This window comes from Sphingobium sp. TomMM15 (assembly GCF_055397045.1).
Window position 1 is genome coordinate 611573 of sequence record NZ_AP027314.1, and the last position, 54830, is coordinate 666402.

Consider the following 54830-nt stretch of genomic DNA (forward strand, 5'->3'; position numbering starts at 1 on the left):
GGCGATCGGGTCGGTCTATGCCGCTGTGGCGGGGCTGATCCTGCTCCAGACCTTCACCGACCTCATCTGGCGGCAACTGCCCAGCGCCAGCGACCTGCATCACACATTGGTACAGGTGTCACTCAGCCTGCACATGATGACGGCGGTCGGCGGGCTGATGCTGGTCCACCATCTCTATATCAGTTCGCCTCCGCAGCAGCGGGGCCGGGTGGCGTTGCTGCTCGGCGCGCTGGCGGCGATGTGGACCTATGACTTCAATCTTTATGTGATCGGCTATTTCGCGATCGAGCGGGCGCATGCGCTGTACGCGCTTCGCGGCCCGCTGATGGCGCTGCTCGCTCCCGTGATTGCGGTGGGCATGCGGCGGGACATGGCGGCGCAGGTTCAACTGTCACGATTGCTGACCTTCCGTGCGCTGTCGCTTGTTTCGATGACGCTCTACATGATCCTCATCGCGGCGGCTGCGCTGGCGATCGAGTTGCTTGCTGGCCCCTATGCCCGGATCATCCAGATCGGCTGTGTATTCTTCATGGCTGTCAGTGCGCTGATACTGCTGCCTTCGCCCCGGATACGAGCGCTTTGGAAGGTCCAGGTCGCCAAGCATTTCTTCCAGCATCGCTATGACTATCGCACCGAATGGATGCGTTTTGGCGAGACGATCGGCAGACCGGGCAACGACGCGCCGCCGCTGGGCGAACGGGTGGCGAAGGCAGTGGCCGACATCACCGATTCGCCCGCCGCCATATTGATGCTGCGCGCCGAGGACGGCTCCCTCGCGCTGGAAACCCATTGGAACTGGGATGGTGAGCTCGCTCATGATGCGACCGTGCCTGCGCCTTTCGCGCTGCTGGTTGAGCGGAGTGGCTGGATCATCGATATCGACCAGGATCTTGCGCGCCGTGAGGGCCGTGAAGCGCCCGGATGGATGCGGGCGGACGCGCGCGCTTGGGCGTTGGTCCCGCTGATCCATTTCGGCAAGCTGATCGGTGCCATCCTGCTGGCGCGGCCTGCGATGGACCGGCGGCTGGACTGGGAAGATCTCGACATGCTGCGCACGGCGGGCCGTCAGGCGGCGAGCTATCTGAGCGAGGCGCAGGGGCAGCAAGCGTTGGACGATGCCCAGCGTTTCGACGAGTTCAACCGCCGCTTTGCCTTCATCATCCATGACGTCAAGAATCTGGTCAGCCAGTTGTCCTTGCTCGCCCGAAATGCGGAGCGGCATGCCGATAATCCCGAATTCCGCGCGGACATGGTGCTGACGCTCAAGGAATCGGTGGGCAAGATGAACGACCTGCTGGCGCGCCTGTCCCAGCATAACAAGGCGCGCAGTGCCGAGCGCCAGCCGGTATCCCTACAAGAAATCGCGGAGAAGGTCGCCCGGAGCCGATCGCGCCAGCATGAGGTTCGCCTGACAGGCGGCGCTCCGCTGGCCTTGGCTGATCCGGCGAGGGTTGAGCAGATCATCGTTCATCTGTTGCAGAATGCGATCGACGCGAGCGCGGCGGGCGAGCCGGTCGAAATCCGGCTGGGAGGGGATGGCCGCTGCTCGACGATTGAAGTGATCGACCAGGGCTGCGGCATGACCGCCGAATATGTGCGCCGTGATCTGTTCAAACCCTTCTCCTCCAGCAAGGCCGGGGGCTTTGGCATCGGCGCTTTCGAAGCACGGGCGCTGGCGCAGGGAATGGACGGAAGCATCGAGGTGGAAAGCAAGCCGGGGCAGGGAAGCCGCTTCACGCTGCGGCTGCCGGTCGCGCCGTTGCATGGTACAGAGGGGATGGCCGCCTGATGAGCGACACGCGACCCAAATTGTTGATCGTGGAGGATGACCCCGGCCTGCAACGGCAATTGCGTTGGGCCTATGAGGATTATCAGCTGTTCATCGCGGGCGACCGGGAGGAAGCGATCGAGATGTTGCGGGCAGAGGCTCCCGACGTTGTTACGCTGGACCTTGGCCTGCCGCCTGATCCGGACGGCACCAGTGAGGGTTTCGCGACGCTTGGCGAAATGCTCCAGATCAAGCCGGATACCAAGATCATCGTCGCCTCGGGCCATGGCGCGCGCGAAAGTGCCCTCAACGCCATTTCCGGTGGTGCCTATGATTTTTACCAGAAGCCGGTCGATATTGACGAGCTGGGGCTGATCGTCCGCCGGGCCTTCCACGTTCACGCGCTGGAGAGGGAAAATGCCCGGCTTGCCGAGGTCGCGCCAGAGGAAGCGCGTGTGCTGGGGCGGTTGATCACGGCGGCGCCGGAAATGCTGAAGGTCGCCCGCACCATCGAGCGGGTTGCCGGGGCACAGGTTTCGGTACTGCTGACCGGCGCGAGCGGAACGGGGAAGGAATTGCTGGCGCAGGGGCTGCATGATGCGAGCCCACGCCGGAATAACGCTTTTGTCGCCGTGAACTGCGCCGCGATCCCGGAGGTGTTGCTGGAAGCCGAACTGTTCGGGCAGGACGGTGCGCCGGGCAAGATCGAACGCGCGCAGGGCGGCACGTTGTTTCTGGACGAAGTCGGCGAATTGCCGCTGGCTTTGCAGATGAAGCTGCTGCGTTTCCTGCAGGATCGGGTGGTCGCCAGCGGGCCGGAGACGGTCATGGTGGACACGCGCATCCTGTGCGCAACGCATCAGGATCTGGAGGAGATGATCCGCGCGGGCGATTTCCGCGAGGACCTATATTATCGCCTCGCCGAGATCGTCGTGCGAATACCACCCTTGAAGGATCGGCCCGGAGACCCCGCCTTGCTGGCTCGTCATTTCCTCAACCGCTTCGCGAAGGAGATGAATCCGCAGGTTAAAGGGCTGGCCCCCGACGCTCTTGCTGCCCTTGATGCCTGGACGTGGCCGGGCAATGTGCGCGAGCTGGAAAATCGTATGAAGCGCGCGGTGATCATGGCCGATGGCAAGCATGTCACGGCCGCCGATCTGGATCTGGATGGCGACCGGACGGAGGGCAGCGACTTTGTGAATCTGAAGGCCGCGCGGGAGATGGCCGACAGGCGCGTCATCAGGCGGGCGATTGCGCGGACGGACGGCAATATCTCAGGCGCGGCGAAGATGTTGGGGATCAGTCGTCCGACGCTGTACGACTTGCTCAAACAATATCAGATACAGGGTTGAGTCATCAGGCTAGTTCGAGCCCGAGGTCCTCCGCCGAAATGCCCAGCCGCTTGATCTGATCGGCGACGGGCGGCCATAATTCGTCCAGAAACCGCCGCCGTTCCGCTTCGCGCAGGCGGCGCGCGGCGCCTTCGGCCACGAACATGCCGACCCCGCGCCTGACCACTATCAGGCCGTCATCCTGAAAACATTGATAGGCCTTTGCGACCGTCAGCGGATTGGCGCCTTCTTGAGCGGCGAGCGCACGCACGGAAGGGAGGATGTCGCCATCGCGGTAGCTGCCGTCGAGTATCGATGCAGTAATGATGTCGCGAAGCCGCAGATAAACGGGTTTTGACTCATCGGCCATGAGTGCATCAGTGCCATAATACAGCGATGCAGGCAATGCGATGAGCCGTGTCCGCTACCGCAATCGCCTATCTATCTGTCCCAAATGGAAACTATTTTGTCATATTCTGGCCGAGGCCGTTCTTCCTGCGGCCGTCCCGGCGTGCCGATGAATATGAAGCCGGCAAGTCGCTCCTCCCCCTGGGCGAAGGCCTTGCGCACATCCTCATTATAGGCTGGCCAGCCCGTCAGCCACCCCGCCGCAAAGCCCAGGGCGTGGCTGGCGTGCAGCAGGTTCATGATCGCCGCGCCTGCGGACAATTGCTGTTCCCAGACCGGAATTTTGCTCCCGGCGACAGGATCGGAAAGCGCAACGACGAGGGTGGGCGCCTGAAGGGCGAACTGGCGCATCGCTTCCAGTTCCAGACGCCCCGCGTCCGGCTTCTCGCGGCGGTAGGCATCCTCCAACAGGGTCGCGAGGCTTTCGCGTTTGTCATCCGGGACGATCACGAACCGCCAGGGCGCCAGCTTGCCATGATCGGGCGTGCGCAGCGCGATCTCCAATATCTCGCGCAACTGTCCGGCATCAGGGCCAGGCGCGATAAGGTCGCGCGGCTTACCGGAGCGGCGTGTGCGCAGGAGCGAGAGCGGAGTGGTAGCGTCGTTGAACATGGCGCTCCAAATGGCGCGGCTCCACGCAGGGCGCAAGGGCGGCCTGTTTTGACAGGGGCGGGATTTCCGATCTAGGCTTCGTATCACCTCAGCCCGGACGGGAAACGGATGGCGACCGCATCACCTATGACGCCCGCTTCGGGCAGGACATGGCTTGGCCATCCGCGCGGGCTGTTCCTGCTGTTCTTCGTCGAAATGTGGGAGCGCTTTTCCTTCTACGGCATGCGCGCGCTGCTGATCTTCTACCTGACGCAGCATTTCCTGTTTTCGGATCGTGACGCCGCCCATTCTTACGGCGCCTATATGTCGCTAATCTATATCTCGCCCCTGATGGGTGGCTATCTCGCCGACCGTTATCTGGGGCAGCGCAAGGCGGTGCTGTTCGGCGGCATCGTCATCGCCGCCGGGCACATCATCCTGGGCATGGAAGCGGACGGATCGGCGAACAGCATGGGGCTTGGCCTCTTCTGGCTGGGCCTTGCGACGGTCATCGTCGGCACCGGATTTCTGAAGGCCAGCGTGTCGGCAATGGTGGGTCAGCTATACCCGCGCGACGATATGCGGCGCGATCCGGCCTATACGATTTTCTACATGGGTATCAATGTCGGCGCCACGATCGGGCCGGTGATCTGCGGCTATCTGGGACAGCGTTGGGGCTGGCATTGGGGCTTTGGCGCGGCATCTGTCGGAATGATCGCGGGCGTCATCGGCTTTATGCTGTGCAAACCGCTGTTGCAGGGCAGGGGGGAACCGCCCGATCCGGCGCGGCTGGCGGAGCGAGTTGGCGGCATCATCAGCCGCGAATGGCTGGTCTATCTGTCCAGCATCCTGTCCATTCTGCTGTGCTGGCTGCTGATCCAGCAACATGCGGTGGTCGGGTGGATGCTGGCGGGTGCGAGCGTGCTGATGGTGATCTACATATTGTGGGAAGCGTTTGGCCGGATGGAGCGGATCGGGCGAGATCGCATGCTGGCGGCGCTATTCCTGTTGGTGATCAACCCGCTCTTCTGGGGCCTGTATGAGCAGACGGGTTCGTCGCTCAGTCTCTTCACCCATCGCTATACGGACAGGAACATCCTTGGCTTTGAAGTGCCTGCTTCGATGTTCCAGTCGGTCAATGCCGCCTATATCCTGATCTTCGGACCTGTCATGGCCGCCTTGTGGATCGCTCTGGCGAAGAAAGGGCGGGAGCCATCGACGCCTGCCAAGTTCGGTCTGGCGCTCATATTGGTCGGAGCGGGGTTTCTGATATTGGTGGCGGGCGCTGGCATGCCCGGAACGCTGACGCCGATCCTGTTCATCTTCCTTCTCTATCTTTGCCACACGCTGGGAGAATTGTGTCTGTCTCCGGTTGGTCTGTCGGCTATGTCGAAGCTGGCCCCGTCGCGGATGATCGGCCTGATGATGGGGATATGGTTCCTGGCGATGGCGCTTGGCGAATATGTCGCCGGGATGATCGCGGCGGCCACCGGCGGCACGGAGGGCGCGGCATCGAGGGACGGCGTGCTGAGCGTCTATGGCGAGATCGGCTGGTGGTCGATCGGTATCGGCGTCTTCGTGATGGTCATCGCGCCGCTGGTGAAGCGGTTGATGCATGCCGATAAACTGGGCGGCGAAGAGGGCGCAGAGGCTGAGGCGCAGCGGGATAGCTTCGCCATAGTCGATCGTGCAAGCGACGAACCGGCCTGAACCGTCAGGAGGTCGCGCCCCAAATGTCGGTGGCGCGAATGAAGCCGCGCTGACCGCCGACGTCGAAACCGCACCAGCCGTCGTTGCAGGACGACAGCCGACCCACCACGCCCTTCTCCGCGCGGAAAACGGTGCGTGCTCCATCGCGCGCGGAATCCCGCATGGGCGCGACCGATGCTGTGACGATCGCGGTCGGCGTGTCGCTGAGCAGCCGGACGTGCATCCAGCCCTGCGTGCCGCCTGGATCCTCAATCTTGCGCCACAAACCCAGGACCTGCACCACCTTCACCGGCAAGTCGCGGCGGCGATAGACCCAGCTTGAAGGATAGTCGAGGCTGGGGCCGACGCGCATGCGCGCTTCGTCCTGGCTGAGCGAGGCCCAGTAGGGGACGGGTTTGGATGGCGCCGCCGATGTGCCGCTGGCAAACCACAGCGCCGCGGCGACGATCCCCGCTTGAGGCAGATACCTCTTCATCCCCGATCTTTTCCCCTTGAAGTGACAGCCGGTTATAGCGTCGGGCCGATGCGCCCGACAACCATTGTCTTGGGCCTGTGCCATAAGCGCTTGACCACCGCCATCGCCAGGAATAGCGGCTGATCATGGCCAAGAAACCGCGTCCCGCCAAGCCGCGCGTCGTCGTGACGCGCCGCCTGCCTCCCAATGTCGAGGCACGGATGGCCGAACTGTTCGATACGGTTTTCAATGTGGGCGATGTACCCATGGACCGCACGGCGTTGACCCGGGCGATGGCGCAATGCGACGTGCTGGTGCCCTCTGTGACGGATCAGATCGACGCGGCGCTCATCGACCTTGCGCCCGAACGCCTCCAACTGATCGCCAGCTTCGGCAGCGGTGTCGATCATATCGACCTCAGCGCGGCGCGGCGGAAGGGCATCATCGTCACCAATACGCCCGGCGTGCTGACTGAAGACACCGCCGACATGACGATGGCGTTGATCCTGTCCGTACCCCGGAGGCTCGCCGAGGGTGAGAAGCTGGTGCGATCGGGGACCTGGTCCGGCTGGAGCCCATCCGGCATGCTGGGCCATCGCATCGGCGGCAAGAAGCTGGGCATTATCGGCATGGGCCGGATTGGCCGGGCGGTCGCGAGGCGGGCGGCGGCCTTCGGTCTGTCGATCAGCTATCACAATCGTCATCGCCTGCCCTTTGAGGTCGAGCAGGAGTTGCATGCCACATGGCATGCCGATGTCGATACGCTGCTGAGCGAATGCGACATCGTGTCGATCAACTGTCCCCTCAACGCCGACAGCAGAGCGTTGATCGACGCGCGGCGCATCGCGATGATGCGGGCGGACGCCTATCTCATCAACACCTCCCGCGCGGAAATCACCGACGAGCCTGCGCTGATCGCGGCGCTGGCGGAAGGCCGGATCGCCGGAGCCGGGCTGGACGTCTATGCGCATGAGCCAGCCGTTGACCCGCGCCTGCTCGCATTGTCCAACGTGGTGCTGCTGCCGCACATGGGATCGGCGACTTTCGAGGGACGGGATGCCACCGGCGCCCGCGTCATCGCCAACATCCGCAGCTGGGCCGACGGACACCGCCCGCCCAATCAGGTGTTGGAAGGCTGGGTCTAGATTGCAGGCGGCAGAGCGGACTATTTGACCGTAAAGCTGTATTTCCCCGAAATCTTGTGTTGGTCGGCGCCAGCCGCATGCCAGTTGAGGTCATAGCTGCCCACGGGCAAAGCGCGGGGGAGGGTGACCGTCAAGGTCCTGCCATCGCCTTCGACCGATGTCTTGAAGCCCTTGATTGGCATCGGCGCATGGCTGGCCATCCCCGGCATCCCTGTCATGACCAGATCGACGCCGCTCGAGGTCGGAATCAGCTTTTCGGAGAAGGTCAGGCTGAGCTTTGCGGGCTTGCTGACGGTAGCATTGGCCGCAGGGGTGGAGGACAGCAATTTCGGCTGTGCGCTTGCCAGGGAGGGCATGGCGGCCAACATAAGGGCGGCGGCGAACAGGGTAGGGCGCATGGTGCTGAACTCCGGTAATTCTTCGGTCATGGGATATGGGCGGCTTCCCTGACCTCGCAAGGATGGGCATAAATTTTTGCATGAGCTTTGGAAGTGCAGCATATCTTTCGGGAAAGGGGGCTGGGATCATGAGCGGCCTTGACCGTCGTGGTGTGATCCGGGGATTGGGCGGCGTTCTGGCGCTGAGCCCGCTATTCCCTGCCTGGGCGCGAAGCGGCACTCCGGGACTGACGCCTCAATCAGGGGTATTGAGCGGCGAAGATATCGCGCTGACCATCGGCGAAGGGCATTTTTCCACGGGCGGACGCTCGGCGCATGCGGTCATGGTGAATGGCACGCTGCCTGCGCCACTCATTCGCTTGAGGGAAGGGCAGAATGTCCGGCTGTCGGTCAGTAACAGGCTGAAGGAAGATACGTCGATCCACTGGCATGGGCTGATCGTGCCTTTCCAGATGGACGGCGTGCCGGGCGTCAGCTTCCCCGGCATCCGGCCGGGCGAGACTTTCACCTACGAATTTCCGGTGCGGCAATCAGGCACCTACTGGTATCACAGCCATTCGGGCATGCAGGAAGCGGTCGGCCATTACGGCCCGATCGTCATCGATCCCGCCGACGCCGACCCGGTGGAGGCGGATCGCGAGCATGTGATCGTCCTGTCTGACTGGAGCCCGGTCCACCCCCATATGCTGCTGAAGCGATTGAAGCAGATGGGCGGCTATTTCAACATGCAGAAGCAGACGCTGGCCGGGTTGCTGGCGGATAAGGATCAGACCGCAAAAGAGCGCCTGCAATGGGGCGCGATGCGGATGGACCCGACCGATATATCGGACGTGACCGGATCGACATACAGCTTCCTCGTCAATGGGCACGGCACAGCGGAAAACTGGACCGGCCTTTTCACGCCGGGTGAGCGGGTGCGCCTGCGGATCATCAATGCTTCGGCCATGACCAACTTCAATGTCCGGCTGCCGGGGCTGGCGATGACGGTGGTGCAATGCGACGGCCAGCATGTACAGCCGGTCGGAACGGACGAGTTCCAGATCGGCATCGCGGAAACCTATGATGTCGTCGTTCAGCCCGCCGAGCCTAAGCCCTATGGCTTGATTGCGGAAGCGATCGACCGGTCTGGCCTGGTCCGCGCTACACTGGCGCCGCGCATGGGTATGGCTGCGGAGGTGCCAACGCTACGTGAGCGTCCTCTATTGGGCATGAAGGATATGGGCATGGACATGTCCGGGATGGACATGGGGCACGGCGGCGTCATCGACCTCAGTCAGCCTGCCAATGAAGGCATGTCTGGACATTCCATGAAGATGCGGGACAAGTCCGTCGCGCCGCAGGTCAGCATGGGGCCGGGCGTCGCCACGCTTTCTCCCATGCCTGTGGATCGAACGGCTGATCGGCCGACGGGGCTGGAAAATGTTCCGCATCGCGTGTTGACCTATGCTGACCTCAAATCACTGCATCCGCACAAGGACCGGCGGACGCCATCGCGAACGCTCGACATCCATCTCACCGCGAACATGGAACGCTATATGTGGTCGTTCGACGGGGTGAAGCTATCCGACGGCGCCGAGCCCATCCCGTTCCGCCACATGGAGCGGGTGCGCGTGAACCTTATCAACGACACGATGATGCCCCATCCCATCCATCTGCACGGACATTTCTTCGAACTCGTGACGGGGGCGGACGAGCATAACCCGCTCAAGCATACGGTGAACGTTCTTCCCGGCGGCAAGGTCAGTTTAGACCTGACCGCCGATGCCTTGGGGGACTGGGCATTTCACTGTCATATGCTGATGCACATGCATTCGGGTATGATGCGCGTCGTGACTGTGCGTCACGAGGAGGACGCAGCATGAGGCTCGCCGTCGCGGCGCTGCTGCTGCTTTCTCCCACGCTCTCCGCTCAGGCTCAGCAGATGGATCACAGCCACATGCACCATGACACCATGGAGCAGGCGACGCAGGAGGATCATTCGTCGCATTCATCTACCGATGCTGACGCGAGCAAAGCCGAGCCTGCTGCCCACCAGGACATTCCTCAAGGAACGCTGCCAGCACCGCCCATCGACCATGCCGCCGATGCCTTCTACAGCACGGACGAAATGGCGCGCGCCCGTGCGGCCATGCTCGAGGAAAGCGGCGGGATGCGTTTTTCCAAACTGATGTTGGATCGGTTGGAATATCGCGCTGGCAAGGGTGGCGACACCTATCATTGGGAAGGCGAGGGTTGGATCGGCGGCGACATCAACCGCCTGGCTTTCAAATCGGAAGGCGAGGGCAAGGCGAGCGGCAGACTTGAGCATGCGGAGGTGCAGGCGCTCTACAGCCGGGCGATTGATCCTTGGTTCAATCTGGAGGCGGGCGTGAGGCAGGACTTCGGTCCCGATCCCGACCGCACTTATGTGGTCGCCGGGATTGATGGACTTGCCCCCTACTGGTTTGAAGTGAGCGCTCAGGCGTTCCTGTCAAACAAGGGCGACGGGCATTTGCGGCTGGAGGCAAGCTATGACCAGCGCATCACGCAGCGGCTGATCTTGCAACCGGCGGCGGAACTGAACTTCGCCGCCCAGGATGTTCCGGAGCTTGGCATAGGATCGGGATTGTCGGACGTCGAATTGGGGCTGCGGCTGCGCTATGAAATCGCCCGCGAGTTTGCGCCTTATGCAGGCGTGAATTGGGAGCGCAGGCTGGGCGGAACGGCTCGCATGGCAAGGGCCAGTGGGGATAACGCATCTGTCGCCAGTTTCGTGATGGGCGTTCGTTTCTGGTTCTGACCGCACGTTTCTGGAGCGAGGGGAACAGATCGCAGTCCTAAGGGCTATGGAACCGGCGAGCGCCGTCATCGGTTCAGACAATATCTATTTATAGCGAAGGATTACATCATGATCCGTCTTGCCATCATTTCGCTGGTGATCGCTGCGGTGCTGGCCATCCTCGGCTTTGGCGGCGCGGCTGGCACCTTTGTCGGCATTGCAAAGATTCTCTTCTTCCTGGCGATCGCGCTGTTTGTGATCTTCCTGGTCCTCGGCTTGCTTGCTGGAAAAGGGATCAAGAACGCCATAGATTGAGTCCATGATCGAGATTGGCGCTGGAGTTGACGAAACCGGTAGATTGACGCGAGACGAAGCCGGTTTCCTGCTCCAGCGCGATCTGGGCGGGACTTTCCGCCTGATTCTGCTGCGCGTTCCTGTAGACCATGTGGAAAAGCGCGTTCGCGTGCAGGGCTATTATGCAGGCGATGAAACCGTGGAGGTGGAGGGCGTCGCTGCCATTTGAATTAGTCCGTTGGCAGCGATCACGGTTCAGGCGGTCAGGGGATCGCCCGGCGGAACGGTCGTGTGAGTCTGCACGAAACGTGCGCAAGCACCCACGCCGCGGTTGTTTTCCAGCGGGAGTGCGGTTTCGCAATAGGCGCATTCGGCCATCAGGCGGCCTACCATCCATTGGCTTCGGCCACAGCTGGGGCAGTGATTGGCTTCCCCGACATGATAATGGATGATGTATCCCCTTAGGGCCGGGTCAAATGACTTGCCGGTCACGAGGTTGGAAACTGGGCGCATCGTCTCTTCCTCCTCAGACATATTTTATCGGTCATCCAGCGAAGAATATCGTCGATATTTCAAAACACTGCGATACAACGACTTAAGTCAGAGCGCGCGACCCGCTTTATTTCCTGGTAACCCGCTCCATCTGCCAGAACGCGATTACACCTCAATGTATCCCGCGTGCACGGACGCCGTCTACAATAAAGATTTGCAGAACGTCCCATTTCGCGCCTTCGCATTGACTTGGCGACGGCAGTCGCTATGGCGGCGGCCATCAAGGGACATACCCGCTTCGGCCATCGGTTGGGGCGCATCCCGCCATCTTGCCCCCCGTCATCCGATGTGCGGGTCAGGCTCCCGGCGGAATGTCGTTATCCTCCTAGCCCCTTGGCCGGGCATTGCGAGGAGACGCACGACTCATGACCGCCATCGGACAGGACACTCTCGGCACGCGCGACACTTTGAAGGTCGGCGGCAAGGACATTGCCTATTATTCGCTGAAGAAGGCTGCTGCGAAGCTCGGCGACGTTTCGCGCCTGCCTTTCTCGATGAAGGTGCTGCTGGAAAACCTGCTCCGTTTCGAAGATGGCGTGACCGTCACCACCGACGACATCAAGGCGATCGTCGATTGGCAGAATGACAAGGGCAAGGCGGAGCGCGAGATCCAGTATCGCCCCGCGCGCGTGCTGATGCAGGACTTCACCGGCGTTCCCTGCGTCGTCGACCTCGCGGCGATGCGCGACGCGATGACCGCGCTGGGCGCCGACGCCAGCAAGATCAACCCGCAGGTTCCCGTCCACCTCGTCATCGACCACTCGGTCATGGTCGACGAATTCGGCACGCCCAAGGCGTTCGAGAAGAATGTGGAAATCGAATATCAGCGCAATCTGGAGCGCTATGACTTCCTGAAGTGGGGCAGCAAGAGCCTTGCCAACTTCTACGCCGTCCCCCCGGGCACCGGCATCTGCCATCAGGTGAACCTGGAAAATATCGCGCAGGCCGTTTGGTCGTCGCAGGATGAAAGCGGCGCGACCGTCGCCTATCCCGACACCTGCGTCGGCACCGACAGCCACACCACCATGATCAACGGCCTGGGCGTTCTGGGCTGGGGCGTGGGCGGTATCGAGGCCGAGGCCGCGATGCTGGGCCAGCCCGTCTCCATGCTCATCCCCGAAGTCGTCGGCTTCAAGCTGACCGGCGAACTCAAGGAAGGCGTGACCGCCACCGACCTCGTGCTGACCTGCACGGCCATGCTGCGCCAGAAGGGCGTCGTCGGCCGCTTTGTTGAATATTTCGGTCCCGGCCTTGCCTCGCTGTCGCTGGCCGACCGCGCGACGCTTGCCAACATGGCACCGGAATATGGCGCAACCTGCGGCTTCTTCGGCATTGACGACAAGACGCTGGATTACATGCGCCTGACCGGCCGTACCGAAGAGAATATCGCGCTGGTCGAAGCCTATGCCAAGGAGCAGGGATTCTGGATCGACCCCGCCGTCGAGCCGGTCTTCACCGACACGCTGGAACTGGACCTCGCCACCGTCGTCCCCAGCCTCGCCGGTCCCAAGCGTCCGCAGGACCGCGTTTCGCTGCCCGAAGTTGATGATGTGTTCAACGCCGACCTGGCGAACGTCTACAAGAAGGCGCAGCAGCGGGTTCCGGTTGAAGGCAAGGATTTCGACATTGGTGACGGCGACGTTACCATCGCCGCGATCACGAGCTGCACCAACACGTCGAACCCCGGCGTCATGGTCGCCGCTGGTCTGGTGGCCAAGAAGGCGAACGAACTGGGCCTGAAGCCCAAGCCTTGGGTCAAGACATCGCTTGCACCCGGTAGCCAAGTGGTTACCGATTATTTCGCTAAGGCTGGCCTTCAGGAGCACCTCGACGCTGTCGGCTTCAACCTCGTCGGCTATGGCTGCACCACCTGCATCGGCAACTCCGGCCCGCTGGCTGAGCCGATCAGCAAGGCGATCAACGACAACGGCCTCGTCGCCGCAGCCGTGATCTCCGGCAACCGCAACTTTGAAGGCCGCGTGTCGCCGGACGTTCGCGCCAACTTCCTCGCCTCGCCGCCGCTGGTCGTCGCTTATGCGCTCAAGGGCACGGTGATCGAGGACTTCATCACCACGCCGATCGGTCAGGGCAAGGACGGTCAGGATGTATATCTGAAGGACATCTGGCCGACCAATGACGAAGTCGCCACCACCATGGCGGGCTGCATGGACCGCCCGATGTTCCAGGCGCGCTATGCCGACGTCTACAAGGGCGATGCGCACTGGCAGGCGATCGACGTCACGGGTTCGGCCACGTATAGCTGGCAGGCCGGTTCTACTTATGTCGCCAACCCGCCCTATTTCGAAGGGCTGAGCATGACCCCGGCGCCGGTCACCGACATTGTCGAGGCCAAGCCGCTGGCGATTTTCGGCGACTCGATCACCACCGACCACATTTCGCCGGCCGGTTCGATCAAGGCGACCTCGCCTGCTGGCAAGTGGCTGAGCGAGCATCAGGTCGCGCAGGCCGACTACAACAGCTACGGCGCGCGTCGCGGTCATCATGAAGTGATGATGCGCGGCACTTTCGCCAACATCCGCATCAAGAACCTGATGCTGAACGGCGTTGAAGGCGGCATGACCCGTTATGAAGGCGAAGTCATGCCGATCTACGACGCGGCGATGAAGCACAAGGCTAACGGCACTTCGTTGGTCGTCATCGGTGGCAAGGAATATGGCACCGGATCGTCGCGCGACTGGGCCGCGAAGGGCACCAACCTGCTCGGCGTCCGCGCCGTGATCGTCGAAAGCTTCGAGCGTATCCACCGTTCGAACCTCGTCGGCATGGGCGTGCTGCCGCTCCAGTTCAAGAATGGCGAGAGCAAGGACACGCACGGCTTTACGGGCGATGAAACCTTCACCATCCAGAATGTCGCTGGCCTGAAGCCGCGTCAGGATGTGGACGTGATCGTGAAGCGCGCCGATGGCTCGACCTTCACCTTCACCGCGCTCTGCCGGATCGATACCGTCAACGAGCTGGAATATTTCATGAACGGCGGCATCCTGCAGTACGTCCTGCGCAAGCTGGCTGCCTGATCAACTGAGGCGCTGAACAGAAAACAAAAGGCTCTCTCCGTAAGGGGGGAGCCTTCTGTTTGTCAGAAGATCGTTCGCGCAGAGGCGCAGAAGCCGCAGAGAATGCTCGAGCTTACCGGCTCACCCTTCTTTCCAGACGCTCACTTGCCGCATTCCGTTGCATCTCTGCGCCCTCTGCGCCTCTGCGCGAAAATCGTTCAAACTTCGCCAAGTCGTGGGTAAGGTTTCTGCCGGAGTATCGAATGACAATTTTCATCGAACTCGTCGGCTGGCTCGGCGCGCTTCTGGTTCTGGGGCCCTATATCCTCGTCTCGGCCGGGCGACTGTCGGGCAGCTCAGCGGTTTTCCAGTGGATGAATGCGCTCGGCGCAGCCTTCTTCGTGCTCAATACCTGGTGGCACGGCGCCATCCCTTCCATGGTGCTCAACATCGTCTGGAGCGCTATCGGTTTTACGGCCCTGTGGCGTATCTGGCGCGGCAAGACGGCGGATGGCCGATAGGAGGGTTATCGCCTCCTCAAGAAAGGCTGGGGTGGCGGGCGCGCCTTTGATCGATTAGGCATCTCATCAGCAATGAAAAAAGCACTGATCGTCCGTCATGTGCCGCGAGAGGGAGCGGCCGGGTTTCTCCAGCCGATCGAGGCGGCTGGCTATGAGATTGAGCGGATCGATGTCGCCAGCCCCGAATTTGCCCATGTCGATTTGTGCACGCCCGATCTGCTGATCATGATGGGCGGCCCAATGGGCGTTTATGAGCATGACATTCATCCCTGGATTCCGGTGCAGATCGATAAGCTCGCCGCACGGCTGGAGCAGGACCTGCCGACTATGGGTGTGTGCCTGGGTAGCCAGATGATCGCGGCGGCGCTCGGCGCGCGCGTCTATCCCGGTGAGGCGATGGAACTCGGCTTTGCACCTGTTACGCTGAACGGCGCCGGTGCAGATTCGCCTTTGCGGCATATTCAAGACGTGCCAGTGCTGCACTGGCATAGCGATACGTTTGAGCTGCCGCGCGGCGTCGAACTGCTGGCCTCAACCGATGCGTACGCGCATCAGGCATTCCGCCGGGGCCGTAATCTGCTGGCGCTGCAATTCCATGCCGAGATGGGCGAGGACCCGCGCTTCGAGGATTGGTTGACCCATTTCTGGGCCGATCTGGACATCGCCAAACAATGCGGCGTGGCCCTGCGGCGTGACCATGATGAACATGGGCCGGGAGCGGTGGCGGCAGGCCGCGCCATGATCGGCGATTGGCTGGCGAAGGTAAGCGGCTGACGGGCTGGGGCGTAATTTAGAACTCGACGTCCAGTTCCTCGACCTCATCCGGCTCTTTCCGGGCATCGTCGATCCACTCGCGCATCAGGTCCCAACTGTTGACCGTGTCGCAATAGGCGGCTGCGGGGCCTTGCAACGCCACGGCATAAGTGAGGAACCGCTGCACGACGGGCGCGAACATGGCGTCCGCCACCGTGGGGCTGTCGCCAAACAGCCAAGGGCCGCCGTAGGAGCCCAGGCATTCGGTCCAGATCGCCTCGACCCGCTCAATATCCGGCTTGGCGCCTGAAAAGATCGGGAATTTCTTGTGCCGGACTTTCAGGTTCATCGGCAGGGCGGATCGCAGGTTGGCGAAACCGGAATGGATCTCACCCGATATCGAACGGCAATGAGCGCGCGCAATGCGATCCTTGGGGTACATGCCTGCATTCGGATATAGTTCATGCAGATATTCCGCGATGGCCAGCGTGTCCCAAACGCTTGCGCCCTCGTGAGTTAGGCGCGGCACCAGCACGGAAGGCGTCAGCAGCAAAAGCTCAGCGCGGTTTTCCAGATTTTCCAACGCCACCATCTTCTCGGTGACGCGTAGTCCGGCGAGGCGGCACAGCAGCCAGCCCCGCAGCGACCAAGAGGAATAGATCTTGCTCGATATGGTCAATTCCGCAACGGCCATGACGATCCTCCCGTTGTTTATAGTTTTCCATCAAACATGATGCAGCGCAATACGGAAAAATCAGTATAACGAACGACGGCGGCCGAATCGGCCGGGGGAACATTTTGGGGCGCCGTTCATATTATGACGATGCTGTATAGTGGCTATCAGGCTATGGAAGACATGCTGGCTCCCGCGCGCTTCGGCGCCGAACTGGCCCTGAATCTCCGCGACAAGATGGGTCCGGTGGCTGATTGGCCCATGCCGCGCCGCATGTTCGCGCTAATGGACGTATTCCAAGGTGCCCGGCTCACGCACAAGCGTCGCGCCTATGGCGTCAACGAAGTCCGCAGCGGCAACGCCCTTGTTGCGGTGCGGGAAGAAGTGGTCCTTGACCTGCCCTTCGGCAACCTGCTTCACTTTGCGAAGGACGATGTCGAAACGGAACAGCCCCGCGTGCTGCTCGTGGCGCCGATGTCGGGCCATTTTTCTACCCTATTGCGTAACACCGTGCGGACCTTGTTACGCGACCATGACGTCTACATCACTGATTGGAAGAATGCGCGCGATGTTCCCTTGTCGGCAGGGCGCTTTGGCTTTGACGACTATGTCGACTATGTCATCACCTTCATGCAGGAGCTTGGCCCCGGCGCGCACATGCTGTCCGTTTGCCAGCCCTGCGTACCGGCCTTTGCCGCTGTCGCGCTGATGGCCGAAGATGGCGATGCCGCGACACCACGATCCATGACGCTGATGGGCGGCCCCATCGACCCGCGTGCGGCGCCGACCGTCGTCAATGAATTGTCCAATGAGCGGCCGATCGAGTGGTTCGAACGGCAACTCATCACTTCCGTCCCGATGCGTTATCGCGGTGCCGGGCGGCGGGTCTATCCGGGCTTCCTGCAACTGTCCGCCTTCCTGTCGATGAACCTGGAACGCCACGGTGCCCAACATCGCGAGCTTTATCAGTTGCTGGCGGATGGGAAGGAAGAAGAGGCCGAGAAGATCAAGGATTTCTATCAGGAATATTTCGCGGTTCTGGACATGACTGCCGAATTTTACTTGGAGACGGTTGAGCGCGTGTTTCAGCGGACTCTTCTCGCGAAGGGCGAACTCAAGCACCGCGGTCGACTCGTCAATCCGGGTGCCATTCGCAAGACGGCGCTGCTGACGGTCGAGGGAGAGAAGGACGATATCTGCGCGGTCGGGCAAACGGCGGCGGCGCACGCGCTTTGCACGGGATTGCGGCCTCATCTGAAGCGGCATCACCTGCAAATCGGCGCCGGTCATTATGGCGTGTTTTCCGGTAGTAAGTGGGAGAAGGAAGTTTTCCCGCAGGTCCGCAACATGATCCTGGCGATGAACTGACCTAGGATTAAGCGCCGCCCTCCGGTCGCGACCATATCCATGTTCCGCCAATTAGTGCGGCCGCCACAGGGATCATGAACCAAGGGAAAGGCACCAGGAACAGCGCCAGCACTGCGCTGAACATGAAAGCCGCAAGCGCCGCCTGCTTTCCCCGGCGGCTGATCGCACCCTTGTCGCGCCAACGGCGAATATGCGGCCCGAAATGCCGATGATCGAGTAGCCTCGCCTCCAGCGCCGGGCTTGACCGGGCGAAGCAGAATGCCGCCAATATCATGAAGGGCACCGTGGGCAGCAGGGGGAGGACAATGCCCAGCGCGCCAAGGCCCAGCGACATAAAGCCGACGGCAAGATAAAGCGCCCGCCTCATCAGGCGGCGGGCAGTCGCAGCCGTACCATCAGCCCGCCCAAGTCTTCGCTTTCTTCCATCGCCACCGATCCGCCATAGATTTCCGCGACGTCGCGCACGATGGCCAGGCCAAGGCCGGTGCCGGGCTTTCCGGAATCCAGCCGAACGCCACGGTCGAAGATGCGGGTCCGTTCCGCCTGCGGGATACCCAGGCCGTCATCCTCGACCAATATCTCGACCATGGTTCCGGCGCGGCCAACCGTGGCGAACACGCTGCCGCCACCATATTTCGCCGCATTTTCGATAAGGTTGCCGAGCATCTCGTCCAAGTCCTGACGCTCCACCCTGACGGCAACCTCCTTGTCGCCATCCATGTCGATCCGCGCTTCGGGATAGAGGCGCTGGACGGCGCGCTCGACCGCTTGCAGGCTTGTCCATACTTCCGCCCGGCTCTGCGCCGCGCCGCGCCGCCCAACCGCGCGGGCGCGTGCCAGATGGTGATCGACCTGCCTGCGCATCGTCGTGGCTTCCCGAATGACGGTTTCCCCAAGGTCCGCCGATTGCGCGGTCGCGGCGTTCATGATGACGGTCAGCGGCGTTTTCAGCGCGTGGGCAAGATTGCCCGCATGGGTTCGCGCCTCTTCCGCCTGCCGCTCATTATGAGCGAGAAGGGCGTTCAGTTCCTCGACCATGGGTAGCACTTCGGACGGCATCGGTTCGGTGACGCGGCTCTTTTCGCCCGCCCGCATCCTGACGATTTCCTTGCGCACCCGGCGCAGCGGCCTCAGTCCGTAAAGGGTTTGAAGCGTGGTCAGTACGATCAGGCCGAGCGCGAGAAGGGCAAAACTCTGGGTCAGCGTGGATCGCAATGTCGTGATTTGGTCGTCCAGCCCGGCACGCGCGGCAGCGACCATGAACATCCAGCGCGTATCCGAACCGGGCAGAACGATGGTCCGCTCCATGATCCGCAGGTCTTCGCCCGGAAACTGCTTGCTGTCATAGGCGTGGAAACTGCGATCATCATGCTCGGGCAACACCCTTAGCGCTCGATCCCACAACGACCGCGATCGCCAATCCTCATGCCCCTTGGCGCTGATCTGGTAATAGAGGCCGCTATTGGGTTCCAGAAAGCGCTGATCGGCAAGCGGACGGTTGAACAGCACTTCGCCATCCGGCCCGATCTCGGCCGAAGCGATCATCGCCGTCAGCACATAATTGAGCCCGTCGTCGAAATTGCGTGTGATCGCCTGCGACAGGACACGGTCGAGCGCCAATCCGCCACCCAGCAGCAGGATGCTGATCCACAGCGCCGCGATGCCGATCATGCGCCGACTGAGCGACCCGGTCGAATGGACCGTGGGAGGGGTGGCTGGACTGGTCATTACAGCTGTCTGTTGCCCACTCCGTTCGCCCGGGCTTGCCGAAGATCGTCCCGGCAGAAAAGGGGGCTTTGGCGGAACCAGCCCGAGGCAGAATTTGAGACCTTAGCGGGCGGGCTCGTCCAGGCTGTAGCCAAGACCGCGTATCGTCGTGATGACGTCCGCGCCCAGCTTCTTGCGGATGCGGGTAACGAACACTTCGATCGTGTTGGAATCGCGGTCGAAATCCTGATCGTAGATATGCTCGATCAACTCGGTGCGGCTCACCACCTTGCCCTTATGGTGGAGAAGGTAGGACAGCAGCTTATATTCCTGCGCAGTCAGTTTTACCGGCTCGCCCTTCAGCGTGACCTTGCCCGAGCGCGTGTCCAGCCGGACGTCGCCCGCGATCAGTTCGCTCGATGCATTGCCCGAAGCGCGGCGGATGAGCGCGCGCAACCGCGCGATCAGCTCCTCACTTTGGAACGGCTTGGCCAGGTAATCGTCCGCGCCAGCGTCCAGCCCTGCGACCTTGTCCGACCAGCTGTCCCGCGCGGTCAGCACCAGCACCGGGAAGCTTCGCCCCTCCTTGCGCCAGCGGTCCAGCACCGTCAGCCCGTCGATCGTGGGCAGGCCAAGGTCGAGGACCACGGCATCATAGCTTTCCGTCGTGCCCAGAAAGTGTCCATCCTCGCCATCGGTCGCAAGGTCGACGGCATAGCCCGCGCCCTCCAACGTGTTGCGGAGCTGTTGCCCAAGGCTTGGTTCATCTTCGACGATCAGCAGACGCATATGGCTCCGTTTCTTTGTATTTTGCCCATTGGCGCGTCAGTGCGCCCAGCCGGTTATATCGCCTGTGCGCCCGTCCGCATCAACCCAAACCACCTTGCCGTCCTTCACATATTTCAGGCGATAACGGTTGGAGGATGGATTGAATTCCGCGCCGAGGTAGGTCGCCCCGCCCATGGCGGCATCTACGCGCCGTTTGATGAGGGAAAATGGCATGGTCTGCCCGTCCAGCATAGCCCGGCGCGCAGCGTCCTGCTCGCCACGCTGACCGGCCTCAGCGTAAGAGGGCACGGCCACCATCGCGGCGATGGCGGCCATACCCGCAATCAGGCTGCTAAGCTTCATCGTCATGTGGCATGCCATAGGCGACTAGCATTGAACAGGTGGTGAATGGTGGCGTCAGCGCGGTGACAGGTGCCGGTCAGCGTTCCAGCGCATATTGGACGGTCAGGGTCACCGACGATCCGACCTGCCCCGGTTCCACTGGCGTTGCCTCCGCCGCATCGGCCTTGAAGCGCGCCGCCATCATCGGCATCGGCGGACGGCCACCGCTGTTGCTCTCCGCGATGGAGACAAGCCGCGCGGTACGATAGCCCGCCGCCTGCGCATAGAAATCCGCCTGCGCCTTGGCGCTCTTCAACGCGGCCCCGCGCGCCTGAACCAGCATCGGGGTGGGGTCTTCGATGGAGAAGGACGGGCCGTTGACGTTGGTCGCGCCCGCTTCGACCAGCGTGTCGAGCAGTTGCCCCGTCTTCTTGATGTCGCGCAGCTTGATCGTCAGCTGGTTCGACGCTTCATAACCAATGAAACGAGGTCCGGCAGGCTGACCGTTCTGATTGCTGTAGTCATATTGGGCGCTGAGATTAATGCCGCTCGTCTGAATGTCTTTCTTTGGAATCCCGGCCTTGGCAAGGGTGGCGATCAGCCGGTCCATCTTCACCGCATTCTCGCGCATAGCCTGCGCGGCTGTGGACGCGCGAGTCTGAACACCCGTGCCGACTACGACCTGATCCGGCGCCGCCTCGACCGTCTCGGTAACGTTGAGCGTCACGACAGGAGCGGTCTCGGCGATGGTCACGTTGGTCTGCGCGACCGCCATGGCAGGAATCGATACAGCGGCGGCGGCCATCAGGGCCAGGGCGGACTTCATGAGCGTATCTCCTTGAAAAGCTATGCAGCCCGTTTGTAACGGCTGCGATGAATGGACGCTGACAGGCGTTGAAAGCCGTCAGACAGCATCCGGTTCCACGCACTCTTGCCCCGGCGCGTCGGAAGCCTTAGCTGCACGGCGATGGCCGCACCTATATTCTCCTTCGAAAATCTTGGTCTCAGCCAAGGAAGCCATTGGCTTTTCCGTCATCTCGACATTTTTGTCGGCGATCGTGACCGGCTGGCGCTGATCGGCCGCAATGGCGCGGGCAAGACCACGCTGCTGAAGCTGATCGCGGCGCAGATCGAGCCTGACGAAGGGACGCGGTCGGTTCGTCCGGGCGCGCGCGTCATCATGCTGGAGCAGGACCCCGACGTCAGCAGCTTCGCCACCCTGCATGATTTCGCGCTGGCGGGTGAATATGCGCCCCCCGCGCATGAGGTGGAGGCGATCGCCAGCCAGCTCGGCATCGACCTGTCGCGCGAGGCCGCGACCGCCAGCGGGGGCGAGCGCCGCCGCGCAGCCATTGCCCGCGCGCTGGCGAGCGAGCCCGATCTGTTGCTGCTGGACGAGCCGACCAACCATCTCGACATCGACGCCATCGATTGGCTCGAGGGCTGGCTTGCTCGTTATTCAGGCGCGTTCATCGTCATCAGCCACGACCGCGCCTTCCTGACACGCCTGACGCGCCAGACCCTGTGGCTGGATCGCGGGTCGATACGCCGCAGCGAGATCGGCTTTGGGGGCTTTGAGGATTGGATGGAGGCCGTCTATGCTGAGGAGGCCCGTGCCGCCGAGAAGCTCGACGCCAAGCTAAAGATCGAGGCGCACTGGCTGGAACGCGGCGTAACCGCGCGCCGCAAGCGCAATCAGGGGCGTCTCGCCAAGCTTTGGGAAATGCGGGCGCAGCGCGCGGCGATGGTCGGTCCCCAAGGCGTCGCGAAGATCGCCGTCGCTGCCGACGACAGCAAGACCAAGAGCGTCATCGCCGCCGAACAGGTGACCAAGAATTTCGGTGACCGCACGGTCATCAAGGACTTCTCCCTACGCATCCAGCGCGGCGATCGCATTGGCATCGTCGGCGGCAACGGCGCTGGCAAGACGACGCTCCTGAAACTCCTGACCGGCGAACTCGCGCCTGATAGCGGCGTCGTCAAACAGGCCAAGTCGCTCGACATGATCTTCATCGACCAGCAGCGCAGCCTGATGCAGCCCGATAAGCGTGTCCGCGACGTGCTGGCGGAGGGCGGCGACTGGATCGATGTGCGGGGCGTGCGAAAGCATGTTCACGGTTATCTCAAGGAATTTCTCTTCGACCCCTCGCTGGCCGAGGCGCGCGTGGGCACGCTGTCCGGGGGCGAGCGGTCACGCCTGCTCTTTGCCCGTGAGTTCGCCCGCGAATCGAACCTGCTGGTGCTCGACGAGCCGACCAACGACCTCGACCTCGAAACGCTCGACCTGTTGCAGGAAGTGATCGCCGACTATGACGGCACAGTGCTGATCGTCAGCCATGACCGCGACTTTCTGGATCGCACGGTGACGGTGACGCTTGGTCTGGACGGTTCGGGACAGGTCGATGTGATCGTCGGCGGTTATGCGGACTGGGTTGCCAAGCGTCAGCCGAAGAACGCGCCTCGGGCAGAGAAAAAGGCTGCCGCCGCTCCGCCCCCGCCAAAATCCGCGTCGACCAAGCTCAGCTACAAGGATCAGCGGGATCTCGACTTGCTGCCCAAAACCATCGAAAAGCTGGAACAGGACATTGTTCGCGATGAGGAGGCGTTGGCCGACCCATCGCTCTACACTCGCGATCCCCAGCGGTTCGCGGCGCTGACAAAGGCGATTGAACAGGCGCGCGCCGACAAGGATTCGGCCGAGGAACGCTGGCTGGAACTCGCGGAAAAGGCCGAGGGACTGAGCGGCTGAACGAAGGGGAATAGGAATGGCGGCGATGGACGGATCAGCTTCAGGCGCTCTTGACCAGGCGCGCTCGCATCATGCCGTTCATTATGTCAATCGCGTCGGCTGGCTGCGCGCGGCTGTTCTCGGCGCGAATGACGGCATCGTATCGACCGCCAGTCTGCTTGCGGGTATCGCCGCGTCGGGCGCGTCGCGCGAAACCATTCTGCTGTCCGGCATAGCCGCCCTGTTTGCTGGCGCCATGTCGATGGCGGCGGGAGAATATGTGTCGGTCAGCGCGCAATCGGACACGGAACGGGCCGATCTCGCCAAGGAAAAACATGCGATTGCTCAGCAGCCAGATGTGGAATGGCAGGAGCTGCGCGGCATCTATATCGAGCGGGGCCTCACCCCCGAACTGGCTGGAGAAGTCGCGCGACAATTGATGGACGCCGATGCGCTTGCCGCCCACGCCCGCGACGAACTCGGCATTTCGGATATCAGCACGGCGCGGCCGGTTCAGGCGGCACTGACTTCGGCAGCCACCTTTTCCGTCGGTGCGATCGCTCCGGTTATCGCGGCGGCGGTCAGCCCGGCTCCCCATGCGCTGGCGAGCGTCGTCGTGACCTCGCTAATCTGTCTTGCTCTGCTGGGCTATGCAGGCGCGCGGCTGGGTGGAGGCAAGTTAGGCCGGTCGGTCGGTCGAGTGCTGTTCTGGGGCGTACTCGCAATGGCGATCACGGCGGGTGCAGGCAGGCTTTTCGGCGCGGCGATATGATGGCAAGGTCCGCGCCATCCGGATTCCCAAGGAGAAGATCATGACTGCGATCCAGCAAATTCCGCTCAAGACAATCAACGGCGCCGATGCCAGCCTTGCCAATTATGCGGGGAAGGTCGTGCTGGCGGTCAATGTCGCCTCCAAATGCGGCCTGACCCCGCAGTATGAAGGGTTGGAAAAGCTCTACCGCGATTATAAGGACAAGGGGCTGGTGGTTGCTGGCTTCCCCGCCAATGACTTTGCCGGCCAGGAACCGGGTAGCAATGACGAGATCGCGGAATTCTGCACCACCAATTTCGGTGTCGATTTCCCGATGTTCGAAAAGATCGTCGTGACCGGCCCGGAAAAGCATCCGCTCTACGCCGCCCTGACCAGCGAGCAGCCCAAAGCTGCGGGTGAGGGCGATGAATTTCGCGAAAAGCTTCGCGGCTATGGCATGACGCCGACCGAAGAGCCCGAAGTGCTCTGGAATTTCGAAAAATTCCTGATTGCCAAGGACGGCTCGGTCGCCGCGCGCTTCGCACCCGGCACCACGCCTGATGATCCGGCGCTGGTATCCGCTATCGAGGCTGAACTGGCGAAATAAGGGACAGGCATCGGGGTCGGCGCTGTTCATGGCGCCGACCCGGATGTCTCGCCGTTGCTGATCGCCTCATGCTTTCGCCCGCCACCGCCTTTCAACAGATCGGCCCGGTGCTGGAAACGCTCAGCATCGTCGGGATATTCGTGTTTGCGGCGTCTGGAGCGCTGGCGGCGGCCCGGCTGGGGCAGACGCTGGTGACCTTTGCGTTTTTCGCGCTGGTGACCGGGGTAGGGGGCGGCACCCTTCGCGACCTGTTGATCGGCGCACCGGTTTTCTGGGTGCATGATCCGGTTCCCGCAGTCACATGCATGGGCGCGGCGCTCCTGATCTGGTTCACGCCGCGCCGCTTGTGGAGCGATCGCGCGCTCGATTGGCTCGACGCCATCGGCCTCGTCTCCTTTGCCGTGTTCGGAGCCGCCAAGGCGATGAGCTACGGCATCCCGCCCTTCGTTGCCGCGCTGATGGGCGTGGTCACTGGCTGCGTCGGCGGCATCTTGCGCGATCTCCTCGCCCATGAGCCGTCCATATTGTTGCGCCCCGAACTTTATGTAACGGCAGCGGCCCTCGCTTCCGGCTTGTTCGTCATGCTGCGCTGGTGGGGGCTGGACGTGCCGGTAGCTGGCGTCGTCGCGGCGCTGCTAGGCTTCCTTCTGCGCGCCTTCGCGATCTGGCGAAGCATTGGTCTCCCCACCTACAAAGCCGACCGTTAACAGTCCAGAAACGCATAAATCCTCCCCATCGCAGATGGGGAGGGGGACCGCCGCAGGTGGTGGAGGGGAAAAAGCGCGCCTACCGCGCAATCACCGCCAAAGGCTGGCAACCACCCCCATCAGCCCACGCTCATCGGCGGCACTCACCCGCCGCGGCGCGCCATAGCCACGGCATTCCAGACAATCCGCCCGCACGCCCGCGCCACTGATCAGGCCACGCATATCCGCGACCGCCTGCATGGCCCAGCGCCGTTGAATCATCGCCTGCCTGCTCAACATGTCGCGGGGAGCATCCACATCCTCATCTTCCCGTTCCGTCATCGACTTGATGAGCTCGGCGAACTTGTCGGGTTCCTTCTCGATACGGTAAACCTTCGCCTTGGCAGGATCGAGTTTGGCGAGCTTTGCAGCTTCGGCGACGGCTTCCTCTAGCCCACCGAAGCGATCGATCAGCCCGATCTGCCGCGCCGTGCCGCCGTCCCACACGCGGCCCTGGGCGATGGCATCAATCTGCTGGGGCGATTTACGCCGCGCTTGCGCGACCAGCCCCACGAAACGGCCGTAAATGTCCTCAATCCCCATCTGCATGATGCGATCGAATTCAGGCGTGGTGCCCCCCGCAATGTCCGGCTGCCCTGACAGCGGCGTGGTCCGCACGCCATCGGTCGTGATGCCGAGCTTCGCCAACGTCCCTTCAAAGCTCGGCAATATCCCGAACACCCCGATGGAGCCGGTAATCGTGTCCGGTTCGGCAAAGATCAGGTCGGCGGGCGTCGAAATCCAATAGCCGCCACTCGCCGCGACATTGCCCATCGACACGACGATCGGCAGGCCCTCGCGCTTGGCTTCCATGATGGCCTGCCGGATCTTTTCCGACGCCATGACCGAACCGCCGGGGGAATCGACCCGGACGACCAGCGCCTTCAGGTCCTTTTCCGACAACGCTTTGTAGAGAAGAGCCGAAATCGTATCACCGGCTGCGCTGCCCGGCCCACCATCTCCATCGACGATGTCGCCCGCCACGGTAATCATGCCGATCTGGCCATCATTGGGCGCGCGGTGCGCCTTCGCATAGCTTCTGAGGTCGATGCTGGCAAAATCACCCACGCGATCGTCGGCAGGTTCGCCGGCCACCTCCGCGACGCGTTTGCCGAAGGCTGCTTCGTCGCCCAGTCGATCGACCAGCCCAGCGCTCTGCGCCGCCTTGGCCAGATTACCCCGCGCTGCTTCCGCCGCACCCGCCGGGTTCGCGACATAGGCGGCCAGCTTCGCGCGAGGGCGTGCCTTGCCAACTTCCTCCTGCCAATCCTGCCACAAGGCATCGGCCAGCGCCTGATTGGCTTGTCGGGCTTCGGGCGATTGATCCGTGCGGATAAAGGGTTCGACGAAGCTCTTGTAGGTGCCGACGCGATAGACATGCGTGTTGACGCCCAGCTTGTCGATCAACCCTTTGTAATAGAGGCCTGATCCGCCGCGCCCCAGGATGGCTACACCGCCAAGGGGATCGACCCATGCCTCGCTGGCATGGGCGGCCAGTTGATAGCTGTCGTCACTATAGATTGTGGCAAAGGCGAAGACCGGCTTCTTTGCTGCACGGACGGCATCCAGCGCCTTGCCCACGCGGGAAAGCGCCACCTGACCGCCGCCCAGAAACCCGTCGAGGTTCAGCACCACCGCCTTGACCTTACCATCTGTCTTGGCCGCTTCCAGCGCGTCCACAATCTCGGAAAGGCGATATTCCTTCGACTGCGGCCCGGACGATGTCAGCAACGAGAAGGGGTCCACCTCTGCCGGTTGCTCGACAATAGTGCCGTCCAGCTTCAGCAGCAGCGCGCCACTGCTTACGCTGCGCGCGGGCTTGGGCGACCATGAAAGCGCCGCATAAAGCAGGCCGAAGAAGCCGAGCAGGAACAGCAGAACCAGCCCGTCCTTGACCGCGACCAATATGCGCCAAACGCCCTTCACAAATGCCAAATTGCCGCTTCCTTATGCTTGCTTGTCCGAGCTATCCGATCGTCCGGCCGACTGCAATGTGGGACGCTCCGCTCGGCGCACAAGCTTGCGCCCGTCATTTCCGGCGTTATGGGAGGCGCCAACATTCGCGCTTATGTGCAGGAGAAGCGTTTCATGCCCACACTCGTTCTGATCCGTCATGGCCAATCGGCCTGGAACCTGGAAAATCGCTTCACTGGCTGGTGGGACGTGGACCTGACGGAAAAGGGGGTGGAGGAAGCGCGGGCTGCCGGTCAGTTGATGTCGGCCAAGGGCCTAGACTTCGACCGCTGCTTCACCTCGGTTCAGACCCGGGCGATCAAGACGCTGAACCTAGCGCTTGAGGAAATGGGCCGCCTCTGGCTGCCGGTCGAAAAGGACTGGCGCCTCAATGAGCGCCATTATGGCGGCCTTACCGGCCTCAACAAGGCAGAGACCGCTGCCAAGCATGGCGATGCGCAGGTGAAGGTCTGGCGCCGCAGCTTCGACATTCCGCCGCCGGTGCTGGAGCCGGGCGGCGAGTTCGACCTGTCGAAGGACCGCCGCTATGACGGCATCGCCATCCCCTCGACGGAGTCCCTGAAGGACACCATCGCCCGCGTGCTGCCCTATTGGGAAAGCCGCATCGTACCGGAGCTGAAGGCGGGCAAGCGCGTACTCATCTCGGCTCATGGCAATTCGCTGCGCGCTTTGGTGAAGCATTTGTCGGGCATTCCGGACGATGAGATCACCGAACTGGAAATCCCGACCGGTCAGCCGATCGTCTATGACCTGGCCGACGATCTGACCGCCAAGGACCGCTATTATCTGTCGGAGCGTTAAGTCCGCAAATCCCGCATTGCCCCTTGCCGGTCCTCCGGCTAAGGGGCTTTGCTTTCCGCGCCATCAGGGGAAGTCAGGCGAATGACCGGAGAGAGCGCCGCCACCGTCGGCATTATCATGGGATCACGTTCCGATTGGGAAACCATGCGCCACGCGGCCGAGACGCTGAGCGCGCTTGGCGTCCCGCACGAATGCAAGGTCGTGTCCGCTCATCGCACGCCGCAACGCCTTTATGACTATGCGACCGGCGCGGTTTCCCGTGGTCTGAAGGTCATCATCGCCGGGGCAGGGGGCGCGGCCCATCTTCCCGGTATGACCGCGTCTATGACCCGCCTTCCAGTTCTTGGCGTGCCAGTGGAATCCAAGGCGCTCAAGGGCATGGATTCCCTGCTTTCCATCGTCCAGATGCCCGGTGGCATCCCTGTCGGCACCCTTGCCATCGGCAAGCCCGGCGCGATCAATGCGGCGCTGCTCGCCGCCTCGATTCTCGCCACCACTGATGATGCGCTGGCCGAACGGCTGGACATGTGGCGCGAAAAACAGACCGACGATGTCGCAGAGACGCCAGAATAAGATGACGACCATCGCGCCCGGTTCCACCATCGGCATCCTTGGCGGCGGCCAGCTCGGCCGGATGATCGCGATCGCCGCCGCGCAGCTTGGCTACCGCACGCATATCTATGCGCCGGAAGAAAGCGGCCCCGCCGCAGACGTGTCCCGCTCCTGGACTCGCGGCGCCTATGAGGATGCCGCCGCGCTCGCCGCCTTCGCCGACAGCGTCGACGTCGTCACCTACGAATTCGAGAATATCGACCCTTCTGCCGTCGAAGTCCTTTCCACCCACGGCCTCGTTCGCCCCGGCGCGCAGGCGCTCCGCGTGGCGCAGGACCGCCTCGCCGAGAAGAATTTCGTCCGCGATCTCGGCGGCCTCACTGCTCCCTTCGCTTCGGTCGAAAGCCTCGGTGACCTCAACAAGGCAATCGCCGCGATCGGCAGCCGTGCGATCCTGAAGACCAACCGCATGGGCTATGATGGCAAGGGGCAGGCGCGCATCAATGATCCCGCGGACGCTCCCGCCGCCTGGGACGCCATCGGCCAGCAAAGCGCGATCCTGGAAGGTTTCGTGACTTTCGAGGAGGAGTTTTCCGTCATCCTCGTGCGCGGCGCAGATGGCGAAGTCCGCTTCTGGGACTCGCCCGCCAACGTCCATGTTGATGGCATCCTCTCCACCTCCACTGCCCCCGCTGGCCTCCGCATAGAGGCACAAGTGGAGGTGGCGCGCGCCCTGGCTGCGCAGGTGGCGCAAGCTCTCGGCTATGTCGGCGTCCTGACCCTCGAATTCTTCGCCAGCGCCGATGGTCCCGTCTTCAACGAAATGGCGCCCCGCGTCCACAATAGCGGCCACTGGACGATTGAGGGTGCGGTCACCAGCCAGTTCGAAAACCATGTCCGCGCCATTTGTGGCCTCCCATTAGGCGACACCAGACTGGCGGCACAGGCAGTGCAGATGCACAACCTCATCGGTGAAGAGGCCGACGCTTGGCAGGCGATCCTGTCCGATCCCGCCGCCCACCTGCACCTCTATGGCAAGCATGAGGCCCGCCCCGGTCGCAAGATGGGCCACGTCACCCGGCTGACCCTGTGACCCAAAAACAGGAAGTTGTCCTTGTCCTCGCCCGTGCCGATAATGGCGTGATCGGCAAGGACGGGGGGCTGCCTTGGCGGTTGCCCGCCGACCTCAAGCATTTCAAGGCGCTGACCCTCGGCCACCCGATGATCATGGGCCGCAAGACGTTCGACAGCCTGCCCGGCCTGCTGCCCGGCCGCCGCCACATCGTCCTAACCCGCGATACTGGTTGGAGCGGGGAGGGGGCAGAAGTCGCGCATGACGTCACGTCCGCCCTTCGCCTCGCGGAAGGTCCCGCCGCCATGGTGATCGGCGGGGCAGAGGTCTATCAGCTCTATCTGGCCCACGCCGACCGCATTGAACTGACCGAAGTGCATTTCGACGCCCCCGGTGACGCCGTGATCCCTTATCCCGACACGACGCGGTGGGAGGAAGCAGCCCGCGCCGATCATCCGGCGGAGGGCGCCTATCCCGCCTACAGCTTCGTCACTTTCCGCCGCCGCGCTGCGCCATGATGTCGCATTGCCAGCGCCCGACCATCTCCCTATAGCCAGCGCCATGGAGCGGCTGGAAAGCGGCGTCCCGATCCCTGCCCATTTGCGCGGGGGCATCATGGCGCTGGGCAATTTTGACGGATTTCACCTCGGTCATCAGGCTGTCGTTGGCCGCGCGGTGGAGCGTGCCCGCGCGGAAGGCCGTCCCGTCATCGTCGCGACGTTCGACCCGCATCCGATGCGCCTGTTTCGCCCGGAAAACCCCTGGTTCCGCCTCACCAGCCTGGACCAGCGGCAGCGCCTGTTCGCCGCCGCCGGTGCCGACGCGATGTTGGTATTCGCCTTCACCCGCCAACTCGCCGCCTTGAGTCCTCAGGATTTCGTCGATCTACTGGTAGACGGTATGGGCGTCGCGGGCGTGGTCACGGGCCAGGATTTCACCTTTGGTCACGGCCGCACCGGCACTGTGGCCACGCTTGCCGAACTCGGCGCCGCACGAGGCATGAGCGCTGAAGCCGTCGCGCCGATCACGGACGAAGGCGGGGAGGTGGTCTCCTCCAGCCGTATCCGCGTCGCTCTGAAAGCCGGAGACTGCGCCACGGCAACGCGCCTGCTGACACGCCCCTTCGCGGTGCAGGGGCTGGTCCAGCATGGCGACAAGGTCGGCCGCACGATCGGCTTTCCCACCGCCAATGTCGATCTAGGCCATTATCTTCGCCCGGCCTATGGCATCTATGCCGTACGCGGCCTGCTGCCCGATGGCCGTGTCCTCGATGGTGCGGCCAATCTCGGCATCCGTCCCAGCTTCGATCCGCCAAAGGAATTGCTGGAGCCGCACTTCTTCGATTTCTCCGAAAGCCTCTATGATCAATGTATCGAGGTACAGTTGATCGAAATTCTCCGGCCCGAAGCGAAATATGAAGGCCTCGAAGCCCTCACGGCCCAGATCGCCAGGGACTGCGACGCCGCGCGGCAAATCCTTGCGAGAACGCCGCGCCTCGCCTAATGCCCGCCCATTCATTTCCAACCCCGTTCGCTTCGAGCGAAGTCGAGAAGCAGATAGTGCAGCGCCGCGTTTCTCGACGCGCTCAAAACGAACGGATGTCTGTAGATAGCCCCACATGACTGACCAGCCCGACTATAAAAGCACCGTATTCCTGCCCGTAACCGACTTTCCCATGAAGGCGGGCCTTGCACAAAAGGAACCGGCGATCCTCGCGCGCTGGGAAGAAATGGACCTGTACGGCAAGCTGCGCGAGCGCCGGAAAGGTCGCGAACGCTTCATCCTCCACGACGGCCCGCCCTATGCCAATGGCGACATCCACATGGGCCATGCGATGAACAAGGTGCTGAAGGACATCATCGTTCGCAGCCAGTCGCTGCTTGGCAAGGACGCCCCCTATGTCCCCGGTTGGGACTGCCACGGCCTTCCGATCGAATGGAAGATCGAGGAGGAGTATCGCAAGAAGAAGCAGAATAAGGACGAGGTTCCCGCGCAGGAATTCCGCGCCCAATGCCGCGCCTATGCGGACAAATGGGTCGGCGTTCAGAAGGAGCAGTTCAAGCGCCTTGGCGTCATGGGTGACTGGGACGATCCCTATCTCACCATGAAGTTCGACGCCGAAGCTACCATCGTGTCTGAACTGCTGAAGTTCGCTGAGAGCGGCCAGCTTTATCGCGGCGCCAAGCCCGTCATGTGGTCCCCGGTCGAAAAAACCGCGCTGGCCGAGGCGGAGGTTGAGTATGAGGACATCGTCTCCACCCAGATCGACGTGGCGTTCGAGATTGTCGAAGCGCCGAACGCGCCCGAATTGGTCGGCGCGCATGCGGTGATCTGGACGACGACGCCCTGGACGATCCCGGTTAATCAGGCTTTGGCCTATGGGCCGGAGGTCGACTATGTGTTGCTTGAAGGGGAGGGCCGCAAGTTCATCGTCGCCGAAGCGCTGATCGGCGCGTTCAAGGAGCGCTCTGGTCTGGTCCATGCCCAGCCCCACAAGCACTTCAAAGGCGCCGAACTCGCCGGAGCCGTCGCCCGCCACCCGATGCACGCCCTCGGCGGCTTCTTTGCCAAGCCGCGCCCGTTCCTCCCGGGCGATTTCGTCACCACCGACGCGGGCACCGGCCTCGTCCACATGGCACCCGACCATGGCGAGGACGACTTCGCGCTCTGCAAGGCGAACGGCATCAACCCGGTGTTCGCCGTCGAGAATGACGGGAAATATCGCGAGGACTGGCTCTGGCTCGGCGGCCAGGGAAGCGTCATCAATCCGAAATTCGTCAGCAAGGACGGCCCAATCTGCTCCGATCTGCGCGAAGCGGGCGGGCTGCTCGCCGCGTCCGATGACTTCAAGCACAGCTATCCCCACAGCTGGCGCTCCAAAGCGAAGATCATCTTCCGCTGCACCCCGCAATGGTTCATCCCAATGGACCGCGCGATCAGCGATGGCGTAATCCCGCGCTGCGCCGAGGAAGAAGCTATCCTCGCCCGCCAGGGCAATGGCGCCACGCTTCGCGACACGGCGCTCGACGCGATCGAGAACACCCGATGGGTTCCCGAGCGCTCGATCAACCGCATTCGCTCAATGGTCGAAGGCCGCCCCGACTGGGTCATCAGCCGCCAGCGCGCATGGGGCGTGCCCATCGCTCTCTACGTTCATCGTAAGACCGGCGAATATCTCGTTGATAAGGCTGTAAATGAGCTCATCATCGAAGCCTTCAAGGCTGGCGGCGCGGATGCTTGGTTCGGCGCTGACCATCAGGCGCTGCTCGGCCCCGACTACGACCTCAATGACTATGAGGTGGTGAACGACATTCTCGACGTCTGGTTCGACAGCGGCTCGACCCACAGCTTCGTTGTCGAAAGCCGCTATGGCGAAGGCGTCCGCGCCGACCTGTACCTCGAAGGGTCCGACCAGCATCGCGGCTGGTTCCAGTCCTCCCTGCTCGAAAGCAGCGGCACCCGTGGCCGCGCGCCTTATGACGCCGTCCTAACCCACGGCTTCGCGCTGGACGGGCAGGGGCGCAAAATGTCGAAGAGCCTCGGCAATGTGGTCGATCCGCTGAAGGTCATTGCGGAGTCCGGCTCCGACATCCTGCGCGTCTGGGTCGCTAGCACCGATTATTTCGATGATGTCCGCATCGGCAAGGAAGTGTTGGCCGGATCGTCCGATGCCTATCGCAAACTTCGCAATACTTTCCGTTACTTGCTTGGCGCTCTTTCGGATTTTTCGGAAGAAGAGAGGTTGCCCGTCACCGAAATGCCGGAGTTGGAGCGCTACATGCTCCACCGCCTCGCGGCTCTCGACGCAGAGCTTAAGGGCGTGGTCGAAAAGGCTGCGGGAAGCGAAAACTGGCTGGAGTTCAGCCGTTACACCCGCGCGCTATTCGACTTCGCCAATAGCGACCTGTCGGCCTTCTTCTTCGACATCCGCAAGGACTGCCTCTACTGCGACGCGAAGACCGATCCCAAGCGTCGCGCCTACCGCACCGTGCTCGACACGCTCTTCCACGCGCTCGTCCGCTACGCCGCGCCGATCATCCCTTTCACGGCTGAGGAAGTTTGGCAAAGTCGCTATCCAAACCACGAAGAAAGCGTTCATTTCCTTGAATGGCCAGAGGTTGACGCGGCTTGGCTCAACCAAGTCCTGAACGACAAATGGACCGAAATCCGCCACCAGCGCGATCAGGTCAACGAAGCCATCGAACCCCTCCGCCGCGAAAAGGTCATCCGCTCCAGCCTTGAAGCCGATGTGGCCATGGGAATGGAGGTTCCCAGCGACGGTGTGAACTTCGCCGAAATCGCCATCGTCGCCCGCATCGAAACGGGTGTCGGGGACGGCATCGTGGTCAAGCCGAGCGAGTGGCACAAATGCGGTCGCTGCTGGCGTCTGCTGCCCGAAGTCGAAGAGGACGGCACACTCTGCAACCGCTGCGACGAAGTGCTGGCAGGTTGAAAACCTGCTGTCCTACAGGCGCAGGCTTCGGCTATAGCCCACGGCCTACCGCCCGGCGGCAGGTGAACAATATTACGATGGCGCTTTTCAGGGATATGTTCGTGTCACCTTCATCACCAAAAAAGCATGTGGTGCGCCACTGATGGCAACTGTCAATCACCGCCCGCTCGGCCTGATCGTCGCGATCGTCACGCTCGCGCTGGACCAGCTCATCAAATATACCGTCACCTATCCGCTCGCGCTCAAGAGCCGGATGGATGAAGGAATCGAAATTTTGCCGATCTTCCGCCTGCGCTGGCTGGAAAATCGCGGTGTTTCGATGGGCTTCTTCCATGCCGACACGAACATGATGCGCTGGCTTCTCGTCGGCATGACGATGCTGATCGCTGGCTTTGTCGGCGTGTGGATGTGGCGGGAAAAGGCGCGGCAGGATGTCGCGGCCCTTGGGTTGGTCCTTGGCGGAGCCATTGGGAATATCGTTGACCGTGTTCGCCTTGGCTATGTCGTCGATTATGCCGATCTGCATTTTGGCGAATGGCGGCCCTTTCTCATATTCAACCTGGCCGACGCCGCGATCACGATCGGCGTGCTGATCCTGCTTGCACGGGCGTTGCTGCTGCGCGAGAAGAGCGCAAAGACGGAGTCACTGAACTGATGCGTAAACTGATCCTCGCCGCTGGCCTGATTTCCATGCTGTCCGCCTGCGGTGGCGGCGGCGGCCTGTTTAACCGGGCTCGCCCCGATGAGTTCGCCGTTTCGCGTCAGGCGCCGCTGGTGATCCCGCCCGACTATGCGCTGGTCCCGCCCGCGCCGGGTACGCCCGCCGCCGCTTCGGTTGATTCGAGCCGTGCTGCCATGGAAACCATGTTCGGCGGCCCTGCCCAGCGCAGCGCGGCGGAAAGCGCGGCGTTGAACGAAGCAGGCCGTGCCAATGCGGCGGCAGGCATCCGCTCCTCCGTTGGCGATCCGGGCACGGAAGTCGTCGACAAGGGCGCCGCGACCCGCGAAATCATCGCCGCGCCGGAAGGTGACGGGCAGGACGCCCGCGCTGCGATCCCGCAGCAGTAAGGCAGTAAGAAACTAGGGCTGGCTCTCGACGAAGTTCTTGAGCCTGCCCAAAGTCTCGTCCCACTGGCTTGAGACCTGAGCAAGCCAATCTCGCGCGTCCGCGATCGCTTCAGGCTCGAGGGTGAAAAGCACCTCACGCCCGGATCGTGTGCGGCGCACCAGTCCCGCGCCCAGCAGGACGTCGAGATGCTTCGCGACCGCTTGGCGGCTGATCGGCAGGCCATCGCCTAATTGCGCGATCGATCGTTCCGTCCCATCGGAAAGCCGCCCAATCAGCCCTAAGCGTGTGACGTCACCCAATGCAGCAAACAGCTGCGCCGGTGCTTCCTCAACCTTCAACATATTTTTGGATATTCTTCACCTGCTCTGCCCAACCACCGTCGTTGGAGCGCATGACATTGCTCCTGCGCGGCTCGGGCACCTTGTCAAACCCGCTTTCCGTGACCGTCAGCAATGTGCCGCTGCCAGCGGGTTCAAGCAGAAACTCGACCAATGTCCATTCCGGCACTGGTACGCCGCTGTCCATCAACTGCTTGTCACCGCCAGTCGCAGGCCATTCAAAAGCAAAGCGCCTCATGGGCTCGATTGCAACGACCCGTGCTTCCCAGCGATATTCTTCAAAACCGGGATAGGTCATATGCCCCGTCGATGCCTCGCCCGCGACAAAAGGCTGATCCAGAGCGACCTGAAACCAGGTTCCGAACTTTTCATGATCGATCAGCGCGTCCCAAACTCGTTCGATCGACGCGGCGATTTCGATGCTTTTACTGATTGAATCCACCATATAAGCAACCTCCAGGTTGCTTATATGGCTTCTGCTTCCAGATATGCAACCATTTGGTTGCTTTATGCCCGAGCTTCTGACGCTATACCGGCGCTGTTATGCCGTAACGCCGTCAGTACGGTGTCGATGATCGCCGCCGCATCCAGCCGCGCATCTGCATATTGCAGTTCCGGCTTGTCCTGATCCTGGAAAACATCCGGCAGGCGCAGCGTACGCAGCTTCAGGCCATTGTCGATCAGCCCCAGATCACTCGCCAGCGTCAACACATGGGCGCCTAAGCCCCCGATGGCGCCTTCCTCGATCGTCACGGCAACTTCGTGCGTGGTGAGCAGGCGACGGATCATCGTTTCGTCCAATGGCTTGGCGAACCGCAAATCCGCTACCGTGGTGGACAGGCCTTTCGCTTCCAGAGCTTCAGCGGCGCGCAGCGCTTCCTCCAGACGGGTGCCAAGTGACAATATGGCGACCTGTCGGCCGTCCCGGACGATTCGTCCCTTGCCGATCTCCAGCTTCTCGGGCGTCGCCGGTAACGGCACGCCCACGCCATTGCCACGTGGATAACGGACGGCGATCGGCCCGCTGTCATGAGTGGCGCAAGTGTGGACCATGTGGACCAGCTCTGCTTCGTCGGAAGCGGCCATAACGACCATATTGGGAAGCGTGGCGAGGTAGGTGATGTCGAAGCTGCCCGCATGGGTTGAACCGTCTGCACCCACCAGCCCCGCCCGATCGATGGCAAAGCGCACCGGGAGATTCTGGATCGCGACATCATGCACGACCTGATCATAGGCGCGCTGGAGAAAGGTCGAATAGATCGCGCAGAAAGGCCGCATGCCCTGTGCCGCAAGCCCAGCAGCGAAGGTCACCGCATGCTGTTCGGCAATCCCCACGTCGAAGGAACGTTCAGGGAAAGCCTCCGCGAACTTGTCGAGACCCGTACCCGACGGCATGGCAGCGGTAATCGCGCAGATAGTGCTATCGCGCCGGGCCTCGGCGACCAGGGCGTTGGCAAACACCGCAGTATAGCTGGGCGGCCCCGGAGGTGCCTTTGCTTGCGCCCCGGTGATGACGTCGAACTTTTGGACGCCATGATATTTGTCTGCTGCCGCTTCCGCTGGAGCGTAGCCTTTGCCTTTCTGGGTCACGACATGAACGAGGCACGGCCCTTCGGCGGCATCGCGAACATTTTCCAGAACGGGTATCAGTTGATCGAGATTATGGCCGTCGACAGGGCCAACATAGTAGAAGCCCAGTTCCTCGAACAAGGTCCCACCCATCGCCATGCCGCGGGCAAACTCATCGGTTTTGCGGGCGGCATTGTGGAGAGGGCGGGGCAATTTGCGCGCGAGCCGCTTGGCTAGGTCGCGCAGGCCCAGAAATTCGCGGCTCGATACCAGGCGCGCGAGGTAGGCGGAAAGGCCGCCAACCGGGGGGGCGATCGACATGTCATTGTCGTTCAGGATCACGATCAGCCTGTTTCCCGCCTCTCGTGCGTTATTCATGGCTTCATAGGCCATGCCTGCCGACATGGCGCCATCGCCGATCACCGCAATGCCCTTGCCTGGCTTCCCGGCGAGCTTGCTGGCTACCGCAAAACCCAGTGCCGCGCTGATGGATGTCGAACTATGGGCGGCGCCGAAGGGGTCATATTCACTTTCGGCCCGCTTGGTGAAGCCCGAAAGGCCGCCGCCCTGGCGAAGGGTACGGATGCGGTCGCGCCGACCGGTCAGGACCTTATGCGGATAGCATTGGTGGCCCACATCCCAGACCAGCTTGTCATTGGGCGTGTCGAAAACATAATGGATGGCGGTGGTGAGTTCGACCACTCCCAGCCCTGACCCCAGGTGGCCGCCAGTCACCCCGACGGCAGAAATTACCTCCTGCCGGAGTTCGTCGGCAAGCTGAGGGAGCTGCTCGGGCTTGAGCGTGCGCAGATCCGCGGGCCAGGTGACCTGGTCGAGCAGCGGCGTTGTGGGACTGTCATTCATTAAAGGCATAGACTCCCAAGCGCGCTAAGCCGTTCCTGACCAAAGCGCAACGCCTGCTTCATGCCACGCACTTGGCGCAGGTCCCGAGTATCTCGATCACGGGCCGTTCTGCCCGGAATCCTTGATGTTCCGCCACGGCGCGAACGTTGTTCGTCACCACATCGTTATCGACATGGGTCGCTTCCTTGCAGTTGCGGCAGACGAGGAAGATGCAATCATGATGGCAGCCCGGATGTGCGTTGGCGATATAGGCGTTCGCGCTTTCCACGCGCATGGCAATGTTGTTCGCCACGAACAGGTCGAGGATACGATAGACGCTGTTCGGCGCCACTCGCTTTCCGCGAACCTTGGAGACGCTGTCGGCAATGTCATAGGCCGACGTCGGCTTTTCTTCGGCGGCGAGCGCATCGAATATCGCAGCGCGCATGGGCGTCCACTGCTCGTTCTGCGCTTCCAGCGCGTTGCGGGCTGCGTCGGCCAGGCTTGCGCCAGTGGGTTCGTGATGATGATGGTGTTCGGCCATATGGGTCAATCTATGCGTGGGCGGGTTTGGGGGCAAGGGCGGCCTGTCAGCCGCGCCAATAGGCCCAAGCCGCCCACAACCAACCCGCAATCATCAACGTGCCACCAATAGGCGTCACAGCGCCTAGCCAACGCGGACCTCCCATGGCCATGGCATAGAGGGTGAATGCGAAGATCGCGGCGCCCGCCAGAAGCAGCAACGCCGGGCCGCGCGCGCCATTGGCCAGCGTTAACGCGGCAACCGCGTGGATCAACTGATACAAGCCGCCAGTCCGCAACCATTCGGCCGCTTCGTGGCTGGATGCGCCATGGGCGCCGAAAGCGCCAGCAGCGATGGCGAGCGCTGCTGAAAGCGAGGCCAGGACCGGGATCATGCGTTTTCCTCTTCTTCTCCCCGAGCCATCAGGCGCATCCGCCTGCCGGGCCTGAACATCAGTTCCTTGGCGGCCAGCAACGTGCCTTGCTCGCCCTGGACCGTCAGCCGCTGATCATCATTTTCGCGATATTTGCGTTCAACCTCTTCTATTTCCGCCTGTGGCACTCCCAGCGTGTCCATCGCCTGGATCCCCATGCAAATGGCGGATTCGAAAACCTCACGAACCACTCCCGCAAGATCCATGTCTTTCAATGCGAGCAACTGCCGCCGATCGAAGGCGCGAACGAGCAGTGCGGCCTGAGGGAATGCCTCGGCGATAGGTTCCAGTATCCGGCTGTCCAGCGACGGATCATCATGGCAGAAAGCGATCAAGCGGGCTTCCTCGGCTCCGGAACGGCGGAGCAAATCGATTCGCGTGCCATCGCCATAATAGACTTTCATGTCGAACCGGCTCGACACCTCGATCTGGGCGGGCTTCTTGTCGATCAGTACGACCTCGAACCCGTGCCCCATCAGCATCTGGGCGACAGTTTGTCCGAAACGCCCATAGCCCACGATGATCGCGGTTCCGCGCGTTGTCTCGTCCGGGCCAGCGGGATTCCGCTGACCTTTCGGCTGCGCGAACTCCAGCCTTCGGGCAAAGAGCATGAGAAATGGGGTCGTGGCCATGGAAAAGGTCACAATCGCGCTGAACAGGCTGGCGCCCTGAGGGGCTATCAAAAGGGCGTTTTGCGCCTGAGCGAAAAGAACAAAGCCGAATTCGCCGCCCTGGCTGAGCAACAAGCCCGCACCGATCGCCTGCGTCCATTCCATGCCGAACAGCCGGGCAAGGCCGGTGATCAGCAATGCCTTTGTCATGACGAGCATCGCCGCCATGCCGATGACGAACAAGGGGTTCGCCGCGACAGCATGCAGGTCCAGCACCATGCCGACCGCGAGGAAGAACAGACCCAGCAGGATCGACCGGAATGGTTCTACATCCGCTTCTATCTCATGCCGATAGGGAGAGTCGGCCAGCATTACGCCTGCGACGAACGCGCCCAGCGCCGTCGACAGGTGAAGTGCATGCATGAGGGCAGCGGCGGCAAGAACCGTGAACAGTCCGACTGCCACGAACAGTTCACGTTCGCCCAACCGTCCCACTAGCTGAAGCAGAGGGCGCAGGATGAAACGCCCAGCCAGTACTAGTCCTGCAATGGCAGCAACCGTGTAGCCCGCAAGCTGGATGCCTGGAGGACCTCCAACATCTGCGGGGTTGCGTGACAATGCCGCCACTATGGTGATTAGCGGGACGATGGACAGATCCTGAAAAAGCAGGATCGAAAAGACTTTTTCGCCAAAAGGAGAGTTGATGCGTCCACTGCTTTTAAGGCTGGGCAGAACCTGTGCCGTGGAAGACAGCGCCAGGGGGAGGCCGAGCGCGATAGCTGCGCCCCAGGTGAAGCCGGTCGAAAAATAGATGATCGCGGTCAAAGCCAAACCGCACATCACCACCTGAGCAAGGCCGAGGGCGAAGATGTCGCGTTTCAATCGCCAGAGCCGCGCCGGATGCAGTTCAAGGCCGACGAGGAAAAGCAGCAGGACGATGCCGATTTCGGCAATCGCGAGCTTCGATTCCGCCCCGCCTACCAGGCCAAGACCTTGTGGGCCGACCAACGCTCCGGCAACCAGATAGCCTAGCACTGCGCCAAGGCCGAAACGGCGAAACAGCATGACGAACAGCACCGCCGCCCCCAGCAGGATTACGCCTTCGGACAGCAGGAGGTCGGTTGCGTTAAGGGGCGCGTGCGCCGCCGCAGCAGGGGGAGTAGGCATTAAGCCTCCGCCACGCGTGCGGCTTCTGCCACCGCCTCAAAACTCAGCCGGATGGAGGCGTGACGCGCCGGATATCCACGAGCGGGAGCGAGGACGGTCAACCCCGGCCAGAAATTCAGATCATCGCCTTCGCCAGCGAGATACGCAGTCAACTTGTCTCGCGCGGTCTCGAGTTCGGCTGTTGTCAGGCCAATTGCCTGAGCCGACATAAGAGCAGCCGACGCCTGGCCGAGTGCGCAGGCTTTAACCTCCAGACCTAGTTCGACCAGCTTCCCACCTTCCATTCTTACGTCAGCTGTCACTCGTGATCCGCAAGTGGGCGATCGTTTTTCTGCGGTTGCCTGCGGCTGTGCCAGTCGCCGGTGATGCGGGATACTGGCGGCGAGGCGCAATATGTCCTTGTTGTAGAGGGGGGCGCTCATGCTTCCCCTTTAGGACAGCTACGGCGCCTGAGAAAGGCCGCAGATATCATCGGTAGATTATTCGCAGTTTGGCTGTGGCATTGGCGGCATGTCGTCGCGCCGGGCATGCCGTCAGCCGAGTTCACCCGTCAATCACGTCAAGGTTCCTGGTCTCCATCGGTCGGCTGTGTCGGCACGATCCGCGGCGGCGGCGTAGCCGGGACGGCGGGGGAGGGTGGCGCTTCAGGCTGGCCGATGGGCAGGCGCAGCTGATTGGGGCCTATGTTGACCGACACCCCGTCCTCATCGACACCCAGGCTCATATTGCCCAGGCCCCCTTCCACGGTCACATTGGCGATTGCGTTGACGAGGTCGCTATCCTGTTGTTCGGGGGGTGTTTCGACAGGTTCGTTAATTGCTCCGGCCATGAAGTTTCGCCAGATGCGCGCAGGAACGCCGCCGCCTGCCGCGCCGCCGGGGAGCGGGGCATTATCATCATTGCCGATCCAGACGGCCGTCACCAGCCCACCGGCATAACCGACGAAGATCGCGTCACGGCTATCCTGGGTGGTTCCCGTCTTGCCGAATGTGCTGGTGCGAAGTGCCGCTGCGCTGCCCGTTCCCCGGTTTGCGGCTGACGACAACAGATCGCGGATCATTTCAAGCTGATCCTGGCTGAAGTGACGCTGACGGCTCATCAGGCGGCCGAACCACCCCTGTTCTTCGGGAGGCAGGCCGTGGGCGATGACGGGATAGGCACCCGCAGCTACGGTGGCATAAGCCTGCGCGAGCTGGATGAGCGGAATTTCGGACGTGCCCAGCGCAAGGCTGAGATCTTCTGTCAGCGGCGCCGTGATGCCCAGGTCGCGCGCCACCTTTATGACAGCATCGACGCCCACCTTTTGTGTCAATCTGACTGCCGCCACATTGCTCGACGCCGCGAATGCCTGACGCAAGGTGATGCGCCCGCGATATTTGCCGCCGTGGTTGGCGGGCCGATAGGTCCCGCTGGTGATCGGCGTGTCCTCGATAAAATCCTCCGGCGTCATTCCGGATCGGAATGCGGCCAGATATACGAAGAGCTTGAAGGTCGATCCGGGCTGCCGCTTTGCTTGCACGGCCCGGTTGAAGCTGCTGGCGCGATAATTTTTGCCGCCGACCATGGCCACGACGCTGCCGTCGGGCTTCATCGCCACCAGAGCTGCTTCGGCCTGGCCCAGAGGTGCCCGGCGGATTGCCGCTTCGGCCAGGCGCTGGACCCGCCAGTCGAGCGTCGTTGGAACAGTCTGTGCTCCATAAACCGCGCCCGCGCGGTCACGCGCCTCGGGCAGCACCCAGTCGGCGAAATAGGTGCCGGTCGTCGGATCGGGCGTTTCGCGCACGTCCAGCCGCGCTGGGCGCAGCCCGTTGCGTTCGGCCTTGCTGATATAGCCAGCGTCCACCATCGCCTGCGTCACCAGGGCGGCGCGCTCCCGTGCTCCTTTCAGATTTGTAGTCGGCGCAAGGCGAGAGGGCGCCTTCAGCAATCCCGCGAGCATTGCGGCCTGCGGAATGGTGAGCCGTTCGGGCTGGCGGCTGAAATAGTGCAGCGAAGCCGCGCGCAATCCATAGACATTGTCGCCGAAATAAACGTTCGACAGATAGCGTTCGAAAATCTGATCCTTGGTCAGCCATGCTTCCAGCCAGAAGGCAATAAGCGCCTCCCGCGCTTTTCGTCCGAAAGTTCTGTCGCTGGAAAGGAATACACCCTTGGCAAGCTGCTGGGTGATGGTGCTCCCGCCCTGCGACGAACCGTCCGACCATAGATTATGCCAGGCGGCTCGTACTATGCCTCTCGGATCGACGCCCCAATGGCTGTAAAAGCGCCTGTCTTCGATCGCCATGAAGGCTTGGGGGACATGTTTGGGCAGATCTGCCATCGAAACGGGGCGATCGATTATCGCGCCGCGCCGGGCGATGAGATGGCCGTCGGCGGACATGAGGCTGACGCTTGGCGGCGCGATCGGCTTCAACGATCGAGAAAGCGGCGCGGTGACTGCCAGCCAGGCTATCACGAGCATCAGCAGTGCGAGCAGTCCAGCGATGATCCATCCTGTGACATGCAACCGCCTTCGCCAGGGCGTGGATGGAGCGAAGGCGCTGGGTGGCCCTGCTCCGAACTCGCGGGGTGGCTGATCGGGCTGAGGCGCGGGCAGGGGATCTTTCATTGGCTCCAGCATGCTGTATTACCAGATTGATACAGTCAATAGCGTCCTGTCTCGGGACACTCTCGGGTTAACCACGATAATGGGTGGCCGAAATGGTGAATCAGGCGTTAACTCGATGTCATGCGAACGCGTCCGCTTATCCTTACGAACGAAGCTGCCCGCCATCCCTTTCGTCAGCGGATGCCTCGTCACGTCCTGATGGTGGAGGACGCTTCGCCCCCTACCTCAGATGAGAGTGACTGGAAGCTGTTTGTTCTGAGCTTCTGCGCATTTTTTACGGCCTTCTACAGCTTCATCTTCTGATCCGGGGTCCTAGTCGCAGGCTTTGTGAAGCGTCCATGCGATCCATGCGCAGGGGAGGCATAGCGCGGCCACCAGCAAAAGTTGGTCGATGACAGACATGCCTGCGATGCTGAGGCCAATTGCAAAAAAAGATCCCAGAACCATAGCGCCTGAATTGACGATGTTGTTAGCGGCTACGGTGCGGGCAGCTTCACACTTTTCGACCGTCGTCGTGAGGAATGCATAAAGCGGCACCACGAACATGCCGCCGAATGTCGCCACACCAAGCAGGCATGCCGATAATGCTAGCGCCAGGGGATGGGCAAGAAAGCCCTTGAGCGAGAGCATCGCGCCGCTTCCGTCAGGCGTCCATAGATCACACACAATGTGAAACGCGACGATGCACAGGCCCATGCCAATGACGGATGCAGGTGCGTAACGCGCTGATACATGCCCCTGTAGCAGCCGGTTGATCGCAATCGATCCAATCGCGATGCCCACGGAAAAGATCGCCAGGAACAAGCTGGCCACTGACTTGTCCGCCGCCAGCACATTTTTGACGAGCGGCGGGAACTGGATGAACAGGATTGAGCCGACGGCCCAGAACACGCTGATTGCCATGATGGCCAGATAGAGGCGCCGGATATGCATTGTACCCCGCACCAGCGCGATCGATGACCGGATGATGTGGAAGTCGATCGGCTGCCGCTCAAGCAATGAAGGCGCTGGCGGCACTTCTCGGCCTGCCACATAGCCGATCGCAGCTGTCACGACGATGCCGATGGCTGCGACTTCCACGGGAATCAGGCCCGCCAGGATCGTTCCGGCAAGTATGGCGATATAAGTTCCAGCCTCTACCAGGCCTGTGCCGCCAAGCACTTCGTCATCATGCAGGTGCTGAGGCAGGATGGCGTATTTGATCGGGCCGAAGAAAGTGGAATGGACACCCATCGCAAAGAGTGCGCAAAGCAACAGCGGAATGGCCACGCCATGGATCGCTATGCCGCTCCAGATCAGCCCCAGGCCGATGGCGCCAACTAGCATTATGGCGATCTCGGCTGCTTTTACATATCGTATGATGACGGCCTTGTCCCGCTGATCGGCGAGTTGGCCGGACAGCGCGGACAGAAGGAAAAATGGCAGGATGAATATGCCCGTCGCCAATGCGCTGAACCAGGTTTCCGACCGTTCGTCATTATAGACGCTGTACACGACGAACAGCACCATCGCATTTTTGAACAGGTTGTCGTTAAAGGCCCCGAGCAATTGAGTGATGAAAAGCGGCAGGAAACGTCGCTTGTTAAGGAGCCTGAGTGAGGCTTGCATAGGCAAGAAGGTCTTCTTCGCTGTGGACGAGCGGAGCGGGGTCTAGCGGCTGCCGCGTCGGCTGTCCAACGCATCCGAATGAGAAGCGGTCGAGGCCCTCATCACGGCTGCTTGTGCTATGAGGCGGACTGTGGCAGTCCGCCGCCATGCTGACGCTGCCCAATCTGCTGACGCTTTCGCGGATACTGACCGTCCCGTTGCTTGTCGCGTTGCTCTGGCCCGCAGAGGTCGGTGCTCGCTGGACGACCGGCTATGCCTTTGCCTTTGGGCTTTATTGTTTGATGGGCATCACCGACTATTTCGATGGCTATCTGGCGCGAGCCCAAGGGACCGTTTCGAAGCTGGGCGTCTTTCTGGATCCCATCGCTGACAAGATCATGGTGGGCGCAGTCATCCTGATGTTGGCCGCCACTCGAGACATCGCGGGTTTTCACATCGTTGCCGCCATGATCATTCTACTGCGTGAAATAGCCGTGTCGGGGCTGCGTGAGTTTCTGGCAGGACTTCAGGTTTCGGTGCCGGTGTCCCGCCTGGCCAAGTGGAAAACCGCGTTTCAATTGATAGCTCTTGGAGCCCTGATCCTGGCGGGCGCGGTGCCCGCATTTCCCCTGGTTCAGTTGCTGGGTATCGTGACCCTCTGGGCCGCAGCAATACTGACTTTGATCACCGGTTGGGACTATCTGCGGGTCGGTATCAAGCATATGGACTGATGCGTGGTTAAACTCGAAATCCTCTATTTCGCTTGGGTGCGAGAAATCATCGGCTGCGATGGTGAACAGGTCGATCGGCCTGACGCCGATATGAGTGTCGCAAATTTGATTGCGCAGCTTGCGGAACGTGGAGGCCGCCATGCCGAGGCGTTGGGTGATACTGGGCGGCTGCGCGCAGCGTTGGATCAGCGCTTTGTGCCACTCGAAACGTTGATCGGGCAAGCGAAGGAGCTGGCGATCTTTCCCCCGGTCACTGGCGGATGAACCGCGTTGCCATCCAGACGGAGGATTTCGACGTGGGCGCCGAGCTGGCCATGCTGGAAGCCGCCGGAGGTGGGGGCGTTGCCAGTTTCACAGGGGTCGTGCGCGGCGACAACGCGCTAGTTTCACTCGAGCTTCAGCATTATCCGGCGATGACGGCAGCTCAGGTCGAGCGGATAGTCGACGAAGCGACCGCGCGTTGGCCACTTTTGGCCGTGCGCGTGATTCATCGCTTTGGAAAGCTCAAGCCAGGCGAACACATCGTTTTTGTCGGCACGGCATCGCGACATAGGGCGGCCGCGCTGGAAAGTTGCGCCTTTCTGATCGATTGGCTGAAGTCTGACGCGCCCTTTTGGAAGAAGGAGCATTTTGCCGATGGGGCGGCCGCCTGGGTGGAGGCGCGCGTTGAGGATGAGGCGAAGGCGCGCGATTGGACCCGCTGAAAATCAGGCGGCTACGCTGGATTGCGGCAAATCGGCGGCATCGCGCAGAAGTTCGGCGAGCAGGCGAAATTCCTTTTCCCTCGGACTATTCTTGCGCCAGACCAAAGCAATGTCACGGTGCGACCGGTCGGATCGCAGAGGTCGTACGGCGATCTGCGTATGATCCAATATACCGCCCGTAATGGCCATTTCCGGCATGATCGTCATACCAAGGCCATTATCGACCATCTGAACCAGCGTATGGAGGGAGGTGCCCATCATCATCGCGCTCGAACGGATTTCGGGGCGGTTGCACGCGGCAAGAGCATGGTCCTTCAGACAATGACCATCTTCCAGTAATAGCAGCTTCGTCTCATCGATCATGTCAGGCGCCACCCACTCGGGCGGGTCGCGTGGATCATCTTGAGGAAATGCGACATATAGCCGGTCCTGGAACAGCAGTTCGCTGTCCAGCTCCCCGGTGGGAAAGGGTAGGGCAAGGAGGACACAGTCCACGTTGCCGTGACGAAGTGACTCGATTGCCGTCTGCGTCGTCTCCTCCCGCAGGTAAAGCTTGAGTTCGGGCCTGTCCGCTCTCAGGCGGGGGAGCAGGCGGGGCAACAGGAAGGGCGCGATCGTCGGGATGACGCTCATGCGCAACTCGCCGGTGAGCGGCTTGCCCGAGGCTTCGGCGATGGCCGCAAGTTCCTCCGCTTCGCGCAGAACGCGATGCGCTTTCTCCACGATACGGTCGCCGAGAGCCGTGAAGCGCACCACCCTTCGCGTCCGTTCAACCAGCGTCACGCCGATCAGCGATTCCAGTTCGCGGATACCCGCCGAAAGCGTGGATTGCGTGACATAGCAGCTGTCGGCTGCCTTGCCGAAATGCCCATGCTGCTTCAGCGCAACAAGATATTGCAGCTGTTTCAGCGTGGGCATGTAACTCGACATCGATCGCCTTTCTCGATTAGAAAGCCGAAGATAAGAGCGTCAGCCGATATATCCAAGCCATTTGGCTACGCCGAATAGGGATGTAAGCGTCAGGATTGTACCAACCGCTGTGAATAGCATCCGAGGTGCGACATGACGGGCAAGCATTGCGCCAAAGGGCGCAGCTACTATGCCTCCGAGCAACAGACCGACGGTGTAGGTCGTGAAAGCCTGCCAGCCCAGATGAAGGATGAAGGTGAGGCTGATCGCTAGCGTCAGCACGAACTCGACGGTGTTGACCGTGCCGATCGTGTGCCGTGGACTGGACCCTTGGATAAGGAGGTTCGAAGTAACGATCGGCCCCCAGCCGCCGCCGCCCGAGGCGTCCATGAAACCGCCGACGAGGCCAAGCGGCGCCACCCACTTCGGGTCTCGTGGATGAGGTGGCAGATGAAAGCCGCGCCAGATCAGATAAACGCCGATTGCGGTCAGGTAGAGTTGAACGAAAGGTTTGATCACTGATCCGTCGATGTTCGAAAGAATGTAGGCTCCCGTCACGCCGCCAATGACGCCGGGAATGATGAGGCGTGAAAATAGCCGCCAATCCACGTTCCGGTGGGCGATGTGGCTTATGGCTGAGACAGCGGTCGTGAAAGTTTCGGCGGCGTGTACGCTGGCGGACGCTCTGCTTGGCGGCACGCCCAATGCGAGAAGCAGGGTGCTGGAAATCACGCCGTACGCCATTCCCAAAGCCCCATCGATCATTTGGGCTCCGAAACCGATCAGGATAAAGGGTAGAAGTTCGCTGAGATGAGCGAGGATGGGATCGGTCATTCAAAGGCCCCTGTTGATTGTCTACCGCATTGCTTGGTATATCATAGCTCTCCAAGAAACATTCTGTTTTATGGTCAGAAGCCGAAATAGCCACGCATCTGGAAAATGGATTCTCGCGGGCCTATGTAATGGCCTTCGGTTTTCAGGGGCCGCTGCATGCTGCGCAATCTTATTGGTTATTTGGACTCGGTCAAATCGCGTGACCCGGCTCCGCGCTCGCGGGCTGAAATCCTCCTGTACCCGGGGGTTTGGGCTCTTGGGTTTCATCGCGTTGCGCACAGGCTCTACGGCCTTCGGCTCTATTTCATGGCGCGCGCGGTCAATCATTTTTCCCGCTTTCTCACCGGCAACGACATCCATCCCGGTGCGCGCATCGGCAAGCGGTTCTTCATTGACCATGGCTTCACAGTGATTGGTGAAACGGCTGAAATCGGTGACGATGTCACTCTTTATCAGAATGTGACACTTGGCGGCACCGATCCCGCGAACGGCATTGCAGGCAAGCGGCACCCGACCCTGGCCGATGGGGTCATCGTCGGATCGGGCGCTCAGGTGCTTGGTCCTGTATATGTCGGCGCGCGCGCGCGCGTGGGTGCTAACGCAGTGGTCACGAAAAATGTGCCCGATGGCGCAACCATGGTCGGTATTCCGGCTCGGCAAATGGTTGTCGATGTCACCGCTTATCAGCGTGAATTCCTGCCCTATGGTACGCCCTGTAGCGACTGCCATGATCCGGAAAAATATAAGCTGGAACAGCTTCAGCAGGAAGTCGAGCAATTGCAGAAGCGATTGGCAGAGCTGCTAGAGCAGCGACAGGAAGGGTCTCATGAGCCTCATGATGACGACATTCCCTTGTTTCGGGAGCGTGGGCGCGCCTGATGAGCAATGTGACCCCGTTCCCATCTCAAGCCAATCCGATGGGGCAGACGGGGTTCGACCGACTGGAATTGCAACGCATCATGGATCTTTATGGCCGGATGGTGTCCGCCGGTCATTGGCGTGACTATGCGATTGATCTTGGCCATGACGCAGCTGTTTTTTCTGCCTTTCGGCGGGCCGCCGAACGCCCGGAATATCGCATCGAGAAGCGGCCTTCGCTCCGTCATCGGCAAGGAATGTGGGCGCTGATCGGGGAGGCCGGGGGCATCCTCAAACGAGGTGCTGAACTTCAGGGCATTCTTGCGCCCGTCGAACGCAGATTGCTTAAGATTGTGCGGGATTAGCGCTGTTTCTGATTGCGAGTGTCCGATATCGCGAGGACCAAAGATGGCAGCCGATAAGGGGTGCCAGAGCCAACGACGAATAAGGCCGATTGATGACTTTGCCGAAGCTGCTTGAAGATCGTTTATCCCTGCCGCTGATAGCGTCTCCGATGTTCATCGTGTCCCAGCCCGCGCTTGTGATCGCGCAATGTCGCGCTGGCATCGTGGGCTCATTTCCTTCGCTCAACGCACGGCCTTCAGGCGTGTTCGAAGAGTGGCTTCAACTTCTCCGCCGGGAGTTGACTGAGGATGACGCGCCTTTCGCGGTCAACCTTATCGTTCACAAGACAAATGCCCGCTTGGAGGAGGATCTGGCTCTCTGCGTGAAATATCACGTCCCGATCGTGATTACCTCGCTGGGCGCTCGCGCCGACGTCAACGAAGCTGTCCACAGTTACGGTGGCCTTGTGTTCCACGATGTCATCAACAACATGTTCGCGAGGAAGGCGATCGAAAAGGGGGCAGACGGCCTGGTTGCGGTTGCTGCGGGGGCAGGAGGCCATGCTGGCACATTGTCGCCGTTCGCGCTGGTTGAAGAAATCCGCGCGTGGTTTGACGGCCCTTTGATCCTGTCAGGTGCGATCTCAACCGGCCGAGCGATTGCCGCTGCCCGCATGATGGGGGCCGATCTGGCCTATATGGGTTCTGCTTTCATCGCGACGGAAGAAGCGAACGCCGACCCCAAATATAAGCAAATGATCGTAGACAGTAGCGCGGCCGACATCGTCTATTCGGATCACTTCACCGGCGTTCATGGCAATTATCTGAGACCGAGCATTACGGCAGCCGGGCTTGACCCCGACACGCTGGCGAATGCCGCCGGCATGGATATCGCCGCTATGGCGGAGGATGAGAAAAAGGCCTGGCGCGACATTTGGGGGGCGGGCCAGGGCATTGGCGCGGTCGAGAAAATTCAGCCCGCCGCTTCATTCATAGAGCAATTGAAGGTGCAGTACCGTGCTGCCATTATAGCCTTTCAGTCACAGGAAGGCGCGTAGTTCCGTAAGGAACGCGTCAAACCGGTCGTGGTGCAACCAGTGTCCGGCTTCACCAAATTCCACCAGTCGCGCATCACGGAAGTGCGCTGCCCTGCCGTCCTTCACCGGATTCGATGCCCAACTGTCCAGACCCAAGCAAAGGAGTACGGGGCAGTGCACCCGCGACCAGAATTGAGGTAGATCATCCCCAACCATATCTTGCGGCGGCGTTTGGCGAAGATATGGATCGAACTTCCAATCATAGCTGCCATCTTCATTTCGGTTCACGCCATGGACCGTCAGGTGCAGCGCTTGTTCTCCTGACAGGTGATCGTTCCGTTCCCGCATGCGCGCGACTGCCGCTTCGAGCGTGGGATAGTGACGCGGCTGCCTGCGAGCGCTCGCGCGGCGCTGCTCGATCCATTCGCGCCAGCGATCGGGTGCGGGATGGGCTGCCCTGTCCTTAAGCCTCTCGGGGGAAAGGCCCAGCCCCTCGATCGCGACCAGGCGGTCGACGCGCTCCGGGAAGAGCCCCGCATAGCGCAACGCGATAGACCCTCCCAACGAATGGCCCACCAGAACAACCTTGTCCCGCCCAACCTGCTCCACTAGCTGGGCGAGGTCATAGACGAAGTCCGCCGTCAGATAGGTGCCTTCGGTAGACCATGCGCTGTCGCCATGGCCCCGAAGATCAGGTACCACGACATGGAAGTCACGCGCGAGTGCCCGGGCCGTCCAATCCCAACTACGCGCATGATCCAGGGCGCCATGCAACAGGATCAAGGTGGGAGCGGAGCGGTTCCCCCAATCCACATAATGCAGGCGAGTGCGCAGCGAAGTGAAGAAATGTGATGTCGGGCTTAGGGTGGCGACGTTGTCCGGACATTCGCCAAGCGGGCTGGCAAAATTTGGGGTGATATTCATGTCCTCGGGAGCACTCCGCGATTCTGGACGGCCAGCATCATAACTTAATCATTATAGCAGCATTTTTGAGGAAATTGATGGTGATAGTGAGCGGGGTGCCCGCTCTTAGCGTACCAAAGTGGGAGATGCTGAAGAAATGATTGGGTCGATCAAAAGCCTTCTGATCGCCCAAACGGAATCACCCGGTCAGCGGCCCGATCATGATGGGCCAAGGCCACCATGCGCGCTAGATCGGCCTGTTTGAATGGCTTGTCGAGCCTCAGCCGTTTTGTGGCGCCGGGGGGCAGTTCGGCATATCCCGTGATGATGATGACGGGCAAGCCGGGATGGCTTTCAGTCAGGGCGTCTGCCAGTTGCGCTCCCGTCATATGGGGCATTGCGTGGTCGGTGATGACAAGATCCACGTCACCCTCTGTCAGCATTCGTAGAGCATCAACTGCTGACCCTGCCTGAAATACGGTATGTCCCAATTCCTCGAGCATGCCCGCCGTGTTTGTGAGAACCAAGTCATCGTCATCGACTGCCAATATGACGAGCGGCTGATCTGTGGGCTCAACGATGGTCGGACTTTGGCACTCGTCCTCCTCCGCGTCGATCTCATCAGCAGCCACTGGGAGCCAGAGCGAGACAGTCGAGCCCTGTCCCGGCTCGCTTGAGATGATCAGCGACCCGCCGCACTGCTGGGCAAAGCCGTGGACCATGGAAAGGCCGAGGCCGGTGCCCTTGCCTACGCCTTTGGTGGTGAAGAACGGCTCACGAGCCCGAGCGAGGGTATGTTCATCCATGCCTTCCCCCTCGTCGATGACCGAAAGGCGGACATAATGGCCACAGGGTAAATCAGGCCGTTGTTCGGCCGTAAGATGAGCCTCGGCACCTTCGACAATGATCCGACCTCCGTCCGGCATCGCATCGCGAGCGTTCACGGCAAGGTTGAGCAGCGCCAGTTCCAGCTGCGCTGGGTCCGCATGCGCGGCGCTGAGGGACAAGGGAAAACGGGTCTCTATTGTCACAGTGGAGCCCAAGGTCGATTTCAGCAGTCCGGCCATGTTTCGCACCAGGGCGATGCAATCGATGCTGGCCAATTTCAACTCCTGGCGCCGGGCAAAGGCTAGCATGCGCTGGGTCAAGATGGCCCCGCGATCGGCCGCCGTCATCGCATTGTCGATATAGCGCGAAATGTCGGCTCCGGTTTGCAGCCGCTGCCTCGCAAGGTCCAGGCTTCCCATGATGACGGCGAGCAGGTTGTTGAAATCATGCGCGACCCCGCCCGTCAGCTTGCCGATCGCATCCATCTTCTGCGACTGAAAAATGGCTTCGCGCGCTTCTTCCAGTGCCAGTTGAGATTCCCGCCGCTCGGTCAGATCGCGCGTGATCTTGGCAAAACCTATGAGGTGGCCCATGGGATTGCGAATGGCGTCGATGACGACGTTGGCCCAAAAGCGCGACCCGTCCTTGCGAATGCGCCATCCTTCCGCTTCAAAACGCCCTTCTCGGGTTGCTGTTTCAAGAGCGCGGGAGGGTATCCCAGCCATGCGGTCTTCTTCCGAATAGAAGCGGGAAAAATTCTGGCCCAGTATCTCGTCTGCGGTGTATCCCTTGAATCGCTCTGCGCCCGCGTTCCAGCTTGTGATGGTGCCCACGGGGTCGAGCATATAAATCGCATAGTCGGTGACGCTTTCCACCAGCAGGCGGAAGCGCTCTTCGCTTGCCCGTAGCGCTTCATCGGCCACCCGCCGTTCCGTCAGGTCGCGCGTCACCTTGGCAAAGCCAATCAACTTGCCTGCGGGGTCGCGGATGGGGTCGATGACGACGCTTGCCCAAAAGCGCCCGCCATCCTTGCGCACGCGCCATCCTTCGGCTTCGAACCGCCCTTCGTGCTCCGCAGTTTCGAGCGCAAGGGCAGGGATGCCCGCCGCCTGATCTTCCGGGGTGTAGAAGCGGGAGAAATGTTGGCCGACAATCTCTTCGGCCTCATATCCCTTGAACCGGCGCGCTCCTGCGTTCCAACTAACGATCGTGCCATTGGTTGAGAGCATGTAAATCGCGTAATCAATAACGCTCTGGACAAGCAATTCGAAGCGGTTTCCAGAGTCCTCCGGCGCCGCCGTGTTCATAAGTTCCCCATTAAGTTATTGTATCTTATCAAAACGGACAAACACCCCGAACGGTTCATCGTTCCGTTGGTGAACTGTCAATCTACCACCCAGCCTATATCGCTCTATTAACTAACGCATATTTTTGAGGGGTTTGGGGAGAAGAGGCCATGCGGGGAGCTTTTTGCCGGGGCTGAGGGAGGTCGTTGACCTTCCCCGGATCAGCCGCTAATCCCGGCGGCGTCGCGGGTGTAGCTCAATGGTAGAGCAGAAGCTTCCCAAGCTTACGACGAGGGTTCGATTCCCTTCACCCGCTCCACTCTTGCATCAGCCGACCTGCCGCTTGGCGAGCTTTCTTGCCAACGTCCTGCGATGCATGCCGAGGCGACGCGCTGCTTCGGATATGTTGAAGTCGCTGTCCTTCAACACCTCATGAATATGTTCCCACTCGAGCGTCTTGATCGATGTCGGACGTGGGGCGAGGGGCGTCGATGGGTCGCCGGTCGACCGGGCGAATGCTGCTTCGATGTCATCCGTGTTTGAAGGCTTGGCGAGATAATGCGAGGCGCCGAGTTTGATCGCCTCGACAGCGGTCGCGATGCTTGCAAAGCCGGTCAGGACGACGATCAGCATGTCGGGATCATGGGCATGAAGCGTCTGGACGCAAACCAGGCCGGACTCAGATGCGAGCTTGAGATCGACTACTGCATAGTGGGGACGGTGTTTCTCGAGCAGGGCGAGAAGGGTGGCATGGTTGTCAGCGGTCAGGACCTGATAACCGCGCCGTTCAAAGGAGCGCTTGAGCGTTCTGGCGAAGGCTTCGTCATCCTCGACAAGGACCAGCAGCCGGTCATCCTCCATTGGGCAACTCCTCTTCGAAGGCGACTGTGCTGAGCGGGAGGCGGAGCAGGATGAGCGCGCCGCCGTCTGCGCCGTTGCTGGCGGAGACGTTGCCGCCGAGCTTCCGGACCACATTCACGACCAGGAAGAGGCCGAGGCCGCTGCCTTGTTTGCCTTTGCTGGAGCGGTAGGGTTTGCCGAAGTCCGCGAGCATCTGATCGCTGAAGCCCTTGCCATTGTCGCGGACGGCGATGTTGAGCGAGTTGCTGTCCCGCCCGACCAGAAGATCGATGTAGGTAGCGCCAGCTTCGCGGGCGTTGTCGAGGAGGTTTGTGATGGCTTGGCGGATAACGGGATCGGCGATGATGCGGGGGTAATCGTGGGGGCCGAAATCGCAGCGGAGGGGGATTGTGGGATTGGCGGAGCGCCAGCTTTGGGCGATTTCAAGAATGAAATCGCGAGTTGGCGTGACTTTTGGAGCTTCGCCTCGGGCTTCGCCGGAGGAAATGAGAATGCCTGTCAATATCTGTTTACAGCGTTGGACGGCTGCCTGCATCTCGCCGACCTCC

The 54830-nt window shown here is 61.5% G+C and carries 57 protein-coding genes, 1 tRNA gene and 1 pseudogene (2 of these 59 running past the window's edge); 32 read left to right on the forward strand and 27 right to left on the reverse strand.

Annotation, left to right across the window (positions count from 1 at the left end; genetic code table 11):
- Nucleotides 1–1789: the 3' portion of an XrtA/PEP-CTERM system histidine kinase PrsK gene (prsK, locus tag ACZ51H_RS03165; RefSeq protein ID WP_464802413.1), read on the forward strand. It extends 284 nt beyond the left edge of the window; the window shows 1789 of its 2073 coding nt (coding positions 285–2073); its start codon lies beyond the left edge, outside the window; its stop codon occupies nt 1787–1789.
- The gene (gene prsR, locus ACZ51H_RS03170) at nt 1789–3120 is read left to right on the forward strand and encodes a PEP-CTERM-box response regulator transcription factor (protein WP_464802414.1); all 1332 of its coding nucleotides are present in this window, start codon (nt 1789–1791) and stop codon (nt 3118–3120) included. Before prsK ends, prsR begins: the two co-directional genes overlap by 1 nt.
- A 4-nt stretch (nt 3121–3124) precedes the next feature.
- Here prsR and ACZ51H_RS03175 read toward each other — a convergent pair whose 3' ends face one another.
- Together ACZ51H_RS03175 and ACZ51H_RS03180 are read right to left on the reverse strand one after the other, a co-directional pair.
- Entirely contained in the window at nt 3125–3469 is a 345-nt protein-coding gene (locus ACZ51H_RS03175; RefSeq protein ID WP_449471873.1) for a GntR family transcriptional regulator, read from the reverse strand.
- A gap of 71 nt (nt 3470–3540) precedes the next feature.
- The gene (locus ACZ51H_RS03180) at nt 3541–4119 is read right to left on the reverse strand and encodes a nitroreductase family protein (protein ID WP_464802415.1); all 579 of its coding nucleotides are present in this window, start codon (nt 4117–4119) and stop codon (nt 3541–3543) included.
- A 108-nt stretch (nt 4120–4227) separates the two neighbouring features.
- Here ACZ51H_RS03180 and ACZ51H_RS03185 point away from each other — a divergent pair, with 108 nt between their 5' ends.
- Complete coding sequence (locus ACZ51H_RS03185) at nt 4228–5808, forward strand: peptide MFS transporter (protein ID WP_464802416.1); 1581 nt, start codon at nt 4228–4230, stop codon at nt 5806–5808.
- A 4-nt stretch (nt 5809–5812) separates the two neighbouring features.
- On the opposite strand, the gene ACZ51H_RS03190 is transcribed toward ACZ51H_RS03185, so the two are convergent.
- Entirely contained in the window at nt 5813–6283 is a 471-nt protein-coding gene (locus tag ACZ51H_RS03190; RefSeq protein WP_449471876.1) for an SH3 domain-containing protein, read from the reverse strand.
- A 125-nt stretch (nt 6284–6408) separates the two neighbouring features.
- Between ACZ51H_RS03190 and ACZ51H_RS03195 the strand changes: the two genes are divergently transcribed.
- Nucleotides 6409–7407 (forward strand): 2-hydroxyacid dehydrogenase, encoded by a 999-nt coding sequence (locus ACZ51H_RS03195; RefSeq protein WP_464802417.1) that lies wholly within the window; start codon nt 6409–6411, stop codon nt 7405–7407.
- A 20-nt stretch (nt 7408–7427) separates the two neighbouring features.
- Here ACZ51H_RS03195 and copC read toward each other — a convergent pair whose 3' ends face one another.
- Nucleotides 7428–7835, reverse strand: a complete 408-nt coding sequence (gene copC, locus ACZ51H_RS03200) for a copper homeostasis periplasmic binding protein CopC (protein WP_464802418.1) — start codon at nt 7833–7835, stop codon at nt 7428–7430.
- 98 nt (nt 7836–7933) lie between these two features.
- On the opposite strand from copC, the gene ACZ51H_RS03205 reads away from it, so the two are divergent.
- The 4 genes from ACZ51H_RS03205 to ACZ51H_RS03220 all read left to right on the forward strand — a co-directional run bounded on the left by ACZ51H_RS03205 (nt 7934) and on the right by ACZ51H_RS03220 (nt 11086).
- Nucleotides 7934–9667 carry a copper resistance system multicopper oxidase gene (locus tag ACZ51H_RS03205; protein WP_464802419.1) on the forward strand — a complete coding sequence of 578 codons (1734 nt, stop codon included), beginning with the start codon at nt 7934–7936 and terminating at the stop codon, nt 9665–9667.
- Entirely contained in the window at nt 9664–10584 is a 921-nt protein-coding gene (locus ACZ51H_RS03210; protein WP_464802420.1) for a copper resistance protein B, read from the forward strand. The genes ACZ51H_RS03205 and ACZ51H_RS03210 overlap by 4 nt, the downstream gene beginning before the upstream one ends.
- A gap of 108 nt (nt 10585–10692) precedes the next feature.
- Nucleotides 10693–10878, forward strand: coding sequence for a DUF1328 domain-containing protein (locus tag ACZ51H_RS03215; RefSeq protein ID WP_062120434.1), 186 nt, complete (start codon nt 10693–10695; stop codon nt 10876–10878).
- Between the two features lie 4 nt (nt 10879–10882).
- On the forward strand, nt 10883–11086 hold the full coding sequence (locus ACZ51H_RS03220; protein ID WP_464772161.1) for a DUF5818 domain-containing protein: 204 nt from the start codon (nt 10883–10885) through the stop codon (nt 11084–11086).
- 26 nt (nt 11087–11112) lie between these two features.
- Here the strand turns inward: ACZ51H_RS03220 and ACZ51H_RS03225 are convergent, their stop codons facing one another.
- Nucleotides 11113–11391 carry a hypothetical protein gene (locus ACZ51H_RS03225; protein WP_230463325.1) on the reverse strand — a complete coding sequence of 93 codons (279 nt, stop codon included), beginning with the start codon at nt 11389–11391 and terminating at the stop codon, nt 11113–11115.
- 383 nt (nt 11392–11774) lie between these two features.
- On the opposite strand from ACZ51H_RS03225, the gene acnA reads away from it, so the two are divergent.
- The 3 genes from acnA (at nt 11775) to ACZ51H_RS03240 (ending at nt 15718) form a co-directional block, all read left to right on the forward strand.
- On the forward strand, nt 11775–14444 hold the full coding sequence (acnA, locus tag ACZ51H_RS03230) for an aconitate hydratase AcnA (RefSeq protein ID WP_464802421.1): 2670 nt from the start codon (nt 11775–11777) through the stop codon (nt 14442–14444).
- Nucleotides 14445–14686: 242 nt separating this feature from the next.
- A complete protein-coding gene (locus ACZ51H_RS03235; protein WP_464802422.1) occupies nt 14687–14944 on the forward strand; it encodes a CBU_0592 family membrane protein in 258 nt (85 codons plus the stop codon).
- A gap of 72 nt (nt 14945–15016) precedes the next feature.
- Nucleotides 15017–15718, forward strand: coding sequence for a glutamine amidotransferase (locus tag ACZ51H_RS03240; protein WP_464802423.1), 702 nt, complete (start codon nt 15017–15019; stop codon nt 15716–15718).
- 16 nt (nt 15719–15734) lie between these two features.
- Here the strand turns inward: ACZ51H_RS03240 and ACZ51H_RS03245 are convergent, their stop codons facing one another.
- Complete coding sequence (locus ACZ51H_RS03245) at nt 15735–16391, reverse strand: glutathione S-transferase (protein ID WP_196226388.1); 657 nt, start codon at nt 16389–16391, stop codon at nt 15735–15737.
- 123 nt (nt 16392–16514) lie between these two features.
- Between ACZ51H_RS03245 and ACZ51H_RS03250 the strand changes: the two genes are divergently transcribed.
- Nucleotides 16515–17738, forward strand: a complete 1224-nt coding sequence (locus ACZ51H_RS03250) for a polyhydroxyalkanoate depolymerase (RefSeq protein ID WP_464802424.1) — start codon at nt 16515–16517, stop codon at nt 17736–17738.
- Nucleotides 17739–17745: 7 nt separating this feature from the next.
- Here ACZ51H_RS03250 and ACZ51H_RS03255 read toward each other — a convergent pair whose 3' ends face one another.
- The 5 genes and pseudogenes from ACZ51H_RS03255 to ACZ51H_RS03275 form a co-directional block, all read right to left on the reverse strand.
- The gene (locus ACZ51H_RS03255; protein WP_464802425.1) at nt 17746–18105 is read right to left on the reverse strand and encodes a YbaN family protein; all 360 of its coding nucleotides are present in this window, start codon (nt 18103–18105) and stop codon (nt 17746–17748) included.
- Nucleotides 18105–19409 carry a sensor histidine kinase gene (locus ACZ51H_RS03260; RefSeq protein ID WP_464802836.1) on the reverse strand — a complete coding sequence of 435 codons (1305 nt, stop codon included), beginning with the start codon at nt 19407–19409 and terminating at the stop codon, nt 18105–18107. Before ACZ51H_RS03260 ends, ACZ51H_RS03255 begins: the two co-directional genes overlap by 1 nt.
- A gap of 159 nt (nt 19410–19568) precedes the next feature.
- On the reverse strand, nt 19569–20234 hold the full coding sequence (locus ACZ51H_RS03265; protein ID WP_449471888.1) for a response regulator transcription factor: 666 nt from the start codon (nt 20232–20234) through the stop codon (nt 19569–19571).
- 36 nt (nt 20235–20270) lie between these two features.
- A pseudogene (locus ACZ51H_RS03270) lies at nt 20271–20607 on the reverse strand (hypothetical protein).
- Nucleotides 20608–20652: 45 nt separating this feature from the next.
- Nucleotides 20653–21381, reverse strand: a complete 729-nt coding sequence (locus ACZ51H_RS03275; protein ID WP_464802426.1) for an SIMPL domain-containing protein — start codon at nt 21379–21381, stop codon at nt 20653–20655.
- Nucleotides 21382–21522: 141 nt separating this feature from the next.
- Between ACZ51H_RS03275 and ACZ51H_RS03280 the strand changes: the two genes are divergently transcribed.
- The 4 genes from ACZ51H_RS03280 to ACZ51H_RS03295 all read left to right on the forward strand — a co-directional run bounded on the left by ACZ51H_RS03280 (nt 21523) and on the right by ACZ51H_RS03295 (nt 25348).
- The gene (locus tag ACZ51H_RS03280; protein WP_464802427.1) at nt 21523–23304 is read left to right on the forward strand and encodes an ABC-F family ATP-binding cassette domain-containing protein; all 1782 of its coding nucleotides are present in this window, start codon (nt 21523–21525) and stop codon (nt 23302–23304) included.
- A 25-nt stretch (nt 23305–23329) separates the two neighbouring features.
- Nucleotides 23330–24055, forward strand: a complete 726-nt coding sequence (locus ACZ51H_RS03285; RefSeq protein WP_464802837.1) for a VIT1/CCC1 transporter family protein — start codon at nt 23330–23332, stop codon at nt 24053–24055.
- Between the two features lie 40 nt (nt 24056–24095).
- Nucleotides 24096–24641: a glutathione peroxidase gene (locus ACZ51H_RS03290; RefSeq protein ID WP_460987851.1), complete on the forward strand. Its 546-nt coding sequence runs from the start codon at nt 24096–24098 to the stop codon at nt 24639–24641.
- A 68-nt stretch (nt 24642–24709) separates the two neighbouring features.
- A complete protein-coding gene (locus ACZ51H_RS03295) occupies nt 24710–25348 on the forward strand; it encodes a trimeric intracellular cation channel family protein (protein WP_464802428.1) in 639 nt (212 codons plus the stop codon).
- A gap of 90 nt (nt 25349–25438) precedes the next feature.
- Here ACZ51H_RS03295 and sppA read toward each other — a convergent pair whose 3' ends face one another.
- The gene (gene sppA / locus ACZ51H_RS03300; protein WP_464802429.1) at nt 25439–27322 is read right to left on the reverse strand and encodes a signal peptide peptidase SppA; all 1884 of its coding nucleotides are present in this window, start codon (nt 27320–27322) and stop codon (nt 25439–25441) included.
- A gap of 153 nt (nt 27323–27475) precedes the next feature.
- Between sppA and gpmA the strand changes: the two genes are divergently transcribed.
- The 8 genes from gpmA to ACZ51H_RS03340 all read left to right on the forward strand — a co-directional run bounded on the left by gpmA (nt 27476) and on the right by ACZ51H_RS03340 (nt 35307).
- Nucleotides 27476–28162 (forward strand): 2,3-diphosphoglycerate-dependent phosphoglycerate mutase, encoded by a 687-nt coding sequence (gene gpmA / locus ACZ51H_RS03305; RefSeq protein ID WP_464772169.1) that lies wholly within the window; start codon nt 27476–27478, stop codon nt 28160–28162.
- A gap of 81 nt (nt 28163–28243) precedes the next feature.
- Nucleotides 28244–28735 (forward strand): 5-(carboxyamino)imidazole ribonucleotide mutase, encoded by a 492-nt coding sequence (gene purE / locus ACZ51H_RS03310; protein ID WP_449471893.1) that lies wholly within the window; start codon nt 28244–28246, stop codon nt 28733–28735.
- A gap of 1 nt (nt 28736) precedes the next feature.
- A complete protein-coding gene (locus ACZ51H_RS03315; RefSeq protein ID WP_464802838.1) occupies nt 28737–29807 on the forward strand; it encodes a 5-(carboxyamino)imidazole ribonucleotide synthase in 1071 nt (356 codons plus the stop codon).
- Complete coding sequence (locus ACZ51H_RS03320) at nt 29804–30304, forward strand: dihydrofolate reductase (RefSeq protein WP_464802430.1); 501 nt, start codon at nt 29804–29806, stop codon at nt 30302–30304. The genes ACZ51H_RS03315 and ACZ51H_RS03320 overlap by 4 nt, the downstream gene beginning before the upstream one ends.
- Before the next feature lie 43 nt (nt 30305–30347).
- Complete coding sequence (locus ACZ51H_RS03325; RefSeq protein ID WP_464802839.1) at nt 30348–31289, forward strand: bifunctional riboflavin kinase/FAD synthetase; 942 nt, start codon at nt 30348–30350, stop codon at nt 31287–31289.
- A 115-nt stretch (nt 31290–31404) separates the two neighbouring features.
- Complete coding sequence (gene ileS / locus ACZ51H_RS03330) at nt 31405–34239, forward strand: isoleucine--tRNA ligase (protein ID WP_464802431.1); 2835 nt, start codon at nt 31405–31407, stop codon at nt 34237–34239.
- 142 nt (nt 34240–34381) lie between these two features.
- Entirely contained in the window at nt 34382–34894 is a 513-nt protein-coding gene (gene lspA, locus ACZ51H_RS03335; protein ID WP_449471899.1) for a signal peptidase II, read from the forward strand.
- Nucleotides 34894–35307 (forward strand): DUF3035 domain-containing protein, encoded by a 414-nt coding sequence (locus tag ACZ51H_RS03340; RefSeq protein ID WP_464772174.1) that lies wholly within the window; start codon nt 34894–34896, stop codon nt 35305–35307. The genes lspA and ACZ51H_RS03340 overlap by 1 nt, the downstream gene beginning before the upstream one ends.
- 12 nt (nt 35308–35319) lie before the next feature.
- Here the strand turns inward: ACZ51H_RS03340 and ACZ51H_RS03345 are convergent, their stop codons facing one another.
- From ACZ51H_RS03345 to ACZ51H_RS03380, 8 genes are all read right to left on the reverse strand, one after another.
- Nucleotides 35320–35649, reverse strand: a complete 330-nt coding sequence (locus ACZ51H_RS03345) for an ArsR/SmtB family transcription factor (RefSeq protein WP_464802432.1) — start codon at nt 35647–35649, stop codon at nt 35320–35322.
- A complete protein-coding gene (locus ACZ51H_RS03350; protein WP_464802433.1) occupies nt 35636–36091 on the reverse strand; it encodes an SRPBCC family protein in 456 nt (151 codons plus the stop codon). Before ACZ51H_RS03350 ends, ACZ51H_RS03345 begins: the two co-directional genes overlap by 14 nt.
- A 62-nt stretch (nt 36092–36153) precedes the next feature.
- Nucleotides 36154–38088, reverse strand: coding sequence for a 1-deoxy-D-xylulose-5-phosphate synthase (gene dxs / locus ACZ51H_RS03355; protein WP_464802434.1), 1935 nt, complete (start codon nt 38086–38088; stop codon nt 36154–36156).
- 49 nt (nt 38089–38137) lie between these two features.
- The gene (locus ACZ51H_RS03360; protein WP_449471907.1) at nt 38138–38602 is read right to left on the reverse strand and encodes a Fur family transcriptional regulator; all 465 of its coding nucleotides are present in this window, start codon (nt 38600–38602) and stop codon (nt 38138–38140) included.
- Between the two features lie 46 nt (nt 38603–38648).
- A complete protein-coding gene (locus tag ACZ51H_RS03365; protein ID WP_449471909.1) occupies nt 38649–38975 on the reverse strand; it encodes a DUF423 domain-containing protein in 327 nt (108 codons plus the stop codon).
- Nucleotides 38972–40792 carry a cation:proton antiporter domain-containing protein gene (locus tag ACZ51H_RS03370; protein WP_464802435.1) on the reverse strand — a complete coding sequence of 607 codons (1821 nt, stop codon included), beginning with the start codon at nt 40790–40792 and terminating at the stop codon, nt 38972–38974. The genes ACZ51H_RS03365 and ACZ51H_RS03370 overlap by 4 nt, the downstream gene beginning before the upstream one ends.
- The gene (locus tag ACZ51H_RS03375; RefSeq protein ID WP_464802436.1) at nt 40792–41214 is read right to left on the reverse strand and encodes an iron-sulfur cluster assembly scaffold protein; all 423 of its coding nucleotides are present in this window, start codon (nt 41212–41214) and stop codon (nt 40792–40794) included. Before ACZ51H_RS03375 ends, ACZ51H_RS03370 begins: the two co-directional genes overlap by 1 nt.
- Nucleotides 41215–41351: 137 nt before the next feature.
- A complete protein-coding gene (locus ACZ51H_RS03380) occupies nt 41352–43412 on the reverse strand; it encodes a transglycosylase domain-containing protein (RefSeq protein WP_464802437.1) in 2061 nt (686 codons plus the stop codon).
- Nucleotides 43413–43520: 108 nt separating this feature from the next.
- Here ACZ51H_RS03380 and ACZ51H_RS03385 point away from each other — a divergent pair, with 108 nt between their 5' ends.
- Nucleotides 43521–43703 carry a hypothetical protein gene (locus tag ACZ51H_RS03385; protein ID WP_464802438.1) on the forward strand — a complete coding sequence of 61 codons (183 nt, stop codon included), beginning with the start codon at nt 43521–43523 and terminating at the stop codon, nt 43701–43703.
- Nucleotides 43704–43712: 9 nt separating this feature from the next.
- Here the strand turns inward: ACZ51H_RS03385 and ACZ51H_RS03390 are convergent, their stop codons facing one another.
- Nucleotides 43713–45008, reverse strand: coding sequence for an MFS transporter (locus ACZ51H_RS03390; protein ID WP_196226544.1), 1296 nt, complete (start codon nt 45006–45008; stop codon nt 43713–43715).
- 146 nt (nt 45009–45154) lie between these two features.
- Between ACZ51H_RS03390 and pgsA the strand changes: the two genes are divergently transcribed.
- From pgsA to ACZ51H_RS03405, 3 genes are read left to right on the forward strand one after another with little or no spacing between them, the layout of a single operon-like run.
- Nucleotides 45155–45718 (forward strand): CDP-diacylglycerol--glycerol-3-phosphate 3-phosphatidyltransferase, encoded by a 564-nt coding sequence (pgsA, locus tag ACZ51H_RS03395; RefSeq protein WP_464802439.1) that lies wholly within the window; start codon nt 45155–45157, stop codon nt 45716–45718.
- 3 nt (nt 45719–45721) lie between these two features.
- Entirely contained in the window at nt 45722–45982 is a 261-nt protein-coding gene (gene moaD, locus ACZ51H_RS03400) for a molybdopterin converting factor subunit 1 (RefSeq protein WP_464802440.1), read from the forward strand.
- Nucleotides 45979–46422, forward strand: a complete 444-nt coding sequence (locus tag ACZ51H_RS03405; protein ID WP_464794646.1) for a molybdenum cofactor biosynthesis protein MoaE — start codon at nt 45979–45981, stop codon at nt 46420–46422. The genes moaD and ACZ51H_RS03405 overlap by 4 nt, the downstream gene beginning before the upstream one ends.
- A 3-nt stretch (nt 46423–46425) precedes the next feature.
- On the opposite strand, the gene ACZ51H_RS03410 is transcribed toward ACZ51H_RS03405, so the two are convergent.
- Together ACZ51H_RS03410 and ACZ51H_RS03415 are read right to left on the reverse strand one after the other, a co-directional pair.
- The gene (locus tag ACZ51H_RS03410) at nt 46426–47352 is read right to left on the reverse strand and encodes a hydrogen peroxide-inducible genes activator (protein WP_460987871.1); all 927 of its coding nucleotides are present in this window, start codon (nt 47350–47352) and stop codon (nt 46426–46428) included.
- A gap of 39 nt (nt 47353–47391) precedes the next feature.
- Nucleotides 47392–48165, reverse strand: a complete 774-nt coding sequence (locus tag ACZ51H_RS03415; protein WP_460987872.1) for a sulfite exporter TauE/SafE family protein — start codon at nt 48163–48165, stop codon at nt 47392–47394.
- A 156-nt stretch (nt 48166–48321) separates the two neighbouring features.
- Here ACZ51H_RS03415 and epsC point away from each other — a divergent pair, with 156 nt between their 5' ends.
- The 3 genes from epsC to ACZ51H_RS03430 all read left to right on the forward strand — a co-directional run bounded on the left by epsC (nt 48322) and on the right by ACZ51H_RS03430 (nt 50425).
- The gene (epsC, locus tag ACZ51H_RS03420; RefSeq protein WP_464794648.1) at nt 48322–49044 is read left to right on the forward strand and encodes a serine O-acetyltransferase EpsC; all 723 of its coding nucleotides are present in this window, start codon (nt 48322–48324) and stop codon (nt 49042–49044) included.
- Nucleotides 49044–49388, forward strand: a complete 345-nt coding sequence (locus ACZ51H_RS03425; RefSeq protein WP_464802441.1) for a DUF2794 domain-containing protein — start codon at nt 49044–49046, stop codon at nt 49386–49388. Before epsC ends, ACZ51H_RS03425 begins: the two co-directional genes overlap by 1 nt.
- 92 nt (nt 49389–49480) lie before the next feature.
- Nucleotides 49481–50425: an NAD(P)H-dependent flavin oxidoreductase gene (locus ACZ51H_RS03430; RefSeq protein ID WP_464802442.1), complete on the forward strand. Its 945-nt coding sequence runs from the start codon at nt 49481–49483 to the stop codon at nt 50423–50425.
- Here the strand turns inward: ACZ51H_RS03430 and ACZ51H_RS03435 are convergent.
- Together ACZ51H_RS03435 and ACZ51H_RS03440 are read right to left on the reverse strand one after the other, a co-directional pair.
- On the reverse strand, nt 50408–51328 hold the full coding sequence (locus ACZ51H_RS03435; protein ID WP_464802443.1) for an alpha/beta fold hydrolase: 921 nt from the start codon (nt 51326–51328) through the stop codon (nt 50408–50410). The two genes, ACZ51H_RS03430 and ACZ51H_RS03435, sit on opposite strands and share 18 nt — an antisense overlap.
- 149 nt (nt 51329–51477) lie before the next feature.
- A complete protein-coding gene (locus ACZ51H_RS03440; protein ID WP_464802444.1) occupies nt 51478–53442 on the reverse strand; it encodes a hybrid sensor histidine kinase/response regulator in 1965 nt (654 codons plus the stop codon).
- A gap of 224 nt (nt 53443–53666) precedes the next feature.
- On the opposite strand from ACZ51H_RS03440, the gene ACZ51H_RS03445 reads away from it, so the two are divergent.
- Nucleotides 53667–53740 (forward strand) — tRNA-Gly (locus ACZ51H_RS03445).
- Between the two features lie 8 nt (nt 53741–53748).
- Here ACZ51H_RS03445 and ACZ51H_RS03450 read toward each other — a convergent pair.
- Together ACZ51H_RS03450 and ACZ51H_RS03455 are read right to left on the reverse strand one after the other, a co-directional pair.
- Nucleotides 53749–54282 (reverse strand): response regulator transcription factor, encoded by a 534-nt coding sequence (locus ACZ51H_RS03450; protein ID WP_464802445.1) that lies wholly within the window; start codon nt 54280–54282, stop codon nt 53749–53751.
- Nucleotides 54272–54830, reverse strand: partial view of an ATP-binding protein gene (locus ACZ51H_RS03455; RefSeq protein WP_464802446.1) — the 3' end only. Its footprint extends 770 nt past the window's final position; the window shows 559 of its 1329 coding nt (coding positions 771–1329); its start codon lies off the right edge, out of view; its stop codon occupies nt 54272–54274. The genes ACZ51H_RS03450 and ACZ51H_RS03455 overlap by 11 nt, the downstream gene beginning before the upstream one ends.

Coding starts and splice junctions, on each gene's coding strand:
- prsR (WP_464802414.1), top strand. CDS start 1,789: ATGAGCGACACGCGACCCAAATTGTTGATCGTGGAGGATGACCCCGGC.
- ACZ51H_RS03175 (WP_449471873.1), bottom strand. CDS start 3,469: ATGGCCGATGAGTCAAAACCCGTTTATCTGCGGCTTCGCGACATCATT.
- ACZ51H_RS03180 (WP_464802415.1), bottom strand. CDS start 4,119: ATGTTCAACGACGCTACCACTCCGCTCTCGCTCCTGCGCACACGCCGC.
- ACZ51H_RS03185 (WP_464802416.1), top strand. CDS start 4,228: ATGGCGACCGCATCACCTATGACGCCCGCTTCGGGCAGGACATGGCTT.
- ACZ51H_RS03190 (WP_449471876.1), bottom strand. CDS start 6,283: ATGAAGAGGTATCTGCCTCAAGCGGGGATCGTCGCCGCGGCGCTGTGG.
- ACZ51H_RS03195 (WP_464802417.1), top strand. CDS start 6,409: ATGGCCAAGAAACCGCGTCCCGCCAAGCCGCGCGTCGTCGTGACGCGC.
- copC (WP_464802418.1), bottom strand. CDS start 7,835: ATGACCGAAGAATTACCGGAGTTCAGCACCATGCGCCCTACCCTGTTC.
- ACZ51H_RS03205 (WP_464802419.1), top strand. CDS start 7,934: ATGAGCGGCCTTGACCGTCGTGGTGTGATCCGGGGATTGGGCGGCGTT.
- ACZ51H_RS03210 (WP_464802420.1), top strand. CDS start 9,664: ATGAGGCTCGCCGTCGCGGCGCTGCTGCTGCTTTCTCCCACGCTCTCC.
- ACZ51H_RS03215 (WP_062120434.1), top strand. CDS start 10,693: ATGATCCGTCTTGCCATCATTTCGCTGGTGATCGCTGCGGTGCTGGCC.
- ACZ51H_RS03220 (WP_464772161.1), top strand. CDS start 10,883: ATGATCGAGATTGGCGCTGGAGTTGACGAAACCGGTAGATTGACGCGA.
- ACZ51H_RS03225 (WP_230463325.1), bottom strand. CDS start 11,391: ATGTCTGAGGAGGAAGAGACGATGCGCCCAGTTTCCAACCTCGTGACC.
- acnA (WP_464802421.1), top strand. CDS start 11,775: ATGACCGCCATCGGACAGGACACTCTCGGCACGCGCGACACTTTGAAG.
- ACZ51H_RS03235 (WP_464802422.1), top strand. CDS start 14,687: ATGACAATTTTCATCGAACTCGTCGGCTGGCTCGGCGCGCTTCTGGTT.
- ACZ51H_RS03240 (WP_464802423.1), top strand. CDS start 15,017: ATGAAAAAAGCACTGATCGTCCGTCATGTGCCGCGAGAGGGAGCGGCC.
- ACZ51H_RS03245 (WP_196226388.1), bottom strand. CDS start 16,391: ATGGCCGTTGCGGAATTGACCATATCGAGCAAGATCTATTCCTCTTGG.
- ACZ51H_RS03250 (WP_464802424.1), top strand. CDS start 16,515: ATGACGATGCTGTATAGTGGCTATCAGGCTATGGAAGACATGCTGGCT.
- ACZ51H_RS03255 (WP_464802425.1), bottom strand. CDS start 18,105: ATGAGGCGGGCGCTTTATCTTGCCGTCGGCTTTATGTCGCTGGGCCTT.
- ACZ51H_RS03260 (WP_464802836.1), bottom strand. CDS start 19,409: ATGATCGGCATCGCGGCGCTGTGGATCAGCATCCTGCTGCTGGGTGGC.
- ACZ51H_RS03265 (WP_449471888.1), bottom strand. CDS start 20,234: ATGCGTCTGCTGATCGTCGAAGATGAACCAAGCCTTGGGCAACAGCTC.
- ACZ51H_RS03275 (WP_464802426.1), bottom strand. CDS start 21,381: ATGAAGTCCGCCCTGGCCCTGATGGCCGCCGCCGCTGTATCGATTCCT.
- ACZ51H_RS03280 (WP_464802427.1), top strand. CDS start 21,523: ATGGCCGCACCTATATTCTCCTTCGAAAATCTTGGTCTCAGCCAAGGA.
- ACZ51H_RS03285 (WP_464802837.1), top strand. CDS start 23,330: ATGGACGGATCAGCTTCAGGCGCTCTTGACCAGGCGCGCTCGCATCAT.
- ACZ51H_RS03290 (WP_460987851.1), top strand. CDS start 24,096: ATGACTGCGATCCAGCAAATTCCGCTCAAGACAATCAACGGCGCCGAT.
- ACZ51H_RS03295 (WP_464802428.1), top strand. CDS start 24,710: ATGCTTTCGCCCGCCACCGCCTTTCAACAGATCGGCCCGGTGCTGGAA.
- gpmA (WP_464772169.1), top strand. CDS start 27,476: ATGCCCACACTCGTTCTGATCCGTCATGGCCAATCGGCCTGGAACCTG.
- purE (WP_449471893.1), top strand. CDS start 28,244: ATGACCGGAGAGAGCGCCGCCACCGTCGGCATTATCATGGGATCACGT.
- ACZ51H_RS03315 (WP_464802838.1), top strand. CDS start 28,737: ATGACGACCATCGCGCCCGGTTCCACCATCGGCATCCTTGGCGGCGGC.
- ACZ51H_RS03325 (WP_464802839.1), top strand. CDS start 30,348: ATGGAGCGGCTGGAAAGCGGCGTCCCGATCCCTGCCCATTTGCGCGGG.
- ileS (WP_464802431.1), top strand. CDS start 31,405: ATGACTGACCAGCCCGACTATAAAAGCACCGTATTCCTGCCCGTAACC.
- lspA (WP_449471899.1), top strand. CDS start 34,382: ATGGCAACTGTCAATCACCGCCCGCTCGGCCTGATCGTCGCGATCGTC.
- ACZ51H_RS03340 (WP_464772174.1), top strand. CDS start 34,894: ATGCGTAAACTGATCCTCGCCGCTGGCCTGATTTCCATGCTGTCCGCC.
- ACZ51H_RS03345 (WP_464802432.1), bottom strand. CDS start 35,649: ATGTTGAAGGTTGAGGAAGCACCGGCGCAGCTGTTTGCTGCATTGGGT.
- ACZ51H_RS03350 (WP_464802433.1), bottom strand. CDS start 36,091: ATGGTGGATTCAATCAGTAAAAGCATCGAAATCGCCGCGTCGATCGAA.
- dxs (WP_464802434.1), bottom strand. CDS start 38,088: ATGCCTTTAATGAATGACAGTCCCACAACGCCGCTGCTCGACCAGGTC.
- ACZ51H_RS03360 (WP_449471907.1), bottom strand. CDS start 38,602: ATGGCCGAACACCATCATCATCACGAACCCACTGGCGCAAGCCTGGCC.
- ACZ51H_RS03365 (WP_449471909.1), bottom strand. CDS start 38,975: ATGATCCCGGTCCTGGCCTCGCTTTCAGCAGCGCTCGCCATCGCTGCT.
- ACZ51H_RS03370 (WP_464802435.1), bottom strand. CDS start 40,792: ATGCCTACTCCCCCTGCTGCGGCGGCGCACGCGCCCCTTAACGCAACC.
- ACZ51H_RS03375 (WP_464802436.1), bottom strand. CDS start 41,214: ATGAGCGCCCCCCTCTACAACAAGGACATATTGCGCCTCGCCGCCAGT.
- ACZ51H_RS03380 (WP_464802437.1), bottom strand. CDS start 43,412: ATGCTGGAGCCAATGAAAGATCCCCTGCCCGCGCCTCAGCCCGATCAG.
- ACZ51H_RS03385 (WP_464802438.1), top strand. CDS start 43,521: ATGCGAACGCGTCCGCTTATCCTTACGAACGAAGCTGCCCGCCATCCC.
- ACZ51H_RS03390 (WP_196226544.1), bottom strand. CDS start 45,008: ATGCAAGCCTCACTCAGGCTCCTTAACAAGCGACGTTTCCTGCCGCTT.
- pgsA (WP_464802439.1), top strand. CDS start 45,155: ATGCTGACGCTGCCCAATCTGCTGACGCTTTCGCGGATACTGACCGTC.
- ACZ51H_RS03405 (WP_464794646.1), top strand. CDS start 45,979: ATGAACCGCGTTGCCATCCAGACGGAGGATTTCGACGTGGGCGCCGAG.
- ACZ51H_RS03410 (WP_460987871.1), bottom strand. CDS start 47,352: ATGTCGAGTTACATGCCCACGCTGAAACAGCTGCAATATCTTGTTGCG.
- ACZ51H_RS03415 (WP_460987872.1), bottom strand. CDS start 48,165: ATGACCGATCCCATCCTCGCTCATCTCAGCGAACTTCTACCCTTTATC.
- epsC (WP_464794648.1), top strand. CDS start 48,322: ATGCTGCGCAATCTTATTGGTTATTTGGACTCGGTCAAATCGCGTGAC.
- ACZ51H_RS03425 (WP_464802441.1), top strand. CDS start 49,044: ATGAGCAATGTGACCCCGTTCCCATCTCAAGCCAATCCGATGGGGCAG.
- ACZ51H_RS03430 (WP_464802442.1), top strand. CDS start 49,481: ATGACTTTGCCGAAGCTGCTTGAAGATCGTTTATCCCTGCCGCTGATA.
- ACZ51H_RS03435 (WP_464802443.1), bottom strand. CDS start 51,328: ATGAATATCACCCCAAATTTTGCCAGCCCGCTTGGCGAATGTCCGGAC.
- ACZ51H_RS03440 (WP_464802444.1), bottom strand. CDS start 53,442: ATGAACACGGCGGCGCCGGAGGACTCTGGAAACCGCTTCGAATTGCTT.
- ACZ51H_RS03450 (WP_464802445.1), bottom strand. CDS start 54,282: ATGGAGGATGACCGGCTGCTGGTCCTTGTCGAGGATGACGAAGCCTTC.